The organism is Agrobacterium sp. 20P9.1.2 (genome assembly GCF_057799395.1).
Window position 1 is genome coordinate 114,648 of sequence record NZ_JBYOKI010000009.1, and the last position, 48,704, is coordinate 163,351.

The window sequence follows — 48,704 nt, forward strand, 5'->3', positions numbered from 1 at the left end:
GCAGGATGACCACGCCCAGGAGAGGCGTGAAGACCACGGCCACGATCCACGACACGACGAGCGACACTGCAATGACGACGAAGAGCGTGAAAGTGAACTCACCAGCCGCACTGCTGTTGAGGCCAATCGGGATAAAGCCTGCGACGGTGACGAGCGTGCCCGTCAGCATCGGAAAGGCAGTCGAGGTATAGACGTAGGTCGCAGCCTTTCGCAGGCTGTCTCCCACTTCCAGCCTCGAGACCATCATTTCAACCGCAATCATGGCATCATCCACAAGAAGGCCGAGTGCGATGATGAGTGCGCCGAGTGAAATGCGCTGGAGCGATATGCCCGTATACTCCATGAAAACGAAGGTAATGGCCAGAACGAGCGGAATGGAGATTGCAACGACCAGACCCGCCCTTACACCCAGGCTGATGAAGCTGATGGCAAGAACGATGACGATGGCTTCGAACAAGGCGGTCGTGAACCCGGACACCGCCTCTTCAACCACCGCCGGCTGATCGGACACGCGTTCCACGGTTACACCAATTGGCAGGTCTGCAACGACACGCTTCATCTCGGCATCGAGATTTTCACCGAATGTCAGCAGGTTCGCACCGGGCGTCATGCCGATGGCCAGACCGATTGCCGGTTGCCCCTTGAAGCGGAATAGGGAAGACGGCGGATCGACATATCCGCGCTTGATGGTCGCGACATCCGTGAGTGGGAAATAGCGGTCATTAACCCGAAGGTTGATCGACTTCAGGCTTTCCTCAGATGAAAATGCCCCGCCCACTCTCAGCGCAATACGCTCAGGACCGGCATCCACGAAGCCGGATTGGGTCACCGAGTTCTGTGCCTGAAGCGTGTCGATAATGCTTTGGCGATCAAGCCCCAGAGCCGCAATCTTGCGCGTTGAAAACTCGAGATAGACGACCTCATCCTGTTCGCCGATGATATCGATCTTACCAGCGTCCGGTACGGTCAGCAGCTTTGCGCGGGCGTCTTCCACCAGATCACGCAATTGCCGCTGAGACACGCCATCCGAGGTAAAGGCGTAGATGTTGCCGTAAACATCACCGAATGTGTCGTTGAACGAGGGTCCAAGCACACCGCTTGGCAGATCGCCCTTGATGTCGTTGACCATGTTGCGGACGCGGATCCAGTTGCCGGCAACGTCCTTCGCCTTGGTCGTGGGAAGAAGTTCGACATAGATCGTCGTCTGGCCCGCCTTGGTTTCACTGCGGGTGTAATCGAGCGCGTCCAGCTCCTCGAGCTTCTTCTCGATTCTGTCGGTGACCTGTTTCGTGACCTCTTCGGCAGAGGCACCGGGCCACTGCGCGTTGATGATCATCGTTTTGATTGTAAAGGACGGATCTTCTTCACGCCCGAGATTGAGGTAGGAAAATGTACCCGCCAGAATAAAGACGATCATGAAGTACCAGACGAGCGAACGGTGCTCGAGCGCCCAGTCGGAAAGATTGAACGATTTCACTGGGTAGTCTCCTGATCTATGCGAACGGCCTGGCCGTCTTTGAGTTGGTTGACACCCGCGACCGCGATGCGGTCACCCGGGTTGACGCCATTGGCAATCACCACCAGGCCGCCAATCGTCGAGCCTTCGTCGATGGTGACGTCTCGCGACGAAACCTTGCCTGCCTTGTCATCCACGACCCAGACAGAGGTTTTCGAGCCTTCTTTTTTGATTGCCGATGCCGGAAGGCGGATAACGGGATGCGAGGTGGTCGCGGCGCTTGCGGTGATGACTGCACCAAGGCGTAGCGCCTCCGGCGGATCGATCAGCGTCAGTTTCGTTCTGCGGGTACGTGTCGCGTCATCGGCCTCAGGCGCGACTTCGCGAACGAGCCCCTTGGCGCGGATATCCGGGTCAAGTTGCAGTGAGACGTTGAATTCCGAACCCTGCTTCAAAAGCGCGCCTCCGGCTTCCGGCACGTCGATCACGGCATCCCGTTCTTCCGGCCGCGCAACGGTCACGACGCTTTGGCCTGCGGAAACGACCTGGCCGACTTCAGCGGAGGTGGTGGTGACGACACCATCGAACTCTGCCCGCAGCTGCGAGTAACCCAGCTGTTCCTCGGCCTTGTCTAGGTTGGCCTTCGCCTTGTTCAGATTGGCCTCGGCGGTAACGCGTTCCTGCTGGGCGGTTTCGAATGTCGATTTCGCCGCAGACTGCCGTTCGAACAGCGTCTGCTGGCGTTGTTCGTTGGTAACTGCGTTGGCAAGTTGCGCCTGTGCATTGGACACATCAGACTGCGAACTTCTGACCGCAAGCTCCAGGGCGAGCGGGTCTATTGCGGCAAGAACGTCGCCCTTTTTGACGATATCCCCAACCTGCACATTGCGGGCGACGATTTGCCCGAGAACTCGAAACCCGAATTCTGTTTCTATGCGTGCGTTGACTGTTCCGGGCAAAGTCAACGTTGCCTCGGGCATGAGTTCAGCTACCACAGATAGCACGGGCCGCGGCTTTTCCGCAGCGGTTTCCTCCTGCTTCTGGCAGGAAACAAGAAAGGTCGTGGCCAGCATCAGCGCCATAACGGTCTTGTAAGATTTCATTGAGCCGCTCCTTCGTATGCCACGACTTCGCCAGCGGTGAGGAATTTGGTGCCATCGACAACGACAGTTTCACCTTCGGACAGGCCGGAGTGGACTGAAAAACGCTCATTGACGTAGTTGCCAACTTCGATTTTGCGCAGTGATACCGAGCTACTCTTTGGATCGATGATCCATACGGCTGGCTGGTCGGAAACCGACGCCATGGCAGACCAAGGCAGTTGAATGGTATCGACAGGCTTGTAATGAGCAGTTGCGACAACTGCACTTCCAAGCCGAACCGCCGCTGCCGCATCAAGTGAAAGCTTCACGCGGATCGTGCCCTTCGTGGTGTCGAGTGTCGGTGAAATTTCGCGCACCGTTGCCTTGATTGGATCACCACCAGAAAGCATTTTGACGAACACATCGTCCTGAAGCTCGCCTCCCAGAAGCATCGATTCATCGACATTGATGACGGCATCGCGAGGGCCGTCATGCGCCAGCGTGAAGACCAGCTGTGCAGCCTGTGCGACCTGACCGACTTCCGCGTTACGCGCCGTGATAATGCCGTCGGAATCCGCTTTCAGTTCAGTCTGGTCGAGAGCATCCTGGGCAGTTTCCACCTGCGCCTGTGCAGACTGAACCGTGCCCTGGCCGGTCAGCAATGTTTCCTGCGCCTGATCCAGTGCGGCCCTTGTCGTCACGCCTGTGTTGAACAAGCTCTGCTGGCGATCGAATGCCTGCTGAGCCTGGGTTTGCTGGGCCTGCGCGGATTGGAGAGTGGCCAGTGCCACCTGCAGGTCCGCCTTCTGCTCTTCAGGATCGATGCGGGCCAGAACCTGTCCATTGGTCACATGCTGACCGATATCGACAAGCCGCTCGGTAATGCGGCCGCTGACCCGGAAGGAAAGGTCGGACTGGACGCGAGCGCTGATTTCCCCCGTCGTCGAAACGGCCTCGGCCACCTTTATGGTGTGAACCTTGACCGTCTCGACGTGCCGGGGAGATTTCTCTTCTGTTGCTTTATCTGGGGTGCAGGCGGAAAGACCTGCCAGGGATATCGCCATTAGGGCGGGTAAAGCGAGACGTCTCATGCATTGCCTCTTGAACCGTGATGAAACCGTGATACATTTGACTTACTGGACAGTCAATGAAATTGTTTGTTGCGTTATTCGTCGCAGGCAAAATGGTTAAGGATCGCATATGAAACGGCTGACACGCGCCGAGCAAAAGGCACTTCGGCCCACGCAAATTCTGGAAGCAGCCTTTGAAGAATTTGTCGAACATGGCTTCACCGCAGCACGGGTAGAAGATATCGCCGAGAGAGTAGGGGTGACCAAGGGAACGGTCTATGTCTACTTCCCCACAAAAGAAGAGCTTTTTGCGGCGATGATCCGCCACATCGCCGCCCCGATTGATGATCTGGCGAAGGGAAGCCAGCACTTGCAGGGCAACAGTGCCGAGCGGCTGAAGGAACTGCTGCTTTTGCTTTACGAAGGCCTGCTGAAAGACCGGCGCCTGCGCCAGATATTGAGATTCGTCATATCCGAGGGCACACGCTTCCCGCAGGTGATCGACACGCATCGTGACGACCTGATCGAGCCACTGCTCGTGCGCATCCAAGCCATTCTCGATGAGGGAATAGAGGCAGGCGAGTTCGTAACCGGCCCGCGAGCAACCGCCCGCATCATCTTCGCCCCTGTCGTGGCCATGGCTGTAGAAACCCTCATCCACGGCGACCGCCGCGAACTGGACATCCCCAGCTTCATGGAAGCGCATCTGGATTTGGTGATGGGGAGTTTATTGGTTAGCAATCGTGTGCGCTGAGGTGTTGGTGAGCCCGATGGCGGAGCAGAGACTCGCCGTCTGGTTTCCCTGCGTATGTTATATGAGCGCGGGTTTAGGGAGCAAATGAGATGCTCTGGTCTGCCAGGCACGGCCCTAAAACCAACCGTGCCGCGTTAAACGGCGCAATCTGTTGTTCTGTATGGATTGGTTGATCTGAACGAGATTGGCTGGGGAACCTGGATTCGAACCAAGATTAACGGAGTCAGAGTCCGTTATATCATACTGTTTTAACTGCTATATTTCGACCCATGTTGCACTCTTGTCGCAGTCAGCCAAGGAGTGCTGCGGCTGCTGCGTCCATCGCTTCTCCGGTGCCAGCCTTTTTGAAAAGGTGCGAATAGGTGTCGAGCGTTACTTGAATCGATGAGTGCCCCATTCGGTCTTGCACCAGTTTTGGCGAAAGACCCAGTCCGCCATCTGCTGGAGTATTGATGCACCACGAAGCATAGAAGTGCCGGAGGGCATGAAGGCCTGTGTACTTCGCTTCCATCATCGGCTTGCCGTCGCGGTCCAGCTTGCCGCTTGCCTTGATGAGGCCGGCAGAGATCCACTGCGGTTGATACCAGCGCGTCACAATATTGTTGTGCTCTTCAACGGTGCCTATGCCGGTCGGGAAGACGAGATCGAGGTCAGGGTCGCCCTTGGGGCATTCCTTCTTCCATTGCTTGAGGGCAGTCACAAGGTGAGCGACAAGGGGGATGGTTCGACGGCCCGCCTTGGTCTTTGGCGGACCCATTGTTTTCCAGATGTTGGCGCGCTGGCTGACGTTGATCTCGGCGCGGTGGAAGTCGATGTCTTTCCACCTGAGGCCACGTAGCTCAGATGCTCGCATGCCGGTGAAGATTGCCGTCATCCAGAACACCCTAATTTTGCCGGTGAGCGTAGGCATGATGAGCTTGATCTCTTCTGGCATGGGGATGTCGACGCCGACCACGGCCGGCTCTGTGTGACGCGCCGCTGCCCGTGCGCGAGCCTTGCCGCGGCCCATCTCCTTTACAGGATTTCGCACGACAAGCCCGCGCTCTTGCGCATCCGACAATAGCGCGCCGAGACTCACCCTTACGGCACGCTGCATAGCCGGTGATCGACCGGCCTCACGAAGATCTTCCACAAATTGCCGCACCTTTGGGACAGTCATCTCGTTGAGCCGCAATGACCCTATTAAAGGGTTGATATGTAGTCTGAGATGCTGGTCATATTGCTTTGTAGTCGAGACCTCTAGGCCAGCGCCAACGCATGCGTCGTACCAAAGCTTGCCGGCCGCCTCGACTGTTATCGTGTCCCGATCGGCCACGTGTATTTTGTCCTTAACCTCGATTCGTGTGCCAGCGTCGAAGTCTTTCGCTTCCTTCTTTTTCTTGAACGTCTTTATGTGTCGTTTGCCGTTCTGGTCGAAGTAATCGACCACCCAAGCGGTTTTATCGATCCCGCTAGAAGTCCATTTTCTTTCTCTTATCGACATTGAAATCTCCTTACGTATGATTGATGTCAGAACAACGGAGTTTTCGCAACAAATTCCAAATTTCTACCGATTATCTTGACTAATTTGTAAAACCGGTATACGTAATGACGGTCGCAAGTGTGGTGTTTGCGACTCGTTGGGGTGGTGCCTGACATAGCCGCAGCCAAGGCTGCCGAGCCCGTCGCACGGGTGGCGCAAAGCGCCGGTCAACCTAAAAATTTGGCATCAGCCGACAAACCTAACTTCTCAAAATCATCGTTCAATTTTGCGCCCAGATTCCGTCTGGGACGAGGAGACACCATGCACATTTCATCGAATGATAACATTGCCTCCGACATCCTTAAGGGTGCCGACGAGATAGCGGAGTTCTTGGGAGAGGATCGACGCGCGATTTTTTATAAAATCTCCAAAGGGAACCTGCCTCACTTTCGCATTGGGGCGAGCATTCGCGCTCGGAAATCTACGCTGCTATCTTGGATCGCGGCTCAAGAAGCAGGAGCGGCGGCATGACAAACATTTCCTCAGAGTTCGCCAAATTTCTAATAGAGGAATACAGGGGCATCCCTGATCAGAACCGCGTAAGCGTCATACGCGAACGCTTCCCCGATATTGCGCACGACGAATTCATGCGTGCCTTTGCTATCGCTGAAGAGATTGCCGTTGCAGATGCGCTGAGCCCACGCACCTAATCACCTGACCATCATTCGACAACCATTTTAACGTCCGGCGCGTCCGGCGAGAGGAGAAGCTATGACTAAAGAAAAATCAATCGTTCTCACCCCTTGCGACTTCGATACCGTCTTACCCCCCCCCGCTACGTCTACGGAGTTCCTTGGGATGCTAGCGGAGAGGCTGGCCTACAAGTTCTCCGAAGAATTTGAGCAAGAGTCCGAGGGCCGAGAGTGCTCTTTCGAAGAGCTTGAGGATGAAGACGCACTGATATGCGTCGACTTCACTGTTTCATCATGGCGCGCCATCATCGCAAATCTGCGCACAATCGCAGCAGCCTAATTACCACCATCACACCCACCAACATATCACCAAGAGGAAATAACCATGCCATCAATTTGCACAACTGAAGGCCTGACCATCAATTCCGAGCACGTCGTTCAGCATCAACATCTTCGTAACGGATTGACTAGGATCCTTCTTTCCACAGGAGGAGGTCAGACCGTCGAGGTCGTGGGCGACATCGAGGATAACTTCTATCCTATAGTGCCAGCAAACCCCGGCCATGCCGCGGTGTTCGTCGACTACTGTCAGGGCGAATTTTACTACCGCATCCGGTCAATCATCGCATGGCGTGTGTGCCCGAGCGGAAACTTCCCTTTCTTCGCAACTGACGGCGACCATGTCGACGATTATGAAGCGCTTATCGATCCAATGGGTGGCGTGAGCGACGATGAAGGCAATACCGGCCTCACGCTTGATGAGTGGAAAGTTGCCTTTGAAGCGCGAACGCTCGCCGATCTGAAGGAAGCTGCATGAAAATCCTTTCTCTCCGCCGCCCTTTCGAGGGCGGCAACACCCTTGCGCGGTTCGATGCCGAGATTGCGCCTGGCATAAGAGCATACGGCCTTAAGCTTGTTCAATCACAGAAGGGGCTGAGAGTGTTCGGCCCTTCTATAGCGGGCGGTTCTGCCGTCACAATGGAACCGGCGATCGCTGATCGCCTTGCTGAGATTGCAATGAGGGAAGTCGCCCGTGGCCAAATTACCGCCAACAACATCGCCGCAGCCTAAGCCTGATGCGCCCATTCATACCAGATATGGTGCCCCTTGGAAAGTTGGAGATAAAGTAATCCACCCCAACCACGGGCAAGGATATATCGTCTATGGCGGCAACTTCATGAGCCGCGTAAAGTTCGATGGCGCTGGCGACTCTAAGGTCGTTCTTACGGACGCTTTAACAACGGTCGACGGCAGAGCACCAGTGCGGTCGGTTGTAGCAATTGATAACGTTCCAACTGAACCCGCCTTATCTATTTTCGACTGGACAGTTGACCGGTTCAAGGGTGAGCCGCCCAAAGTCGAGTATCTCGTCGATGGCGTAATGCCTGCGGGCGTTCCCGGAATGGTCTCTGCCATGGGCGACACCGGGAAGTCGTACGCGATGCTTGAACTGCACCGACGCGTTTCCTTCGGCTCCAGCATGTACGATACGCCGATATTCGGTGGAAAGGTGCTGGCACGCGGAACGTCGGTCATGATCACCAGCGAAGACGATGCAGGGGAGGTTCACCGTCGAATAGCCGCCCTTGATAGGAAAGAGGATCGGTTTACTGCACTCGGCGCAAAGATGATTGTGGTTCCTCTTCCATCAGCTGGGGGCGCGCAAGCGTTCTGGAGGGAAGATAGGCGGCACGGTCTCTTAGAGACGGACCATTACCGCCGTGTCTGCGATCAGCTATCGAAGATCGATGACCTTCGGTTGGTGACATTCGACCCACTGTCGAGCTTTGCGCACCTTCCACTCAACGAAGATCCAGCAGCTGGACAGTTCGTTTGCACGTCTCTGTCGCGCCTAGCGACCGAGACTGGCGCTACTGTGCTGGTCGCACATCACATGCGAAAAACCCAGAAACCGATAGAGACGCTTGGCGATGCACGCGACAGCATTCGCGGAAGCACGGCTTTGGTCGACGGGTTGCGGCTTGCCTACGCCATGTGGCCAGCGGATGACGCACGCGCGAAACGCGTTTGTAAGGAAACGGGCACCGAGTTCATGCCGGGCAAGGTGGTGCTAGGAGGGGTGGTGAAAGCCAACGGAGCGGCACGGCGCATCATCGCAACGTACGTTCGCAATGAGCACGGGCTCCTTGTTGACAAGACGGCTTTGCTCGGTTCGTCCACGCCGCCGACGGGCGATCTCATTGGGGCTTTGGTGGTCACGATAGAAGCTGCAGCAAACGCGGGCTCACCGTTCACAAAAAGCGGCGCAAGTGGCGTTTATGAGATGAGAGAACGGCTTCCGGAAGAATTAAGGAACCTCGCGAAGGCCCGCCTTCACAATCTTGTCGATGCCGCCCTCGATGGCAAGAAGATTGTGAAAACTGCTGCCAAAGGTGAGAAGACAGCGAAGTGGCTTGACGTGCCTGGCGGTCACTTCGCGACCGGGCTGGGGACATTCACGACGGGGGCTGCGCGGATTTGACATGGGCAGGGCGGTCGAAAGGCCGCCCTTTTGCTACCCAGGCATGACGCTCGCGGCAATTAGCCATCACAACGCGGGTTCGGCGTGAGATGACGGTGTTTGTGCGGGCGGCTTGAGAGGAAATGGCTGGTCATTTTTTAGGCGGAACGATGTTCCCCTATGAGAGTTTAGTTCCTGCTCAAACGCAGTCGGGCAGGCTGCGTAGCCCTTTGCGTGCAGGAAGCATCAAATAAGCTTCGGATCAGCTGCGCCATTAGGACTGATTTCTTTAGAGGAGACCCTCATGAACTCGATCATTTATCTTGTGGGACTAGTCGTAGTTGTCCTGTTTGTTCTCTCTCTGCTGGGGTTACGTTGATGGTAGAATCTTCATTGGTCGATAACCCGAACCGCAGCTACGTCGACTGGCCAGCAATTTTTGCTGGAACGGCTATCGCGTCTGGTACCATGGCCGTATTTACCGCGTTTGCCGGTGGTCTGGGACTGAACGCTATCTCAGCAGATAACGGCGGCGAAATCAGCGTCACTTGGCTCGTCGTGACGGGACTTTTCGTGGTCGTGTCGATGGTCGCATCCTATATGCTCGGCGGGTACATCTCTGGCCGCATGCGACGTCCAGCTTCGGAAACCACAACGAGTGATGAGCGGACGACTCGTGACGGTGTTAACGGTCTTGTCGTTTGGGGCATCGGTACGGTTGTTTCCGCTTTCCTGGCTCTTGGCCTTGTTTCTGGTGGGGTTAAGGCTGTCGGAAGTGTAGCTCAAACAGCCGTAGAAGCGACTGGCTCCGCGGTAGGCGGTGCAGTGCAGGGCGTGGGCCAGTTGGCTGGCGGCGTTGTGTCAGGAGCAGGTAATGCTGTTGGTGGCATTGCGCAAGGTGCCGGTCAGGCTGCCGCTCCAAGCATTGAACAGTCCTTGCCACAGGGACTTAAATCCAATCCGATCGACTACTTCACTGACACTTTGCTCCGCACTGATACGCCTGCTTTAAATGCTGACCCTAATAGTGGTGACTTTCAGCGCCAAGCAAGCGGCATCCTGAGCAACCTGCTTTCGACAGGTGAAATTTCCGACGCCGACAAGGCGTGGATGGCTAACCAGATCGCTGCTCGCACAGGAATTCCCCAAGCAGATGCGCAGAACCGCGTGAATCAGGCTGTAGAACGTGTTCAGGCTGTTCGTACAGCAGCACAACAGCGCGTCGATGAAGCTCAGAAGAAGATCGACGAACTGACAGCACAAGCCGAGAAGACAATGCAGGACGCCAAGACTGCCGCTGCAGACGCGGCTGAGAAAGCCCGTATCACCGGCATCCTCACGGCGTTCCTTCTTGCTGCATCTTCGCTCGTAGCCGCAGCAGCGGCCTATATTGGCGCCGTGCACGGTGGACGTCACCGCGATGAAGGTCGTGTTTGGGGTGGCTTGTCGTACCGTAAGTGAAATCAATACGGAGGCGGAACCAACGCTGCCTCCGCGCATTCCTGTAGCAAGTAGCTTGCGCACTGTCCACGGATGTACTGGCAGAAGATGACAAGCGACAGGAAGGTCGGTGCGGTTTCGCCCCGGCCTTTTTTGTTGTCTTCATCGTGACCTGTTTTTCTTTCTAATCGAGGACACGAGAGCAAAGCCACCCATGAACAGCGAGAAGTAGAAGAAGTAAATATGGGCTAGAGTCTTCACTGAGCTAGCAAGCCATCCATCTTGGAAACTCAACCCAAATTTCGAGATGTCATCTTTAGGCGCAAATGTGGTGATCAGTAAGAGGAGAGCGCAAGTTGGCACCGACACCCAGACCAGTTCCCAGACATTCACCGGTTTTAGGTGCCTCCAAATGACTGCCCAGCTCACTACCACCCAAATGATGAGCGAAAGGCTCGAAACGGCCCGCAGAACCATCGCCGAGCACATGATCTTGTCACCGGTTACCGAGGGTACCTGTCGAAACCAAATATTTGGAAACCAAGCATAATCAACAAAATGGCTGTTCGAGTACATGCAGGACGTCGTTGTTGGCTGAGATAGAAAAACGGCGACGAACAACGAGACAACCAATGGAATCAGCATGATCTTGCAGCACAAAACGTATGCTGCGGTTAACTCGTGATCTACCGGCGATTGCTTCGGTGGCATTACGCATGTACTCAGGTTGGGATTCAATTTGCAGAATTTTTGCTCAGAACTTCGTCGTTATTTTCGTTACGACTTTGTCCATTCATCAAATCAGGGTCGTCGAAAGTGTTGTTTCTTTGGCTGTACCGTTGCTTGTTGATCCAAGTCCTATTTTTCGCGGTTCTTAGATGGGAATCCGCTCGCTACATTTTGGGAATCTACGGACTGCTTTGCATACCTGGCGTACTCCGATTATACTTGATGGGGGAACGGAGGAAGCCCATTGATAGGCAGGATGTTAACTTAAAAGCAATCGTGTTCTTAGTGTTCGCGCTATACGTCTGGAATGGCTTTCGCGGCAGAGAAGGCTAAATGGGTGGAGTGCTTGCAGGCGTGCTGACCTAAATCAGATTTGTGAGTTGGCTGTTTTGTACTTCCTCCACAAATAGCGAACCAAATTCGCAACCTGGATAAAGCGCCCAACACAACTCCTGATACCGCCCGGATAGCGAAATTTTATTCGTGCATTATCCGTGCACTTGCTGGGCGTTCACACCTGCACAGCTCTGCCCGGTTCTTGCACGATAGTGGATAAAAACGCGTTCCCAGCCCATCTTGGGAATGGCCGTTCTCATGGGAATGGGAACGCTAAGATATTGTTTTTGTTATATATTGCATTCCCATTCCCAACGTTTCCAACAGCTTTGGAAATGACTTAAGCTACTGAAAACATTGACGTTCCCACGTTCCCAGAGATTGCCCCTCTTACAGAGGGGAAGGCGTTGGGAACGCCATTCCCTGTATGAGTGGTTGGAGACGACAACGAATCTATGTTTTCAACTTTGACTTAATCAGAGCTTTCGCGAACGCCTGTATGGCGGCCTCTCGGTCGGCCTCAGTCATTTGCTCAGCAATTGCTGCAAAGTCGGCTTTATGGATGTGGACCGCGAGGCGTTCACGCTTCTCTTCTGTTCCCATATCGAAGCGCAGTTCGACACCTGCATCCTTGTCTCCGGTCGGTGGAGTAGACCAATCGGCGTTGATGGAAGTTGCTTGCCCAGGGTGGGCGCTATTGCGGTAGACGAATGATTTCTTGAGCAGCATGCAGTCTCCACGAAAAGCGATATCGGTGTACCGATATCGGGGTTTAACTAATTGATTTTGTTCCGTTACGGGATATCCCGTAACGCTTTTTTTGACTGCCTATAAGCTTTTTACGAGCGAAAATACTATATATAAGAGGCGCTTGCGTTTTCTTTTGCGCCATCCATTTTCACCGGAGGGCAAATGATTAGAACGCGACTAGAAAACATCGGTGGCCCATTTCCAGGCCGAGGCGCTGCGCCAGTAATGGTGCATGACAAAATCTTACCACGTGGTCAGCGAGCGGCTTTCGAGATGCTCAATGACGCAGCAGCAATGAGGCCATCCATCATGGATGCAGGGTCATTGGTGGCGGCCAATGATAATCGGAAGACCAAGAGCTCCATCCCAATATGGACAGCCAAGGATCTCCGCCTCACGCCAGCGCAGGCTGATTTTCTTTCTCGCGGGCGGAGTTCCGTACATCAACGCGTCAATGATCGCACGGAGGTCATTCTAAAGGGCAGGGGAATGCTCGCTTGGATCAAAGGCAGTAGCAGCGCTTTCCACCTAGGGGCCAGCCCTAAGGGGGAGGCTGCGTTGAAGCGTTACGAGAAACAAGGGGAAAGAAAATGACAGGACAAAGCAAGGTGCCAGCAGGGTTCTACCGATCGCCCATGTTCCCAGGCGTAGTTTTCAAGCGCAGAGAGGCCGCCCCCCTTCAGGAAGATGATGCCCCAATCCGCAGCGCAAAGGTTCACCGAGACGCGGTAGAAAAATGGCGCAAAACAGCACCGGCAAACGACAGTGAGCTTTTCGGGAAAAAGCCGAAGACGGAAGCGCCACGACATCGCGGGTTGGGTGCTATGAGCGGCCTCTTGGCATTCCGAAGTAGGCCTGCCGGAGTGGCCGAAGGCGCAGGCGTCAAGATGAAGGCCTTCAGCGCGCTGGCGACCAACTGGTCGATCATTCCGGCGAATGACAACGTGCCACCAGACGAAGGTTTTGGCAATGAGCGTGAAGTTCAGTACGAGCCCAGTATTCAACTGATTGAGGCTGCCATATCAACGATTGAAGCGCGGGAACGCGCAGAGCCATCAATGCTGGACGCTACAGGCAGAAAGCGTGAATTGCACGCTATCCCGACAGGCGGATCGGTCGAATACGGCATCCACGTCGATGATGACGGCAACCGACACAAATGCATTGTGAGGATAGGGTCACTGCGTTTCAGCGACGGCACCCAAAAAGAGAAGGGCCACAAGCTAGTCTTTGGCGAAGCTGTCGACGCGGATATCAGAATGCCCCTCGGCGCAATGCTCGGATGCAATGAAAAATCGGCGCGTGATAAGGGCGCGGAGATCGATGAGACAGGCAGCAACGCGCACTACCGATGGATGGTAAAAGGCAAGTCCGCCACGCAACCGACGAAGAAGGATTGCCCCAAGAATCGCATCGTTATGTCGAAGGCGGATGCGCGGATCATGCTCGCCGAGGCGATAAAGAACACCGCGACCATGCCGGAGATCAAGAAGTGCCCCGACGGCTTCCCATACGGCCCAACGGCGTTGCGGCATCTTTTCATTGCAGGACGCAAAGGCAAGAATGGGGAATCTGGTTCGCAGGCGTGGGAAGACATAGCCGTTGAGAGCGAAAACAAGCGACAGTTCGAAAACGCACTCGGAAGCATGCTTGAAGGTGACGTGAAAATCCTCACCGATGCAATGGACGCCAAAAGCCTGACACAACTTGGGGAGGCTCGAGGCTACAAAGGACGGCATGCGGTTGATGCCGGGCGATCATTGCTGCGGGCAGCCAACGACAACTTCGAACGCGCGCTCGAATTGGCGACGTACGCAGCCGAGGGATAGGGAAGAAAAATTCCACTCATCCACCTGTATAGGTGAAGGGGTCGAAAGGCTCCGCACCTTTCTGGACGCACTGATGTTGCGACAGAGCCTCGGCCAGAGATGAGCCGGGGCTAACTATGGCCGACCCAATCCTCTGCTTGCAAGCTTGGCCCTGAATTAACAGGCGTGCACCACGGACGCGTGGTGCTTGGTCGGGATCCTTTATCGTGGAGTAGAGCAGCCCGGTAGCTCGTCAGGCTCATAACCTGAAGGCCGTGAGTTCAAATCTCACCTCCGCAACCAATTAGCAGGACAGGCCGTGGACGCGTAAGCCCTGATAACCAAACCGCACAATGCGGCCTGCTTCCCAATCCCATGCGCGTTCTCCTCCGCTTGCATGGTGATCGTGCGGCCCGTTCCCTTAATTGGTTGAGCGGGCCGCTTTGAGTTTCACAGCCCCGCGTCTGTCCTGCGCAGATGCCAATGAATGACCGCTTGTGTTTCCCGATGGGAGCAGGCGCCATGGGTGGATTGGATAGCCCTTGGGCAAGGCACCGTCTTTAGGGCGTATCGCCTAACGGTAAGGCAACGGTCTCCAAAACCGTCGATGTTGGTTCAATTCCAGCTGCGCACCGCCATTCCTAATTTTGAGAAATAGGAAATAACAGCATGGACAACAAAGAGCGCGATGCTGAAGTGCTGGGCGCTGAACGTCATGCCTTTACGTTGATTGGTTGGGCCAAGCGATCCGCCGACAATGGATACACCGAGAAGGCCCTTCACCAAGCTCAGTCTGCATTGGCTATCGCCCAGGCTGTTGAACTGTTGAAGAGGCGGTAATGCCCAAACCCTACGGCCGCTCAGCCGAAGCCGCTCTCTACCGCCGCATGTACAAGACTGCCAGATGGCAGCGATTGCGTGAGGCCCAGCTTACTGCTGAGCCGCTGTGCCGTTTCTGCTTGGCCATTGAGGATGTGACCGAGGCAACGACGTGTGACCACATCAAGCCACACAGGGGCGACGAAGACTTGTTCTACGACCCAGACAATCTGCAATCGTTGTGCGCTCCATGCCACGACACGCTCAAGGCTCGCATCGAGCGAGGCCAGCAGGCTGTGGTCATCGGCGTTGATGGATATCCGGTGGAGGTTGGTTGACCCACCGGGGGTGGTCGCAAAGTCGACGATCGTCCCGGCCAGGGACCGTCGGGGGAATGCAACGTTAATCCAAACACAGTTTTTTTGCCTAGCGTGCGCGCAAGCGCGCGTGCGCGAGGGGATTCCGCATGTCTGATAAGAAAAGCCGCGTAGATAGCGTGGCTGAGGCCGTGAGGATTGCCTCTGCGGTCAATGAGGAAATCACCTTTCCCGAAAACGTCCCTCTCGAAGATGGCGACGTACCGTTTTTCAAGAACGTCATTGCGGAATACGCCCGCGCCGAATGGTCCGCACATCAGCTTGAGATAGCAGCGATGCTGGCTCGCACGATGGCAGACCTGGTGCGTGAGCAAGACCTTTTGCGCACCGAAGGTGCTGTCGCATACAGCGAGAAAGGCACGCCGCTGGCAAACCCGCGCAAATCCATCGTGCAGATGCACGCATCGTCCATCCTTTCCTTTCGCAGATCGCTGGCGCTTCACGCCAGAGCCATCCAAGGCGAGGCGAGGGACTCAGCCAAGCGACGCGACACCGCAAAAGAGATTGAGGCGGGCGCAAGCACGGACGATGACCTGCTAGCCTAATCGAGGTTGTAATGCTTTCAGAGGCCGTGGTCGGTGCCATCAAGTGCGGCCCGATTCCGGTTCTGCGCGACTGGCGCACGCTGCCGACGTCGGAATTAACGCGCGGCGAGAAGATGTGCCGCTTTATCGAAACCTACCTCGTCGTGCCGGAAGGTGCGCTGGTCGGCCAGCCGATCAAGCTGCTGGACTTCCAGGTGGCCTTCATCCTGTCGGTATACGACAACCCGAACGGCACGTCGCGCGCATACCTTTCGATCGCACGTAAGAATTCGAAGACGGCCACCATCGCCTGTCTTCTGCTTGGCCACGTAATTGGCCCAGAGGCGTTTCCCAACAGCCGCATCATGTCGGGCGCGAGATCCCGCGACCAGGCTGCGGAAGTCTTCAACTACGCCAGCAAAATGCTGATGATGTCGCCGCAGCTCAAAGGGCTGTATCGCATCGTCCCATCCGGCAAGATGATTGTCGGCCTGCGCAAGAACGTCGTCTATCGCGCCAGTTCGGCCGAAGCCAAGAGCGCGCACGGTGGTTCTCCACTTGTCGCCATCCTCGATGAGGTCGGCCAGATCAAAGGCCCGCACGACGATTTCGTTGAAGCTATTGTAACTTCGCAGGGCGCGTACGGCGACAAGGCGATGATCTTCGCCATATCGACGCAGGCAGCTACAGACGGCGACTTGTTCTCGCGATGGCTGGACGACGCCGAGACTTCGAAAGCGCCGCGCACGGTTTCGCATCTCTACACGGCGGATCCGGATTGCGATGTGCTGGACGAGGAAGCGTGGAAAGCTGCTAACCCGGCACTGGGAATATTCAAATCAGTTTCATCGGTTCGCGACGACGCCGAGCGCGCTTCACGTATGCCGACCGAAGAAGCCAGTTTTCGTTGGCTCCATCTGAATCAAAGGATTGACGCCAATGCACCGTTTGTGTCGCCGGCTATTTGGCGAGCGTGTAACGCTCGAGTTGTGGACTTTGATGGTCTTCCTGTCTTCGGTGGGCTCGACCTTTCTGAGGTGAGCGACTTGACTGCTCTGGTGCTGATGGCGCCGAAAGAGCAGGGCGGCAAGACCATCTGGCATGTGAAGCCAACGTTCTGGCTGCCAGGCGATGGCATTCGCGCAAAGGCAAAAGCCGACCGCGTGCCGTACGACATTTGGCACAAGGACGGACACCTTGAAGCCGCACCGGGCAAGACAGTCGACTACGAGTTCGTTGCGCATTACCTGCGCGAACAGTTCGAAGAGATGGACATCCGCAAGATCGCGTTCGACCGGTGGAACTTCCGACACTTGAAGCCGTGGCTGCAAAAGGCTGGCTTCACGGATGATCAGCTTGAAGGCGATGACGCGGTATTCCAGCCTTTCGGGCAGGGGTTCCAGTCGATGTCTCCCGCTCTCCGCGAGTTGGAAAGCACCATCCTCAACGGCAACCTCGCTCACGGCGACCATCCGGTCCTGACGATGTGCATGATGAATGCGACCGTCAAAGCAGACCCTTCAGGCAACAGAAAACTGGTGAAGCACAATCGCGAGCGTCGCATCGACGGCGCGGTGGCACTGACCATGGCGACTGCGATGGCTGGAACCTACGAAACCAGTGACGCCGGCGACATGGACGACTTCATCAACAACATGGTTATGGTGATCTAATGGGTCTCTTCGATAGATGGCGCGGAGTACCTATCAAGCTCACTGACGGTGAGTTTTGGCGCGGGTTCTTCGGCTTGGGCACGACCTCCGGCGAAAGCGTGACAATTGAAACGGCGCTCCAGCTTGATGCTGTGTGGGCGTGCGTCAATCTGATCCGGAATGCAGTGATCATGCTGCCGTGCAACGTCTACAAGGACGACGGCGTCACAATCGACAAGGCATCGCCGCTTTACGATCTACTGCACGACATGCCGAACATGGACGACACCGCCTCGGACTTCTGGGCCATGGTCGTTTTGTGCTTGTGCCTCGACGGCAATTTCTTCGCTGAGAAGAAGCTGAACGGCGGCAGGTTGGTGGCGCTCAATCCCCTGCCGCCTCTTGCTGTCAACGTCTGCCGCGATAGCCGCAATGCGCGGTACTACGAGGTTACTGAGAGGGGAAAAAAGCGTCGCATTCCTGAGGAGGAGATGTTTCACGTTCGCGGCCCTGTATTGCCAGGATGCGACCGAGGCATGTCTCCGATTGGAGTAGTCCGAAACACGGTCGGCAACGCTCTTGCGGGTGAAAAGACGGCTGGCAGCATGTTTGCGAACGGCTTTCAGCCAGCAGGCGTACTTACTTCAGATCAGGTACTGAAGCCTGAGCAGAGAGCCCAGCTGGGCGAAATGCTGAAGCAATTCTCCGGCTCCAATAAGCCTGGCAAAGTGGCGGTCTTAGAAGCTGGACTCAATTATCACCAGCTGACCATCAACCCAAAAGACGCACAGATGCTTGAGGTGCGCCAGTTCAGCGTCGAGCAGATTTGCCGCATCTTCGGTGTTCCACCGGTGATGATCGGCCATGCTTCGAACGGCACGACGACCTGGGGCAGCGGCATCGAGCAGCTGATCCTGCAGTTCATCAAGACTTGCCTTGGGCCTTTGGTCAAAAGCATTGAATCGGCCGTTTACCGCGACCTGCTCGACGAGAAAACGCGCAAGACAACCATCGTGAAATTCAACATGGAAGGTCTGCTTCGCGGCGATAGCACGGCGAGGGCAGAATTCCTGTCGAAGATGGTTACAAACGGCATCTACACGCCAAACGAAGCCCGTTCCTATGAGAACAAGGCTCCAGTCGATGGCGGCGAGAAGGCAATCGTCAACGGCACCATGACCCCTCTCGATAAGGTGGGGCAGGCCAACGATAACGCGCCACAAACGCCAGCAGCACGCGCTGCATAAGGGAAAATCATGAAATTTGAACACCTGATTTCGGCCTTTTTGGCCGAACCTTGGGCTATTCAGCGCGAAAAACTGGGCGTTTTGGCTGATGTTTTGGTCGCTCGAGCCGAAGGCGAAAAGCTGTTTTCGTCCGAGTACGCCGCCTCTATCGATGAGGCGCGAGCCAAGGAAATCGCAGAATCCAGCGGCAGTGTGGCCATTATCCCGGTTTACGGGGTCTTGGCCGACAAAATGGATCTTTTCTCCGCGATGAGCGGCGGCACCTCCTACGCTGGCATCAAGAGATCGCTGCACAAGGCGCTGTCCAACGCGGATATCAAGGCCGTCGTGCTCGACATCGATAGCCCCGGCGGCACGGTGCCAGGGACAGACGAGCTTGCAACAGAGATCCGCAAGCTGCGTGGTGGCGAAAAGCCAATAATTGCGCAAGTAAACAGTCTTGCGGCAAGCGCTGCTTATTGGATCGCGGCTTCGACAGACGAAATCGTCGTTACGCCATCCGGACGAGCCGGTTCAATCGGCGTCTACACCGCGCACGATGACCTGTCGGCTGCCCTTGAGCAGCGCGGCATCAAACGCACGTACATTTCTGCTGGCAAGCACAAGGTTGAAGGCAACGAGACCGAGCCCCTCGGCAAGGATACGCTGGCCCATGTGCAGGACGGTGTGAACCGCTCCTACAATCGCTTCGTCGCATCTGTTGCCGAAGGGCGAGGGGTGACGGTCAGCAAGGTCGAGGACGGCTACGGTCAGGGGCGCGTGTTCTACGCAGAAGCCCTCATGGACCGAGGCATGGTCGACCGTGTTGCCACACTTGATGAGACCTTGGCCCGCTACGGCGCGGACGCAGAGCCTGCGCCGGTAAAGCGCATCAAGGCTGCGAACGCCGCTAAGGCAGAGGCCGCACAAACGCTGGTCGCGAAGATGACGGCCGGCGAGCAAATCACAAAACGCGAGTTCGAAAACGGCATCAGGGGACTGATGGGGTTGTCGGGCTCTGAGGCAGAGCGGGCCGCTCGGCTCTACCTCAAAGATGGTCAGGGGGCTCCTGACGTCGAGACGGATGCTGCTGCTTTGGCAGCCATTAACCGGCTTATCGCCGAAGCAAAAACACCCCTCATTCTATAGGAGCCAACATGGCTGAACTTGCAGAAAAAATTGGCGAACTTGGTGCCTCCCTCGCGTCCATCAAGGAGCAGGTTGGCAATCTCGCCACCGACTTCACCTCGAAGCTTGCAGCAAACGGCGAAGTTTCGGCAGAGCTGAAGGAAAAGACCGACAAGGCACTTTCTGAACTCGGCGACGTCACGACCCGCCTTTCCGATATGGAGAAGCGCGCAGCTCGGCAGCGTGACGGTGGTGACCCGGATGAAAAATCGCTGGGTGATCTGGTTATCGAAAGTGCGGCTTACAAAGCCGGCAATATGTCTGGATCGAGCCGAGTTCCGATCAGCGTTAGCGCGGATCGTGCTGCGATTACATCTGGAAATACAACCGTCGGCACTGGTCGATCGCAGGGAACTTCATTGATCCCTGGTCAGCGTGTGGCTGGGATCTTTGGTCTTCCTGAGCGCCAGTTGACGATCCGTGACCTGATCCTCCCTGGTCAAACGTCTTCCAACAGTGTCGAGTATGTCAAGGAAACTGGCTACACGAACAACGCAGCGCCGGTGGCCGAAACGACTGCCAAGCCATATTCGGACTTGACCTTCGATATGACTTCCGCGCCTGTGCGCACGCTAGCCCATCTGTTCAAGGCCAGCCGTCAGATTATGGACGACGCGCCTGCGCTTCGTTCTTACATTGACGGTCGCGCTCGCTACGGTCTTCGCTTCGTCGAAGAAAATCAGCTCCTGAACGGTTCTGGCACTGGTCAGAACATTCACGGTCTGGTCCCTCAGGCTTCCGCATTTGCGCCTGCCTTTGCCGCCACCGACGAGACCAGTATCGACCGCCTCCGTCTAGCTGTCCTGCAGGTCGTTCTCGCTGAGTATCCTGCTACCGCGTTTGTTCTGAACCCTGTCGACTGGGCAAAGATCGAGCTGACAAAGGATGCCGGGGGCAACTACATCATCGGCAATCCGCAGGGCTCGCTAACACCGACGCTTTGGAATCTTCCGGTCGTTTCAACCCAGGCCATGGCCGCAGGCGAGTTCCTTACCGGTGCGTTCTCTTACGGCGCGCAGATCTTCGACCGCATGAATATCGAGGTCTTGATCTCCAGCGAGAACGATAAAGACTTTGAGAACAATATGTTGACCCTAAGATGTGAGGAAAGATTGGCGCTCGCGGTGTTCCGTCCCGAGTCCTTTGTGACCGGCGATGTTGAAGGCGCTTAATTGCGATGGGGGGGCCTCGGCTCCCCTATTTCTTAAGGAGACAACATGACTGATTTTCTTGAGGTGAAGGCCAAACGCACGTTTGCGGTCGGCAAAGAACTGAAAACAAAAAAGAGCGATCCGTTCAAGGTCGAGGCCGGTGAAGCGAAGCAGCTTGCTGCGAATGGTCTGGTCGACATCGTCGGCGAGGCCAAGGCTGAAACCTCTACTGAAGACGACTCCGTGGATGAAGCCGCTGACAAGCCAGTGATCTCCTCTGTTCGGTCGACGAAGAAGAAGGAGAAACCCGATGCTGACAACGAAGGTTCGTAAGCGCAGGGTTGCGGCCTATATCGGCGCCGGTGTCGTAAATGGCATCGGCGCTCCGGCGAATTCAGTCGCGCCTACCATCACAGGAACGGCGCGTGTCGGCCAGACACTGACATCGACGACCGGTACATGGTCTGGATCGCCGACTTACGCGCGGCAGTGGTTTGCTGCTGGCGTTGCGATTGCTGGTGCTACGTCAGCGACCTACGTTCCCGTTGCGGGCGATGTTGGCAAAGCCATTACGGTCCGGGTCACTGCCACAAATGACAAGGGCAGCGTGCCTGTCACGAGCGCGCCGACGGCCGCAGTTGTGGCGGCCTGACATGCCAATCGTCGATCTAGAAACGGTCAAAAACCACCTCCGCGTCTTCCATTCCGATGAAGATGCGGAGATTGGCATTTACCGTGACGCCGCCGAGAGCATTATCACCGAATATCTGGATCGCGAGGTTGTCGCCATCGGCGCAACGCCGACGGCAGATGACGGTATCGCAGCTACCGCATCCATTGTTTCGGCAATCCTGCTCGTGACTGGCGACCTTTATGAGGTTCGTGAACCTGATCCAAAGGCGACAGGCGACGCGGTTTTGCCGCGCGCTGTCCGCATGCTGCTGGCACCTTGGCGGATTTGGCGAACACCGGTGGACGATGATGTGGCTACGTTTCCTTGCACCTTTTGATTGGAAGCCGCACCCGGGCGCGACCATCGCCTATCCTGTCGGCCTCTACAACGTCACGCGCAAATGCGCAGCGGCTGCGATAGCGGCCAAAACTGCCGAACCCACCAAGGATAGACCGAATGCCAAAACGCAAAAGATCCGGAGCAGGATCGCTCAGTGAGCGCATCGGCTTTGAGGCTGAGGTCGAGGGCGATGATGGGTACGGTGGCGTTGTGGTAGGATTTGCTGAGCAGTTTTTCGAGGCTGCCAGACTTGAGCCCCGCGTGGGCTCGGAATCGGTCATAGCCAGCCGCCTGCAAGGTTTGCAGCCATTCACCATGACTGTTCGCAGCAACTCGCGCACGCGCTCCATCACGCCAGCATGGCGGGCGCGAAACAAGCGTACCGGCGTGCTCTACGCGATTAAGGCCGCGGTCAACATCGATGAGCGCAACGAGTGGATTGAACTGCTTGTGGTGCAGGGGGAGGCGTCGTGATCAAAGCCAAAGTTCTCGGCCGCGAAGCGCTCACGAAAAAGCTGAATGACATTGCGCCAAAGGCCAACCAATACGCGGCTGAGGCAAAACTTCAGATCGCCAATGAAGCTGCGGAAGCTATATCCGATCGGGCACCCATAGGCACCGGCACCTCAGCCGGCGATTATGCGGCATCCATTCAAGGCGCACGTATCTCGGACAGACCAAACGCCAAGGCGATGGTCGGTACGTCGGCAAGCAAAGACCCAGATGCCACCGGAATTTTCGCATCTTGGATTTGGCACTTTCTGGAGTTTGGTACTCGTCCGCATAACACCGCAAAAGGTGGTGGTACGGCTCTCGGTAAAAAGCAGACAAACGGTGCGCGGATGCACCCCGGCACGAAAGCTCAACCCCATATTTTCCCGACTTGGAGATCTCTTCGGGAAAGGGCAAAGAAACGTATCAACGATGCCGTTTGGCGCGGGGTGAGGGAGGCCATGAAAAAGTAATGGCTAGTCCTGATCTAGAATTGCAAGGCGCGATCGTCGCCAGATTGAAGAGTCGTGCTGCGCTTACCGCGCTAGTCGGCCAACGCGTTTACGACCGACCACCTACCAACGCGCCGTTCCCCTACGTGGAGTATGGCGAAAGCGACGTGAAACCGGTTGATGTCGGTTGCCTCACGTCAGACGCAGTCTACGTCACGATACACGTTTGGTCGCAATATTCCGGAGGCTTTAAAGAGCTGAAGGACATCATTTACGAGATCATCCAAGCGCTTGATAGGGCACCTTTGGTCTTGCCATCTCATCGTCTGATATCAATTTCTCGTTGGGATTCTCGCACGATGAAAGACCCCGATGACGTGACGACACATGGCGTCGTTGAATTCATCGCCCGCATCGAAACACCGGCCTGACGGCCACCCAATCCCCAAAATCATTGAGGTTCAATCATGGCCGACGGTCAGCAGATTGGTCGTACGCTACTCATCCAAATCGGTGATGGCGATACTCCAGAAGTATTTCTCAATCTCTGCGGTCTGACGACCCGCACATTCAATATGTCCGCGAATGAGGTCGACACGACCATTACGGATTGCGTCAATCCAGCAAACACACCACAAAAGACGGCAGAGCCGGGGATCAAGAATCGTACGTTTTCCGGTTCGGGAAAGTTCGTGAAGAGCACGTCGAACACAGCATTCATGACGCACGTTAACGACGCGACCAAGTTCAACGCGAAGGTCATCGTGCCAGGGCTTGGCACTTACACTGGTCCTTGGTTCGTCTCTGAATTCGAGTTCAGCGGCGAAATGGAAGGCAATATGGACTTCAGTGCCACGTTTGTCGCAGCTGGCATTCTGACTTTTGTTGCGGAGGCTTAATTGACCGCATCAGAGAAGCCATTTCCACTAGAGGTCAACGGCGCCCGCGGCGAGGTGGCCCTGTGGGTTAACAACGTCCCTCTGGTGATCGCGGCCGAGATGGGCGGTCTCGCTGCCGTCTCAACTCGGCTTTCATGCAAGAGCATGGCAGACCTGTTTCTTCGCCTATCCGGAGTCGAGCCCGCAGCAACAGTTGCTGCACTCGATCTGCTCGCGGTCAGGGGTGACAAGGGCAAGGCCATTGGTTTGCTTAAGCTGAAGCACTTCGGTGCTGTCGCAAAAGCAATTTCAGATGCCCTTTCTCATCATTTCGATGAGGACGAAGTGGGAAACGACGCAGCCGTGGAAAAGGCGGAGTAGAACAGCCATTTCCATGGCGTGACTGGCAGAAGGTTGCGTTTGGAGGTCTTGGGTGGATGCCCAAGACGTTCTGGGCTGCAACCCTGACTGAATTCATCCTGGCTGCCCACGGCTGGTCTGAGGCGAACGGAGCCAAGAAAGAGATCGAGCCTCCATCAGAAGGTGAGCTTGACGATCTTATCAAAAAATACGGCGGTTAGGCTGGTTTCAGCTTTACTGCGGTTCCGGTGGCGGCAACAAACAGTATGCCACCGGTGCCTCCCGTAGCCAGCTGGTTGTAGTCGAGATCAACGGCAATTACTGCATCAGCGCCCACCGCCTGCGCCTCTGAGCGAAGGCCATCCAAGCAAGCCAATCGAGCTTCCTTCAGGGAGGCCTGCGACGTAGCTGATCGACCACCCACGAAGTCGCGCCAGTTGTTTGCGATATCCTTGAAGACGTTCATCCCAAGCGCAGCTTCTGAAGCGACGATCGAAATGACGCTTTTGACTTCGCGGTTAGGGACGTCGATTGACGTGGTCATGATGATGGATTCCAGCACTTTGCTGGACATGGCCTTTGCGACCTCTTCTTCGCAATCGGTGCAGTAACCGTTTTTCCCACCAAGATAAAAATCGTCGTTGCAGCGCGAGCACTTCGGCATTCAAGAATCCTCCAAGCTCGCTACGGCGGGCTTTTCGACGTTAGGAAACCGACTTGGCCGGTAACAATAGCGATGACCTGATTATCTCAATCAGTACCGACCTCGCAACCGTAAAGCGTGCGCTGAACAGGTTGGTGTCCGATGTCGGGCAGGCTTCCAGCGGAATTGAAAAGCGATTTGCATCCGCTGGCAAGTCGATCAATTCATCCCTTACATCGTCGATGCAAGAGCGCATCAACAGCATGGTGGGCATAGGCACATCTGCCGCAAAGGAATGGAACGGAGCCCTCGCTGATCAGCAGAAAGAGCTTGATCGCCTCCGGTCCAAATACAGCCCTCTTTTTTCGACCATCACGAGCTACAAGAACGCAGTATCAGAGATCAGGCAAGCACACGCTGTCGGTGCCATTTCCGCCAATGAGATGACTGCCGCTATTCAGCGTGAAAGGCAGGCCGCACTAGCATCTACAGCGGCTATCAAAGGTCGGAACGCAGCAGCAGCTGCTGCAAAAACCCCAGGCGGCAACGGTTATACCGCCAACATCGCAGCGCAGTTCCAAGACATCGGCGTTACTGCCGCCATGGGGATGTCACCTATCCAGATCGCTCTCCAGCAAGGCACACAGTTGTCTGCTGTACTCCAACAGATCAAAGACTCTGGACAGGGCGTAGGGCAGGGTCTTGCCGCTGCATTTGCTTCAGTGATCTCACCGTTGTCTCTCGTGACCATTGGTGTGATTGCCGCTGGCACGGCTGCTTTCCAATACTTTTCGACGGTGATGAGTGAGGGTGACAAGTCTGCTGAGGTTCTCAAGGAGCAGGCTGCGCTTATTGCTTCTGTTGCTGAGCGATGGGGCGATGCGGTTCCCGCCCTCAGAGACTACGCAGATCAATTGAAGCGCGCTCAGGACAATTCCGACCTCACCAAGGGTGCAGATATCGTTAACGCCAATACGCTGGCTGACGTACGCAAAGAGGTGGAAGCCACAGAGACTGCTTTCTTTGATATGCAACTGAAGTTGCAAGATTTCGGACTTTCATACGACGTCATCAGAAACCTCCAGGATGCGTTCAAAGAATTTGCAGAGGCTGCTAAAACTGGAAAGTTAGAGACCGCTGAAGTAGAGCGCGTCCAAACAGCTTTGGCGTCGGCAATTAACACGACGGGTATGTCCGCAGTCAGTGATTTCGCCGCCAAGTTTGACGAGCTGGCTGCTGCTGCTCTTACTGCTGCTGTAAATGTTCAAAAAGTCAATGAAGTCACTTCTGTGGCCACATCTCGGATCAATGATCCAAAGACATGGCGGGGGGCAGGCCAGCAAGATACTCAGTTCGGTGCTGATGCAACGATTCAGGGAGACCGCTTTCCATTACCCTTTGATGGACCTTCGCCCGAGAGCCGTCCCTCTGATCTAGATAGCGCTAAAAACCGCGGCTTTGGCACGCCAAAAAAGGCGAAAACGCCAGCGAAAACTGCCTCCGACCGCTTCACTGAAGACCTTCAAGCCATCCGTGACAGAACGGAAGCTTTGCGTCAGGAAATGGACCTCATCGGACTTTCCAATGAGGAGCAGACCAAGCGTCGTGCTGCCCTTGACCTTGAGCAAAAGGCACTCTCCGACTTGCGTGAAGAGGCTCGCAAGAAAGGCGAAAAAGACCTTGAGAGCATCCAGTTGTCTCCCGAAAGGGTGGCTGCAATCGAGAAGGAAGCTGCCGCTTACGCCAAACAGTCAGAAGAGCTGAGGAAAGTCGCTGAAAATCAGCAGCAAGCCGAAAGCAGCGCTCGCGATTTCTACGACACAGCAAAATCTGGATTTGCCAACGTTGTCACCGGTGCCGAAAGCTTAGGTGAGGCATTGAAGGGGCTGGCAAACAAGTTTGCCGACCTGATGTTGAATAGCGCCTTTGATAATATTTTTGGCGGCAAGTCATCTACGGGCAGCAACGGCTGGATGACCGGATTCTTCAAGCTTCTTGGCTTTGCTGACGGCGGTTACACCGGCTCTGGCGGAAAAAACCAGCCTGCTGGTATCGTTCACAAAGGCGAGGTTGTCTGGTCTCAGCGCGACGTCGCGATGGCTGGTGGCGTTGGTGCTGTAGAGGCGATGCGCAAAGGCTACGCCAATGGTGGTGCAGTCGGGGTCTCGGTGCCGACGTTGCCGTCCATGAAGGCGCAGTCTCAACAGCCGGTTCAGGTGAGTTTTGCGCCGGTCTACAATGTCCAGGGAAGCGGACCGGAAATCGAGCAACTCAAAGCGCAGATGGCTAAAGACAGGGCTCAATTTCCTGGGATTGCTGTTAAGTCAGTTCGTGAAGCTGCGAGACGGTCATCTTCACTTTAATCAGTCAGCGCCCCAATCTAAATCTGATTTTTGATTCTCCATTGCCGCAGATTCCGCCATAAGGTCTGCGGCAGTCTTACCCTGCATGCGCTCAACGGATTTACTGATGGCGTCGGCGGCTTTTCTATAAACCAGCTCGTGAAGGTCGCCGATCGTAGCGTTTTCCGGAATAGAAACTCGAACACTGACAGTTACCACCTGAAAAACTTCTAGTTCCTCAACTTGATCTTCGATCCGGACGGTGACCTCGGCTTGCCAAAATCGTTGGTTCAAAGTGTCCATAGTTAGATTTTCAATGTGAAAATTTGCGAAGCCGGCGAGCATGTCTTTCCTCCTACTGGTTTGCGTGCGCAGACAATCAGAACTTCAATCAAGAGTCGAGTCCGCTCCACCCTCTGTGAGGCCCAATCCACATGGCAGAAACATTACCGGTCGGCCTGAGATATGGGCCGACCTATCCTAAAATCATGCGCTCAACCAGCGTGTCGAGATACGGCAAGCGCGCCATTTCCTTCATGGAAACCAGCGACCCGTTCTGGCAGGTGTCGATGCGAGTGGTGGCCTTGAGTAATGCCGAACGGCAGAAGCTCGAGGCGTTCATCTCGCGCTGCCGAGACGGCATGGTGACGGTGCTCTATACGCCAAAACACGTCTGCTTGCCGCAAGCCTATTGGGGCAACCCAACTGCGCCAGCCATTCTCGATACTGGCGTGCTGGCGTCGATTAGCGGAAACCAGCTGACCGTCAATAGTGTCACCAACGGTCTGAAGCTGATGGAGGGCGACCTCATTGGTTTTAGCCAAGGTGACTACAACACCATCGTTCGCGTGGTGCAGGACACCACGGCAGCCGGCGGAGCGATAACTATCAAGGCAGAGCCGTTCTTGCCGTCTTACATCACCACCGGTGCGACTGTCGTCTTCAAGAACCCAGTCATGAACATGCGCCTGGTGCCGGACAGCTACGACTGCCCTGATGACTTCCGTCCAACGGCGACCTTCACGCTGATCGAGGTGCCACGTTAATGGCTTTCCCAACACGACTGCAACAGCTACTCAACGAGGGCAGGGCTAAGATCGGGTCTGGCGTCAAGTTCGAGTTTGGCACCGGCACATATGGGTTCTTCTCTGGCAAAGGCACACTCGATTACAACGGCCTGACCTACAAGGGCAACTCGATCATCGAGATTGATGAGCCCGCGTTTGCGCTCGGAACCACTGCCAATCCGGTGACGATGCGTCTGCCGGCGCGATCTGACTTCGGCCTGACGCCAGACAAACTGCTTCTGATCGAAGAGGAAGAATACAAGGGCCGCCCGGTCACGCTGTACGACTTCTATTTCGATCCTGACAACAACGCTTTCCTGCACGCGGAGCCGACGTTCTATGGCTACGTCGATACCATTGATCACCGCGAAGAGAACGGTGAAGCGTGGCTTGAAGCCAACATCGAAACCGAAGCAATCGACAATTTCCGCGAAGGCTACCGATACGCCAGCCACGAAGACCAGCAACTGGTCTCGGCAGGCGACATGTTCTTCGAACACGCTGCGAGGCTGAAAAATGAGTTCTTCAATTTCGAGTTCAGCCAGAAGTGATGGCTGGGATCGCGCCTTGGAAGATGTTGCCTCCGCTCAGGTTTCTGTCCTGCCGGAGTGGGGAACGTCCGACTGCATGATGTCGGCCTGCGAGGCGATCAAAGCCGTTGTCGGCGTCGATCCGTTGGGAGAGTTTCGCGGTCGATACAAGACCGAGGCAGGTGCTGCCAAGAAGATGCGCGGCCTTGGCTGCAACCACGTCAAAGACCTGTTCGAAGTCCACATCAAGCTTGAGCCTGTCAATCGCTTCGCAGCGCGAAGGGGTGATGTCGGTGTGATCGTCATCAATGGCGAGTTCGTCGCCGGTTTCGTTTGCAGCCTCGGCTTCGCAATCAAGCAGCCGCAAGGCACGATCTTTCTGCCGGTCTCCGAGATCGACCAAGCTTACAAGGTAGGCGCATAGCCCCATGCCATTTCTCGCACCGCTTTTCACCGGGATCGGCTCAGCCATCACGGCAATTTCTGCATGGGCTGCTGCAAGCCCAATTCTGGCTGGAATCGCGCAGACGGCGTTTGGGATCGCAGCCTCTTATGGCCTGAACAGAATATTTGGGAGTAAGCCAGCTAGCACCTCTTCGCAGGTCGAGACTGAATACGGCACGAACAATCCGCGCACCGTCATCCTCGGCACCTGCGGTCTGGCTGGACGCCATGTCTATCGTGGCAACTATGGTTCAGGCGGTCGCGAGTTCATGGATGTTTATGAGCTTGCCAGCTTCCGGATCACAGCGGTTCCTCGGGTCAAATATAACGGCAAATGGCGCACGATTGGTGGCGGCAATCCTCTGCCTGGCGTTTGGTACGACGTCCCGAACGAAGGAACGAGCGGCGACAATCACGATAATGTGCGCGTCAAGTTCTACTATGGCTCGATGACGCAGCAGGCTGATCCGTCTTTGATTGCGACATCGCGCCCGGCTGGCCGTTGGACCTCTGCCCATCGCGGCGCTGGCGTGGCTTATGCCATCGTCTATTCTCAGCTTCATAAGAAAGGGCAGGGCCTTACATCGCCGGCTCAGCTAATCTTCGAAGTCAAGGGCGCTCCGCTCTACGACTGGCGCAAGGATAGCACGATCGGCGGTTCCGGCGCGCATCGCTGGAATGACCAGAGCACATGGGAATACAGCGACAACACCTTCGTGCAGGCCTATAATCTTGAGCGCGGTTTCTTCAACGGCACGCAGAAGATGGTCGGCAAGGGCGTCAGTTTCTCTCGCCTTCCTTTGTCAGAATGGACGCAGGCTGCGAATATCGCTGATGAGATCGTGGACGGTTATTACCGCTACCGCTCGCACATGATCGCCAAGGACGGCCCTGGCGGGAACCATGATGCAAACCTTCAGCCTTTGCTCGAAGCCGCCTGCGCATCTTGGGTAGAGCGAGTGGATGGCGAATTCCCGATTGCAGGCGCTCCGCAGGCTATCGTCGCAACGATCACCGACGACGATATCAAGAAAGGTGCTCCAAAGCGGTTTACTGCGAAGCGTAAGCGCACAGAACTGATCAACACTGTTGCGGCTTCGTATGTCTCGCCAGACGACTTCTACGAGACCAAGGACGCTGCAACACGCATCGACCAATCTGCCCTTGCCGAAGACCGTGAAACGCTCGCCAGCACCATTCCTTACGGCGCTGTGACATACGTCAGACAGGTGGATCGTCTCGCGGATATCGCTATTCGCGGCGCTCGTTTTCAGGCATCGGCAGAGATTACTATTCATCCGCGCTTCTTGGATGTCGTGAAGGAAGGCCGGTGGATCACCTGGGCAAGCGCCAAGCATGGCACGCGCACGTATCAGGTTCTGACGCGCACGCTCGGACCGCACAACAGCGACGGCGTCCGCGACATCACGGTCGCGCTGCAGGAAATCAGCAATGGCGTCTTCGATCCCACCGCATATGCCACCAACCCGCCCGTGATCATCGTTGTGCCGCCGCCTGACTATCTGGCCGCGGTGCAGAATTTCCTTGCCACGCCAAACGTGGTTGAGGCCGAGGGTGGCGGATTATTGCCCGGTGTTCGGCTGTCGTGGGATGCTATCGAAGACATCAGCGTGTCTGGCGTTCTGGTCGAATACTGGCCGGTTTCCAACCCGACGCAGGTGTTCACCAAGCTTGTGTCATCAGACATCAGCGTCGTGCAGATTGTAGAGGGCTTGACCAGCGAAACAGATTGGCAAGTACGCACCACGCTTATCGTGGACAATGGCAGGTCGGTTGCGCCGTCTGGCGTTACGAACTTCCGCACACTGGCTGCTGGTGGCGATTTCATCGCTGATCTGGAGCATTTGGGAAAGGATACCAAGGCTGTATTCACGCAGCTAGGTCAAGAGTTGAGCGATCTATGGCAGCGCCTGGAAGAAGCCACCACGGCTTTCTCTCTCGATGGTGCAGTTGGTCAAATCGACCGCCAGCGCATCAAGGCGGAGATTGGTCAGGCACGCGCAGAGATCGTCAAGGAAATGCGTGTTCGCACGACGGAGACGGAAGCGCTTGCCGAAGCTCTGCTGGGCGTGTCATCCGACGTGAATGGCAACTTCGCTGATGGATTGGTTTCGTTCAAGGCTGTCTCTGCGCCAGCCGGCGTGGATGTCCGTTTTGCAGTGATGCTGAAAACAGGCGTCAATGATACGTTCAAGTCGAGCGGTTTCTATATCCAGATCAGGACTGTGAACGGCGTCCAGCGTTCGGAGATGGCGATCAACGTTGACCAGTTCGTTGTCACGGATGATGTGAACGCCTTCGCTCTGCTTGCCATCGAAGATGGAATTGTGAAGATCGTCAACGCCATGATCGAGCAGGCCCAGATTGAGAACCTCTTCGTCAAGGGGGAGCAGATCGAGCCGGGGGCGGTTAGCATCGCGAAAAGCACATCAATTCCCAGCAATGGTGGCGGTGGTTACATCTTCGATTTCACCATAAATCACGGACTTAACCTCCAAGGCACGCACCATGAAATGAGGGTCGAGTTTAGAGGCACAGCCACGGTGGATGGATCCCAAGCCTCGACTGGGCAAGTCTCCGTAACTGACTTGGCGACTGGAGATGTAATTGTTTCTGATGCGCGTGGGGCAAGAGGCCCAAACCACCCTTCGGGAGCTCTAACTGCTGTTTGGAGCATCTTCTCATATTTCCAGATACCCGCAGGAAACAGACAGTCAACAACGGTTAGATTTAGATACGTTGGCAGCCTTAGCTTTAGCGTATTTCAAGCCGGATTTATGATCTTCAAAAACGTGCCAGACGACACGTAAGGAAACCGCACATGACCACACCTTACACGGCGGGGCAAATTAGCCTCGTCAACGGCGAAGCTTTGGTGACGGGCATCGGCACTGGCTGGGCAACATCGCTTATTATCGGCGGCACGATCTACGTCGAGGCTGACGGCGGCAACGCACTGCCTATTTTGCCTGACGATAGCGATTCGACGAATGAACACCCGATCACGGACACGAAGCTTACCGCCGCCATCGTCTGGACCGGACCAACCGGCACTTACGACTACGCGTTGGTTCGCGATACTGCTTATGGCCAGCAGACCGTCGCTAATGCGCAGGCGCTTGCCGAGTACATTCAACGTCTGAACAGCACGACGCTCTCTGCGGTCGCGGGCGTGAACGCGATTGCCGACACGCTACTGCTTTTCACTGGCCCCGACACAGCAACGACGATACCTCTGGCTGGCCTCATCAACGGTGCTGACTACGATGTGCAGGTCAACAATCTTGCGGGTAGGGCGGTCTACGACAACTCTGCCGCAAACTTCCGGGTGCTGGTGTCTGACATTGGCGATGGGCGATCCGCCATCTACAGCAAGAATACGAATGCTGCGGGTGACTGGTCTGCGGCAGCCGTTCTCACAGGCAGGGATGGCGATACCGGCCCTGCTGGCCCTGCCGGTGCGACTGGACCATCGGGGGCGACTGGCCCCGCTGGCGCAACTGGTCCCGCTGGTCCAACCGGCAATGCTGGCCCATACACCACGATTAATCCGGGCGCGGTCACTACTCTCGCACCGGGATCGCAAGCGACGGCGTCTTTCGCGCCGGTCTCTTCTGGGGTCGTGCAACTGAACCTCGGTATTCCAGCTGGTCAAAACGGAACGGGCTCCGGCACGGTTACAAGCGTTGGTCTTACCGTCCCGACCGGGCTTCAGGTCAGTGTCTCAAGCATTACGACAACAGGCACATTTGCCGTCACTTATCAGAGCGGCTATCAAGGCTACACGACCGCCGAAGCGAATAAGCTTGCGGGTATCGCCGCAGGCGCGCAGGTCAACCAGACTGTTGGCACGACTTCCGGAACAGTCGCGGCAGGTGATGACAGCAGGTTCAACAATAACGGCAAGATGAATGTTGAGGATCAGGTTCTCACCGGTGGCGCTCGCGTCACGTCGAAAGACCTCGGTACGATCTCGACCGGAACACTGACGCTCGATACTGGCGACCGGCCACTGCAACACTACACCAACAATGGCGCACACACGCTGGCACCCGGAACGAACACAGGTTCGTTCATGCTGGACATTACCAACGGCGCATCAGCAGGCGCGATCACGGTCACTGGCTGGACGAAAGCCACCGGTGACGCTTTCACCACCACAAGCGGCAACAAGTTCCGTCTTCATTGCTCTGTTGGCAATGGGGGCTCGCTTCTCATCGTACAGGCGTTGCAATAATGGTCGCTTTCTTTTGTCCGCCGCCGTTTATGAAGCCGCAATCGCAAGCGGCTAGCATTCAGTATCTAGCCAACGCCGCTAACCCTGCGAACTCATCGAGCTACACTTTTGCCGGCATCGATATCGGAATAGCTTCCGACGACAGATATATCTTGGTTGGCGTGTCTGGCCAGACCACAGACACCAACCCTGTAACAGTTACCGCTGGCGGCGTCTCTGCCACGCAACTGGTCGCAGGCGTCGGCACCAATCAACGCGCGCTTTTATTCATTGCCAAAGTGCCGTCGGGTTCCACGGCAGACGTAGTGGTGAATTGGGTCGGCTCAACATCGCAACGTTGCGCTATTGGCGTGTGGCGGGTGACTGGAATTCAGAGCATCACTCCTATAGCGACAGGAACCTCGCAGGTTCGGCCTATGACCACTACGCTTCAAACTATGGCTGGGGGTGTAGTGATTGGATTCTCTGTCTTCTGGGCTTCCTCTAACAGTGTGTGGACGGGAGTGAATGAGGACTTCGATGTCGGCTTCTCAGATTCTGTAGTGTTCAACAATTCAGGTGGATCTCTGCAGGTAGCTTCCACCGGCAACATTACAGTCACAAACACACCGGCAAGCGCCGGTTCCGCTTACTCGATGGTCGCGGTCTCCTTGAGGTAAAATCATGCTCGCACTTATCAAAGATAACGCGGTGCTGAACCGCGTGGATATACTCGGCCAGTTTGCAGAAGGCGGGTGGGTCGATCTTCCAGACGGCTCACGCGTCTCGCCAGCGCAGGACGGCTGGGCGTTGCGCGGCTATGAGTTGCATACCATCCAGCCCGCCGATGCCGTGCCAAGCGGCTACCGCGTCGTTTCGTCTTCTGTGCAGATCGTCAATGGTTTGCCGAAATGGGTGGATATGGTTGAGGCGGTTCCAGTTACCATCGACGACTACAAGGGTGCTTTCGACAATCACCTCGACAGAGTGGCTCAGTCTAAGGGTTACGATAACCGACTGACGATAGCCACTTACACAGGCAGCACCAACCCAGTCTGGGCTAGTGAGGCTGCCGCCTTCATCGTCTGGCGAGATGCGGCGCTAGGTTCAATGTTCGCCCAGCTCGCCGCCGTCGAGGCCGGTGGCGATGCGCCGACAGTGGAAGAGTTCCTGGCGGCGTTGCCGAAAATCACTTGGTCATAAATTAAGCCCGCCGTTGTCAGTTAGACGGCGGGCTTGCCATTTAACTTAATTAAATTTTCTAACCCAAGGGTCGTTTTTTCGATCCCCGCGCTTTATCTGCAAACCTTTGCCATCTTGTTTGCCGCTGTTGTGATGGTAACGATCTGGGTTTCGAAATTCTCGCTCACGGTAATGTCGGCGGCCATGGTCCCGATAATAGCCATCGTCGCTATACCGGTAATAGCTGTGGCCCCACTCTTGCGCAGAGGCAGTGCGCTCCACGCCTGCGCTCAGAATGCCGACGGACAAGACGCAGATAGCTGCTGTTAGAATCTTCATAGTTTATCTCCTGCTTCGGCAGTGAAACGCGCCGTAAAGCGCGCGGTTCCACCATCGCACAGTGGTTCCGCGGCCCTGAACCTGGGCTGAACATCAAGGAAAACCAATGCCAATCACCAAAATCTCCACACAGGGGAGGGCTTTCGTGCGCCTGCATGAGGGTAATCCACTAACCTGTTATCTCGACCCCGTCGGCATTCCTACGATCGGTACGGGCTTCACAATGGGCAGCGATTCCGTCCGACGCGAACTGGCCAAGATAGGCATCACGAAACTGGTGCCAGGTAAGACCAAGATCACGGCCGCGCAGAGCGACGTCATTCTCGATGCTGTCCTCGGTACTGAATATGTGCCTGCCGTCGTTGCCAGCTCTCCGACTGACCGCAAGCAGCACGAGCTTGATGCGGCATCGTCCGTGACGTTCAATCTTGGCGTTGGCGCAATGAAGTGGACGTGGGCCGACCTTTGGCGCGCAGGCAAGATCAAAGCCGCCGCTACCTACCTCGCAAGCAATTACAATACTGCCAAGGGCAAGAAGCTGCCGGGGCTAGTGCGTCGCCGCAAAGAAGAGGCGCTTCTGTTCGAAATGGGCATTTATACTGGCGTCGTCGGCGTGACCAAAGAAGCGACAGCCGAACCGCCGGTGCTGCCGGATCCGGTCGTCAAGGAAGCGCAGGAACTGCTCACGACCGCTGGTCTAAATCCCGGCGCGATTGACGGTTGGATGGGCGCCAAGACCAAGGCGGCTGTGATTGCCTATCAGAAGGCTCACCCGCACCTTATTGCTGACGGCATCATCGGCCCTGCCACCATTGCACAGCTTCGCCGTGACGCTGGTGCGGCCAAGGACGTAGTCACTAAGGGCGCAAGCTCTGCGGCTGGCTCTGGACTGCTTGCCTTCACTGCGGGCCTTCCATGGGGCTGGATTGCCGCAGGCGTGCTTATCGCAGTCGTCGGCTACGTTGCCTACCGCAACCGCGACGTCGTTATTCGTCGCTGGAATAGCTGGCGCGGCAAGGAGGTTAAGGTTTGATCATCCTCGCCAAACTCAAGGGCTACCTAGCCACCATCGGTACAGCGCTCGCGATTCTCGCGGGCGTCTTTCTTTACGGCCAGCGGGCAGGGCGCACCGCGGCGAAGGATGCACAGGCCGCAGCGAATGCAAAGGCCATCAAGCGGGCTGGGGAAGTCGAAAATGAAGTTAAAAATCTGGATGACGCTGGCGTTGATGACGCTCTTGGCAAGTGGATGCGCGACAAGCGGTAGCTACTGCGACATCGCAAAAGCTGTGCGGCCATCTGTTGAGGACAGCCTTTCCATCGAAACCAAACGCCAGATATTGGCCGAGAACGAAAAGCTGCAAAAGCTTTGCGGGGTGAAGCCTTGACCGGCCCAGAAATCATGGCAGTCGCGCTGTTCTTCATCGCGCTGTTCGGCTTCTTCTTCGGTCTCTGGAAGTATGTGGATGCGAAGATCAGTTCGGCTAGGGCAGATGCAACCGGCACGGCTTCGGCGGCCCACGCTCTTGCCGCTCTTGCGCGCGACGAACTCGCATCGCACCGCCTGCATGTCGCCGAGACATACATCACAAAGGCCGGTATGCGCGAGACGACAGAGCAGATCATGGATGCCATCAGCGGCGTAAAAGCTGCCGTCGATCACATGACCGTCCGCGTTGATCGTATCGTTGAAAACCAGGCATCCAAGCCGAGGCCGACTAGATCGTCCTGACGAAACCCCGCTTGCCGAAAGGTAGGCGGGAATTTTTTTGTTTGTGCAGCGGGAGGATGCAATCCCGCCTCTCCAGCCCGAAGACTGGAGAGGATGACTGGGATCAACAGCGAAAGCCTTTCGGCTGTGGATCTTCGCTTGTAATCGAGGACAGTGTGCCGAAATTGTGTCCGATTGTCTATATGAATTCTTGCAAGCTTAAATAACAAAAAACCCGGCACAAGCCGGGTTTCTCGCTACTAACCGAGGTTAGAAATATTAGAACGTGCGCTGAAGGCGAACGAAGCCAGTGACCTGGTCGTCAGCGTTGTCGGCGTCGATGTAGTTAACAGTCATCTTGGTGGTCAGGCCGTCTGTGATTTTGTAATCAACAGTTACGCCAGCCTTCCAAGCGTCGTCGTTAGACCAGTCGCCAGCACGAATGCCGTCGAACGCATCGCCGGTACCGTTCAGATCAGCTACCGAAGCTACGCTTGCGATGTTGCTGTAGTACTGTGCGCCGGGGGTGATCGTCAGACGCTCGGTTGCCTTGATTGCGTATTCAGCAGCAACAACCCATTCAGCCTGTGCGTAGTAAGCGTTTGGACCAGAAGCCCATACACCTGCGAGGCCGAGCGTGCCAGGACCAATTTCGGCAGTGCCGATCAGACGAACAGCGCCTTCTTCCTGGTCAACGTCATAGCCGCCGATCAGAGCAAGCGTTGCGCCGCCGAGCTTCGTACCTACGCCAGCAGAGATACCAACATTGTTGTCAGCTTCTGTCGTGCCTGTTGGGAATACGCCGAGAACTGGAGTTCCGCCAACGGCTACAAAATCAGCGCCTGTGCCTTCGAGTTCGTCAACCGAAACGCCAGCCCAGAAAGAGCCTGCATCGTAGGTGTAACGAATGGAGTTGAACAGGGTTTCGTTGCTGAGGTCGTCAGTTTCGCCAGAGAGACCATCGTCCCACCAGTTGTAGAACTTACCGACCTTCAGGCCGCCGAGTTCGATGAACGCCTGCTGAATGTTCAAGCGGGAATCAGCGCCAGCGCCAGTGTCGGCATCGCCACGGAATTCGATGAAGCCGCGCAGAGCGCCGAGTTCGGTGTCTGTACGTGTGTCAATGTTGAACTGAGCGCGTGTGAACGAATCCCAGTCAGAAGTGCCGGACTGATCGCGACCGAAGTTGGTCTGGAAACGAACGTAACCAGAGAACTTCAGGCAGGTTTCAGTGCCAGGAATGTAGAAGAAGCCTGTGCCGAAAGCATCGCAAACGCGAACGTATTCGAGGGGCTCAGGTTCTGCAGCGACGATAGCGTCAGCGGCCTGTGCGCCGGTTACTGCTGCCAGAGCGGCAGCGGAGCCGATCAAAAGGCTCTTGATGTTCATAATGACCTCCAGTCATGTTTCGTTACAAAAGCGGAACAATCTTTGGAGATGCCCCCCGCTTCGGATTTGGAATAGACAGAAAGTCCGCCGGATTCGCAATCTGCTTTCGCCGTATTTCGCTGTGTGTGACGCAACGCGGCCTACATCGTGTTGCAATTTGAGCACAATTTAGTTTGGGACACTTATCGATTGATTGATTTTGTTAAGGTTTTGTAAACCGATTGGCTGTGGACAACAAGGTTAACTGGGACTGCCTGCGGCACCGATAAGGAACATTGCTGCGTCAAATCGGTTCGAGTTGTGCGGAGGTTATAGCAATGAAGATGGTCACAATCATTATGGTAAGTCTTGCGATCGCGGTTTTTAGCTTTGCTGTGGTGAATACCTACGTGCTGTGAAAGCGCTTAAGAGCGCGATCATGTCGGGTCCGGAGTTGCGATCACTTCACACAAATCGCACGACTGATTTGAGTGGGATGGTCTCCACGATAGTGCCGTCGTGCCTCGCTATCTCAAAGTAGCTTCCGTTGACGACTTCACCATTTATGATTTTTTCCGCCAACATTTCACGAGCTGCTTGAACCGCTTCGACATGCGCTCTCTCATCATCTGAGAATTCGGCGCCGTGTGAATCCTCGGTGTAACCGTCCGTATCATAGACGTGGAAAAAGTACTTCGGCATGCTGTTACCATCAGGTCGGCTTCTGCTCTCAGGTCCGAACGAGAGCTTCTCTAAAATGGTTCCGAAAAAGTCTAGTTTTCACATCACAAACGCGGTTTAGGCCAGCACCCGCCCATTGGTCTCAACGCCTCTGATGCAAGTAAGGTCTGTCCACTGGCTGACATCTAAGTGACTGACAATTCGGCATGTTGACTTGGGATTTGCTTTGCGATTGAAGATCATTCTTATGATCGCTGTTACCAACCATTCAATCTCGCCGCTGACAATCGATTGGGGTACGTTCGAAACCTTATCGACAGTAGCTGGTTTGGCGCGATGTTTACTCGACTACTGGCCTGCCGACTGCACCGCCGACGCTTACGTCACAGCCCTTATGGTGTGTGATGCTGTCATAAATGGCAGCGATGAGGATACACCAGCCGACGCTCGTGCGGCATTTGTGGATGCGGCTCATGAAGCGGGACTATCGGTTGTCCCTGATGACGATTGCACCTAGCCAGTAAGTGAATATAAAAAAAGCCCGGCAAAACCGGGCTCTATTCGTCTGTACTCTTTTTAGAACTTTACACCAAGGCCGATGCGAAGTGCGTGCTGGTCAAGGTCGGAATTAAACCCTGCTCCGCCAAGTGCATTAGGGAAACTAAAGTCTTTGTCGCCGAAGTTGGTGTACCTGTATTCTACGCGCCCAAATATCATATCGGTAAATGCATAGTCGACGCCTGCGCCAACAGTATAACCGTTGAAGGTCTGATTATCCTCGCCAGCCGTGCCTCGATCAGCGTCTAGTCGAGCAACCGCCCAGCCTGCTGTGCCGTATATCAACGCGCGTTCGAATGCGTAACCTGCACGTCCGCGAACCGATCCCTGCCAATCCAACCCGTAGCTTGTGCTGTTGTTAAGTGAACCGTCGGCCCAGTTTCGCTCAAAGTCAGCTTCGATGCCCGCTACCCAGTTGTTCGAGAACTGATAGTTGTAGCCAACAAACCCGCCCAATAACGCGCCGTCAAAGTCAGCATCTGCTTCCGGGATAACGATAATACCCGCAAAATTTATGCCCTGGTTATTCCAGTTGTAGCCACCTTGCACACCTGCGGTGAACCCAGTCCATGAGAACTGCGGTGTTTCCTGTAATGCATCTGCGGCTATTGCTGTCGAAGCAACCAGAGCAAACGCGAAAGCAGTAATGATCTTCTTCATAAATTTCCCCCAAAGTATCTCTTGACACATTACATTAGTAATCAAAAGATACTGTAGCACTCTGGTCACAACGCCCATTTTTATGGTGGAGTATCGTGTATTCCTCAGCGATTATTTGGTTTATAAGGGTAATGCTCCCAACACCACCACTGCACTGGCTCCGCCCTATTGCGGGCGAAACCAAACCCACCCCACTTCTTGCATTCCGATATGCAGCAGTAGTGATTCTCGTGGACGCCGTCGCCGGTCTTGCTTGTCAGGTCGCTCAATGGTCAGTCCTCAATGCTTTTGCGGAGGCGGATAGCTTCGACCAATCGAATGAAGATAGGACACTATCTTCGCACGCAAATGGTCACGATGACCAAAGTCCTCCGATATCTTTTTCAGCAACGGCTGAACATCTTCCCGCTGTGGTTCAGGGAGATCGGCATCACCTAGTAGATAATGGTTGTCTCCGATCGCAGTAATATTGCATCCGGTGGCGACTACAGCCTCCACGAACGCCGGTATGTCGGATTCTTCCATCAGCTTCATTGCGTATTTTCCGTTATTGCTGGGCAGATTTTAGGTTTGCCGATAGCAGGCAAGGGAAGTGGGCCTCGCACTTTGCTGTGCCCGCGCTATCGCACCCGATCGCGAGCACACGCCGTAGGCTGACAAATTGAACCGATGCCCCGAATTTCTTCAGAAGCGACTTACGCTCGTAGACGCCGTATCGCTCACATCTGTGACATGCCATGTCGATCTTTTCGCCTTTGAAGTCACGGAGGCGCGGGATCCTTTCCTCGTTTGCCGTCTGAGGCTTTTCTTGTCTCACAGCGCGCGTCTCTCACTAACAATCTGGCGTATGTCGCCTCTAATAACGGTGTATTTGGCTAACACCTTCTTGCGCCACTCGACGATGGCGGCGTCCGGGCTTGTGCATCTCACCCACTCCACGAATGCAGAAGATATTTTTGGATTGTCGTAGAGCACAGCTGCCAGGCCCTTGCGGCGGCTTAAGAGAATTTCCAGATTTGCTCCGGTTGGAGCGCTGTCCATGTCGGCGGAATATTCTTCTGCGGCATAGCCTGTGTAGGTAGTGAGGTCCGAGTCACGGTCCACCTCGGCGATGAGTTGCGGATCAAGCTCATCATGAGCAACCTGCCTTGGGGGCAGAAAATCGCCGTCGTCTATTGGGCTTCTGACATAGACGCCGTGATCCTCTAAAATATGCGTCCAGATTTTCATGACCGCCTCCTATTGAAACAAGTCGCCGGTTGTCGTCTGCTCCTCAACCGGCAGCAGGATTAGTTTTTCAGCAGGCAAGGGTCGCTGTAGTGCTTTGGCCTCTTCCCACGGAGCATTCATCCAGACATCGACCTCTTTTGCGGTAGTGAGCACGACCGGCATAGCCTTAGGATGAATCGGCTCCACCACTTCGTTTGGGTCTGTTGTGAGGAAGGCGAACAACTCGTGCAGTCCATCGCGTGGGTTCTTCATCGAACCTCGCGTGCCGTTCCAATCCGTCCATATGCCAGCGAAGAAGGCAAGGGGTTCTGCATCATCGATAGCGAACCAGCGCTTTGTCTTTCGCGGCTTGGTGTCTTCCCACTCGCAGAATCGAGTCCACGGCACGACGCATCGGTTCTCGACTTTCAGCCACTTGCGCCAATGAGGCGACGCGACATTGCGGATGTTTGTGACGCCGGTGTCTGGCTTGCCTCCAAGTATGTTGGGTGGCGTAGGCATGCCCCAGGTCAGCTCAGTCAGCTCGCGCACACCATCTTTGTTGCGGACGACAGGCGCACCCCTATCGGGGTAAACCTCGACGTCTGGCTGAAGATTCAAGCGCTCCTGCATCGAGCCAGCGATGTCGCGGATAGCCTCTTGATTGGTCTTGACTTGGTACAGATTGCACATGCGTCACCTCGGCATCTTCGCGACAGTGATTTTCACTTCGCCTCTTTTGCGGCACTTCTGACAACGCATCTGCGATCCTAGTTGATCCAGAGACTTGTCTTTATCGACATTCCTCATCCGCCATTGAGGTATGTTGGATACATGGCCGCAGAACCTACATTTGACGACGACAACCTCCCAAGCCCTCAGTTCTGATACTTTTCTGCTTGATGCTGGTTTTGCCAACGGCTCAATCGGGTTCGCCCGCTTGTAGTAAGAGAGGCCACAACGATCGGAAAACCCGACCATCGTCTTTTCGCATTTGAGGACGCTTTGCGAGATATGATGAAGCAATGTTGGCATTGGCAAATCGCCGAACTCCAACATGAGCTCTGCGACGTTTAGAAATTTCAGCGTTTGGCACTTCTCACAGATTACGCCGACGGGCTCGCCTCCATAGTCCGAGAGAAGCATTGCTCCCTCAGACGGCATCGCGCTCCTCACTCGGAACCCACCCTCTGGTGTAGCCCTTGCCCATAGCTCTAACTGCGAGACTCAGCTGGTGCTGTAGATGCTCAATCTCATCTTGCATGGCCTTGATTGCGGCAGTTGCGTTGCCGTTGTGGCAGTCCAAGATGTAGTCGGCGACATCAGCTTCGTCGGGTTTTGGGCGCATGCTGTGATCTCCTCGTTGATCCAATGTTCGATCACCGGAGGCCGCATCGTTGATCGATGTTCTTATTATGTTCTCGTCGGTGAGGGAGTCAAGGCGGCATCTTTTTGATTGTCTAGTTTTGTTTTTTCTTCATATTCCGAGCGTGCGGGAGAAACACCTTTGACGGACCAAGCCGACGGCGAGCGTAAGCGAAGCAAGAAAAAGAGATTGTGGCCGTGGCTGTTATTGTTATGCTCGACCCTGTTTGCGATCTATGTTTATGGACAGGTTACGGAAACCGTGGCTGACCTCTCCAGAACGTGGCGCGATCTAGTCCAGTTGTTCTGGTTGATAATTCCTGACAAGCAGCCGACAACGCCTTCCTGAACGATGCAACTTACTCAAAGACCCAGTTCTGATAAATATCGTCTCGCTCGATCTCTGCGCGGCCTTCACCGGTGATGAACCACTCCTGACGACCGCGGTGATCCTTGCCTCCAGGTCTCGTACAGCCGGCGTTTGAGAGCGCTTCCATAGTTTTCTCTCCGCATTGAGGGATGAGATCGACTGTCGAAATCTCCGGATGGCTGGCAAGAAATCGAAGCGCCCGCATCTGCGGCTTGTCGAGCCTGTGCACTGGCCCACGCTTTTGGCGCTCATTATCTTGTTCTTCCCACCGTTTAAAATAGGTTTGATTTCCGTCGACCACAGGAGAGTCCAGTGGCGGCATCCGTTCGCGTCTGAGCGCTGAGCGAGTTTTCGCGAATGTGTTGTAGGTGTCTGAAATGAGGTTGAACAAATTATCCGCCTCCGGCAGATTGACTGGCTCAACTACGACGAACCATACCAGCCATTCCTTGTTTGATGCCTCATCGATATGCCGTACGAAATACCGTCCGACGACCTCCATAAACGAGGATCCAATGTTGTGAATGGTAAGCGCAATGCGGTCCCCAAAGCCGGGAACGCTGCCTCCTAAGTCGGACAACAAGTGCTCCGCGTCTATCTCATATTTCCCGTCGGCTTGCCGCTCGAGGAAGTAAACGACGTCATCGACAACCTTTGAAACGCTTGGTTCTTCCGCTGAGTGGGTCATCCCCGTGCTCGTACACCCCTGATGGATTGAACGCGTGACGCATGAAGAGGGTCGCGCCACCACCAAAAGTCCCGCCAAGCATCGGGCACTGGCAGAGTGTTGATTGCCTCAATTAGCGGAGCCTGAGGCACGCTGGTGTAACGGCGCGACATACTGTCGACCGCGTGGCCGAGGATCTGATCTTTGATGTGCGGGTGCACGCCATTTATCACAAGCTGCGTGGAAACCGTGTGCCTGGCTGTATATGCGCTGATATCGCGTATGCCAGTCTCGCGACGCGCGGTGTCTATGCTGGAACTCAGCTGGCCGCCGTAATTACCGCCCACGCGATATGGCTGCCCTTTGAAGTTTCTGAATACTTGCTGCGCTTTGTCATCCCGCTCGAGCAACGATGTAAACAATGGCACCAAAATTTCATGCATGGGCACGCCACGTGGCTCGCCTGTCTTCGACGATCTCACGACAATCCAGCATCCCGGCACATCAACGTCATTTCTACAAAGTGACAGCAGTTCTATTGGTCGCATTCCTGTGTAGAACATCGTCGTGAAGATCATGGCTGCCGGTGCAGAGAGCTCGGCCACAAACGCAACTGCATGGTCATATCTGACAGGCGCGGCGCCGATACGAAGTTTGTGATGCGCATTCAGCGTACCTCTTCGTTCTGAGGGCCTCCGCCATTTTCTCACTGCCGCCCAGTCGTTCAGGGCAGCGTGATTCCACACCGCAATGAACGGCGTATAGAGCTGCCGGTTCACCGTTGCTGGGGCTGCGGTTGGGTAGATATTGCGCGCGGCCTCGTCCAGGACGGCTTGATTGATGTTGCGAAGCTTAATCTTTCCAAGCGCGTCGCGCACCACTTTCAGAAAGCGCTCTGAGCCGCCAGAGGCGAGATAGGCTTCTGCCGCCTCATCGAACGTCACCGTGAGTCGTCTGCCAAATATTGATTCTTCAAGAAGCTGTTGCTCGAGCACGATACGCACGGTATCGGCAACCTTCTTGTCTGTGGTTTTAGTGGACTTGCGGACACTTATGCCGCGCACGCTACCGCCGACCCACCAGGAGGGGCTGTCTCTGCGTTTGTAGAGTTTAAGAGGCATTATATATCCATCACATTAAGGCCCGCCGCCGGCACGCATGCCGAAAGCTTTTCAAAGCTCCTCAATGTGGTGATGCGGTTGGTAGCCGCAGACTGAAGGTACGGCAGTAGCCGAAACCCCGTCAAGGCCGCAGAGTAACGCCAGTACTTTGGGCGGTGTCGCCAGCCTCGACGAAGATCACGCCGGCCTCTTCAAGGGCAGATTGGATCGCAGCAAGGTTGTTGGCGATAGGGGTGCGTTTGCCAGATTCAAAATCGCGCAAAGTCGATGGTGATACACCAGCGGCAGAAGCCAGTTGTGGCTGGTTCCAATCGAGCAATGCCCGTGCGGCCCGACACTGATTTGGGTTTATCACCTCGTACCTCATAAAAAAACAGCAATGTCATTATTTTATGTTGACATTGCTATGATGTTGGTGTTTTTTAGTGACATACACAGTTCATAGCGAACTGGCAACCGAGGAGACCACGAAATGGCATACGCACCTAGAAGATCAACTCCGGTCCCGGAGCGCATTGAAGCGTTACCGCGGCGCTTGGTCGGTAGAAGACCGGCCGCAATGCAGCAGAGCCAAACCTCCAGCGCGGCAATGTGTGCATATGCGCCAGCACCAGGCCAGAATCGCTGCGCGATGGAAATCGACGGGGAGCGCGTTCTCGTTGATGTGGGCACATTCACGAACTTGAAGAACCAACGGGCTGTAGTCCTGCGCCATGATGGCAACATCGGTATCGAGCTGGTCTCTACTGAGGACAACTATCCACGCCCATACGGATCGAGAACCGCTTTTGGTCAGAGCTACAAAGGAAATGATGGCGGTACGCGCCGCGATGGCCTCACTGTCATCGGAAAAGTCATCGAGCCCGAAATCTTTCAGGGCGTCACGATCGACGGAGAAGCCGCATGAAAAATCACGTTGAAGAAGAACCCGACAGAACCTTTTTGCCGAGAATGACGGCACTTTACACAGAGTTGAACACAGCATGGGACCGCCACGGCGACATGCCTGACCTTGTTTGTGATCTTATCGTGCAAGCGACGATGTCGCTAGGTGATGCGATCATCAATGCATCAATCACATGCGAAGACGACATCGCAATTAAGCTTAGGTTTGCCGCAGACATGGTTGCAGCCAAGGAAGGCGTAATCCTCGCAGAGCGGCCGGCCATAGAGCGTGCGCTATCCGATCTCATAGCTTTTCGCGATGTGCAATGGCATGCAGACGCCTTGATGCTGCAACAGTGTCACGCGGCCTCTCCGCCGCACTAAGTTTCCCTGCCAGCCTCTTGTCCGTTCGGGCTGGCTTTTTGCCGGCGGCGCTCTTTAGCTGCCCCGGTCTTTTATTCCAACACCAATGGCCAGCGCGCAGACGGCTCACCAAGCCTGACACCACCGCGACTACACCAGCGGCGCGCTGGCCGGTTATCAGCCGAGGAGACCAAAGCAATTTTGCATTTACGAGTTTTGAAGATACAAAGGCTTGGAGAGTTCGTAGACAAGCTTTACGACTATGTAATTTCCCCGCCAGCTCGCAGCCCATGAGTGCTGGCAAACTTGTCGGCGTGCACCCTAGGGCAGCGCGCCGACTTTTTCTTCCCAATACGACAACAAGGCCCGCAGCGCTCACCACGTTGCGGGCTTTTTGTCGCAATCCATGTTGCGGTGAATTGCCTGGTACTGATTTAAAATCATTCTGCAATTCAATGTAAGTCACTGAAAATGCTTTGTATCTTGTCGCACCCATTAATATTGATGTGTGACAAGGGTTTTTCGGCGCACCAGCGGGCAAGTGATTGAAATCACTGTGGAATTTTTGGCTGGGGAACCTGGATTCGAACCAAGATTAACGGAGTCAGAGTCCGTCGTTCTACCGTTGAACTATTCCCCAACGCAACCGAAGTGGTCTGTGCCGCTTCGTTAGCGCGTCATATAAATGATTTGTCTCGCTATGCAAGTCGAAAAATGCGGTTGCGAGACGATATTATAGCTTGCCGCTTATTTCTTGATGCGGTGAGGGGAAGCGTCCTGCCCCTCAAGCGGCAGCTGGTGCCTCTCTTTTTACCCGCTCGACAATCTCTTTCAGTTCAGCCCGTTCTGCATCGTTCAGTTTCTCCACCCCGGGAGCGCGAACCGGGCCGACGGTGGTGCCGAGCATGCCGATGGCTTCCTTAACGACAGTGACATTGGCACCATTGAGATATTTCGTGCGCATGGCTTCGAAGCCGGCGATGCCGTCTATCAATTCGCGAGCCGCTCTATAGTCGCTAGCTTCCAGCGCGCGATGAATGGCGTGCGAACGCTCTGGAAAGACATTGACCAATCCGGATGTGAACCCGCGTGCGCCCATCGCATAGAATGCCGGAGCCCAGCCCTCTGCCAAACCGCAGACCCAAATTGCGGGCGCGTCTTTCGTGGCGCGGATGACTTCTGCCAGTAGCATGAGGTTGCTGGAGGCGAATTTGATGCCTGCAATATTCTCATGAAGTGCCAGCTTGCGAAAATCGGCAACGGAAAAGCTGTCGCTACGCACATAGGCTATGACGGGGACGGTGGAAGACTCCGCCAGTTCCAGAAAATATTTTGCCTGGTAACTCGGCCCCGCAAACGGGTCCATGGGATGATGTCCCATGATGGCGTCGGCACCTTCGGCAATCGCATCACGCGCCAAGGCTTTGGCTTCCGTCAGCGAACGGCCGACGGCTGCACTGACCAGCGAGGCGCCGGCCGCCGCTTTTATGGTGGTGCGATGAACCAGACGCACCTCATCCATCGACAGGGTAAAGAACTCCCCTGTATTGCCCGCCGCCATAAGATTATGAACGCCAGCGTCTGCGAGACCCTTGATTAAGGTGGATAAGATCGATGTATCGACACTTCCGTCTGCCGCATACGGGGTGACCGGCACGCCTGAAATACCCGTCAGTGCCTTGCGCACCTTTTCCATAGATGTGTTCACTCTGGTTCTCCTCCCAGCTTTTTGAAAATAATGCTTAGATACGTGTCGCCTGACCTTACGACGTGATCGCGCATGGCCCTTTCGGCCTCATCACTCTGGCCAGCGATGATTGCCGTTGCGATGGCCGCGTGTTCGGCGAGTGCTTTTGCCCGTTCTGAAGGGTCTGAGTGAATGACGCGACGAATGCCTGCATCATAAAAGCGCTGGCGTTCGATCATTCGCGAGAGATACCGACATTTGGAAGCAATGTGGATTTGATCGTGAAAAGTCTCGTTGAGCGCGATGAGTTCATCCGCTGCCGCGTCGGTGGTCGCAATCCGCATTTGCTCGATAGTGTGCTGCAGCGCCTCAACTGCATTTGGCTGTAACCGTTTCGCAGCGAGGCGGGCGATCATGGATTCCAAGGCTGCTCGTGCGAGGATAGTTTCCTCGGCCCAGCTCTCATTGAACCGAATGACGACACCGCGCCGTGCAAGCGTCTCAACCAGACCTTCTGCCTCCAACTGACGGAGGGCTTCCTTGATCGGCGTGGTGCTGACACCCAGTTGTTCTGCGAGTTGGCGTTCGTTCACGCGTTCATCAGGCGAAAAACGTCCTGAGAGGATAGCTGTTCTCAGCGTCCGGTGCACATGGTCACGAAGTGTGGTCAGAAGCTGAGGATCGAGCCGTGCAATGCGATCATCCAAGGCTGATGGCTGAATTGGGGTCAATGCAACAGTTCCTCATATCAGAAGCTCTATTGATATCTGATATATCAGATGAGTTCAATTGTCGACAAGGAAGTGGTGGCGCTCAAATCCAGAGCTGTTTTGGAAAGGCGCTCCATCTGCTTAGATTGGCTAAAGATGAAGAGCACACCTGCTAAGAGGGGCTAGTTGTCCGTGCAATGATTATAGACAGGCTGTCGCGAAGGCCGACTTGCTGAACCCTATTGTTGGGAGCCCATTGCCGGGAGGTCAGGCATCCAATTTCGGCGGAATTTGATGGGCGATTTCCCCGAAATGCGAAATAACCTCATCACTTCAATCACTTACCACTTTTCTGTAATTTCTTCAAAGTGCCCTGTTGACTTGTTTCGAGGTGT

General features: G+C 55.3%; 58 protein-coding genes, 3 tRNA genes and 1 pseudogene (1 of these 62 only partly in view). 42 read left to right on the forward strand and 20 right to left on the reverse strand.

What is annotated here, in order from left to right; all coding sequences use genetic code 11:
* The 3 genes in view from AC27VJ_RS20935 to AC27VJ_RS20945 are tightly spaced (each overlapping or abutting the next) and all read right to left on the reverse strand, a layout consistent with a single transcriptional unit that may run on beyond the window.
* On the reverse strand, window positions 1–1,477 hold the start of the coding sequence (locus AC27VJ_RS20935; RefSeq protein WP_488685632.1) for an efflux RND transporter permease subunit. It extends 1,598 nt beyond the left edge of the window; the window shows 1,477 of its 3,075 coding nt (coding positions 1–1,477); its start codon is at window positions 1,475–1,477; the stop codon falls past the left edge of the window.
* Window positions 1,474–2,559: an efflux RND transporter periplasmic adaptor subunit gene (locus AC27VJ_RS20940; RefSeq protein WP_488685633.1), complete on the reverse strand. Its 1,086-nt coding sequence runs from the start codon at window positions 2,557–2,559 to the stop codon at window positions 1,474–1,476. The genes AC27VJ_RS20935 and AC27VJ_RS20940 overlap by 4 nt, the downstream gene beginning before the upstream one ends.
* Complete coding sequence (locus AC27VJ_RS20945; RefSeq protein ID WP_488685634.1) at window positions 2,556–3,629, reverse strand: efflux RND transporter periplasmic adaptor subunit; 1,074 nt, start codon at window positions 3,627–3,629, stop codon at window positions 2,556–2,558. Before AC27VJ_RS20945 ends, AC27VJ_RS20940 begins: the two co-directional genes overlap by 4 nt.
* A gap of 109 nt (window positions 3,630–3,738) precedes the next feature.
* Between AC27VJ_RS20945 and AC27VJ_RS20950 the strand changes: the two genes are divergently transcribed.
* Window positions 3,739–4,362, forward strand: coding sequence for a TetR/AcrR family transcriptional regulator (locus AC27VJ_RS20950; RefSeq protein WP_488685635.1), 624 nt, complete (start codon window positions 3,739–3,741; stop codon window positions 4,360–4,362).
* Window positions 4,363–4,651: 289 nt separating this feature from the next.
* Here the strand turns inward: AC27VJ_RS20950 and AC27VJ_RS20955 are convergent, their stop codons facing one another.
* Window positions 4,652–5,845, reverse strand: coding sequence for a tyrosine-type recombinase/integrase (locus tag AC27VJ_RS20955; protein ID WP_488685636.1), 1,194 nt, complete (start codon window positions 5,843–5,845; stop codon window positions 4,652–4,654).
* 300 nt (window positions 5,846–6,145) lie between these two features.
* Between AC27VJ_RS20955 and AC27VJ_RS20960 the strand changes: the two genes are divergently transcribed.
* The 7 genes from AC27VJ_RS20960 to AC27VJ_RS20990 all read left to right on the forward strand — a co-directional run bounded on the left by AC27VJ_RS20960 (window position 6,146) and on the right by AC27VJ_RS20990 (window position 10,438).
* Entirely contained in the window at window positions 6,146–6,355 is a 210-nt protein-coding gene (locus tag AC27VJ_RS20960) for a helix-turn-helix domain-containing protein (protein ID WP_488685637.1), read from the forward strand.
* Window positions 6,352–6,534, forward strand: a complete 183-nt coding sequence (locus AC27VJ_RS20965; protein WP_488685638.1) for a hypothetical protein — start codon at window positions 6,352–6,354, stop codon at window positions 6,532–6,534. The genes AC27VJ_RS20960 and AC27VJ_RS20965 overlap by 4 nt, the downstream gene beginning before the upstream one ends.
* A gap of 61 nt (window positions 6,535–6,595) precedes the next feature.
* Window positions 6,596–6,856, forward strand: a complete 261-nt coding sequence (locus AC27VJ_RS20970; protein WP_488685639.1) for a hypothetical protein — start codon at window positions 6,596–6,598, stop codon at window positions 6,854–6,856.
* A gap of 45 nt (window positions 6,857–6,901) precedes the next feature.
* A complete protein-coding gene (locus AC27VJ_RS20975) occupies window positions 6,902–7,333 on the forward strand; it encodes a hypothetical protein (protein ID WP_488685640.1) in 432 nt (143 codons plus the stop codon).
* Window positions 7,330–7,587: a hypothetical protein gene (locus tag AC27VJ_RS20980; RefSeq protein WP_488685641.1), complete on the forward strand. Its 258-nt coding sequence runs from the start codon at window positions 7,330–7,332 to the stop codon at window positions 7,585–7,587. The genes AC27VJ_RS20975 and AC27VJ_RS20980 overlap by 4 nt, the downstream gene beginning before the upstream one ends.
* Window positions 7,550–8,998, forward strand: coding sequence for an AAA family ATPase (locus AC27VJ_RS20985; protein WP_488685642.1), 1,449 nt, complete (start codon window positions 7,550–7,552; stop codon window positions 8,996–8,998). Before AC27VJ_RS20980 ends, AC27VJ_RS20985 begins: the two co-directional genes overlap by 38 nt.
* Before the next feature lie 357 nt (window positions 8,999–9,355).
* Window positions 9,356–10,438, forward strand: a complete 1,083-nt coding sequence (locus AC27VJ_RS20990; protein WP_488685643.1) for an ATP synthase subunit B family protein — start codon at window positions 9,356–9,358, stop codon at window positions 10,436–10,438.
* A 1,497-nt stretch (window positions 10,439–11,935) separates the two neighbouring features.
* Here AC27VJ_RS20990 and AC27VJ_RS20995 read toward each other — a convergent pair.
* Window positions 11,936–12,211, reverse strand: a complete 276-nt coding sequence (locus AC27VJ_RS20995) for a hypothetical protein (protein ID WP_488685644.1) — start codon at window positions 12,209–12,211, stop codon at window positions 11,936–11,938.
* 611 nt (window positions 12,212–12,822) lie between these two features.
* On the opposite strand from AC27VJ_RS20995, the gene AC27VJ_RS21000 reads away from it, so the two are divergent.
* The 19 genes and pseudogenes from AC27VJ_RS21000 to AC27VJ_RS21090 form a co-directional block, all read left to right on the forward strand.
* Window positions 12,823–14,061 (forward strand): hypothetical protein, encoded by a 1,239-nt coding sequence (locus AC27VJ_RS21000; RefSeq protein ID WP_488685645.1) that lies wholly within the window; start codon window positions 12,823–12,825, stop codon window positions 14,059–14,061.
* A 205-nt stretch (window positions 14,062–14,266) separates the two neighbouring features.
* Window positions 14,267–14,343 (forward strand) — tRNA-Met (locus tag AC27VJ_RS21005).
* A gap of 260 nt (window positions 14,344–14,603) precedes the next feature.
* Window positions 14,604–14,678, forward strand: a tRNA-Trp gene (locus AC27VJ_RS21010).
* Window positions 14,679–14,709: 31 nt separating this feature from the next.
* Window positions 14,710–14,880, forward strand: coding sequence for a hypothetical protein (locus tag AC27VJ_RS21015; protein ID WP_488685646.1), 171 nt, complete (start codon window positions 14,710–14,712; stop codon window positions 14,878–14,880).
* The gene (locus tag AC27VJ_RS21020; RefSeq protein ID WP_488685647.1) at window positions 14,880–15,197 is read left to right on the forward strand and encodes an HNH endonuclease; all 318 of its coding nucleotides are present in this window, start codon (window positions 14,880–14,882) and stop codon (window positions 15,195–15,197) included. Before AC27VJ_RS21015 ends, AC27VJ_RS21020 begins: the two co-directional genes overlap by 1 nt.
* Window positions 15,198–15,325: 128 nt before the next feature.
* Complete coding sequence (locus AC27VJ_RS21025) at window positions 15,326–15,781, forward strand: terminase small subunit (protein WP_488685648.1); 456 nt, start codon at window positions 15,326–15,328, stop codon at window positions 15,779–15,781.
* A gap of 11 nt (window positions 15,782–15,792) precedes the next feature.
* On the forward strand, window positions 15,793–17,433 hold the full coding sequence (locus AC27VJ_RS21030; protein ID WP_488685649.1) for a terminase large subunit: 1,641 nt from the start codon (window positions 15,793–15,795) through the stop codon (window positions 17,431–17,433).
* 98 nt (window positions 17,434–17,531) lie between these two features.
* Window positions 17,532–18,659 carry a phage portal protein gene (locus AC27VJ_RS21035; protein ID WP_488685650.1) on the forward strand — a complete coding sequence of 376 codons (1,128 nt, stop codon included), beginning with the start codon at window positions 17,532–17,534 and terminating at the stop codon, window positions 18,657–18,659.
* Between the two features lie 9 nt (window positions 18,660–18,668).
* Entirely contained in the window at window positions 18,669–19,787 is a 1,119-nt protein-coding gene (locus AC27VJ_RS21040) for a S49 family peptidase (RefSeq protein WP_488685651.1), read from the forward strand.
* 8 nt (window positions 19,788–19,795) lie between these two features.
* Window positions 19,796–20,998, forward strand: coding sequence for a phage major capsid protein (locus AC27VJ_RS21045; RefSeq protein ID WP_488685652.1), 1,203 nt, complete (start codon window positions 19,796–19,798; stop codon window positions 20,996–20,998).
* Window positions 20,999–21,043: 45 nt separating this feature from the next.
* The gene (locus AC27VJ_RS21050; RefSeq protein ID WP_488685653.1) at window positions 21,044–21,310 is read left to right on the forward strand and encodes a hypothetical protein; all 267 of its coding nucleotides are present in this window, start codon (window positions 21,044–21,046) and stop codon (window positions 21,308–21,310) included.
* Window positions 21,288–21,629 (forward strand): hypothetical protein, encoded by a 342-nt coding sequence (locus tag AC27VJ_RS21055; protein ID WP_488685654.1) that lies wholly within the window; start codon window positions 21,288–21,290, stop codon window positions 21,627–21,629. Before AC27VJ_RS21050 ends, AC27VJ_RS21055 begins: the two co-directional genes overlap by 23 nt.
* 1 nt (window position 21,630) lies before the next feature.
* Complete coding sequence (locus tag AC27VJ_RS21060) at window positions 21,631–21,987, forward strand: head-tail connector protein (RefSeq protein ID WP_488685655.1); 357 nt, start codon at window positions 21,631–21,633, stop codon at window positions 21,985–21,987.
* 119 nt (window positions 21,988–22,106) lie between these two features.
* Window positions 22,107–22,463: a head-tail adaptor protein gene (locus AC27VJ_RS21065; RefSeq protein ID WP_488685656.1), complete on the forward strand. Its 357-nt coding sequence runs from the start codon at window positions 22,107–22,109 to the stop codon at window positions 22,461–22,463.
* On the forward strand, window positions 22,460–22,954 hold the full coding sequence (locus AC27VJ_RS21070) for an HK97 gp10 family phage protein (RefSeq protein ID WP_488685657.1): 495 nt from the start codon (window positions 22,460–22,462) through the stop codon (window positions 22,952–22,954). Before AC27VJ_RS21065 ends, AC27VJ_RS21070 begins: the two co-directional genes overlap by 4 nt.
* Window positions 22,954–23,364 carry a DUF3168 domain-containing protein gene (locus AC27VJ_RS21075; RefSeq protein WP_488685658.1) on the forward strand — a complete coding sequence of 137 codons (411 nt, stop codon included), beginning with the start codon at window positions 22,954–22,956 and terminating at the stop codon, window positions 23,362–23,364. The genes AC27VJ_RS21070 and AC27VJ_RS21075 overlap by 1 nt, the downstream gene beginning before the upstream one ends.
* A gap of 36 nt (window positions 23,365–23,400) precedes the next feature.
* On the forward strand, window positions 23,401–23,832 hold the full coding sequence (locus tag AC27VJ_RS21080; RefSeq protein WP_488685659.1) for a phage tail tube protein: 432 nt from the start codon (window positions 23,401–23,403) through the stop codon (window positions 23,830–23,832).
* A complete protein-coding gene (locus AC27VJ_RS21085; RefSeq protein WP_488685660.1) occupies window positions 23,833–24,192 on the forward strand; it encodes a hypothetical protein in 360 nt (119 codons plus the stop codon).
* Window positions 24,193–24,212: 20 nt separating this feature from the next.
* Window positions 24,213–24,392, forward strand: a pseudogene (locus AC27VJ_RS21090) (phage tail assembly chaperone); the annotation flags it as partial.
* Here AC27VJ_RS21090 and AC27VJ_RS21095 read toward each other — a convergent pair.
* Window positions 24,389–24,835 carry a YbjQ family protein gene (locus tag AC27VJ_RS21095; protein ID WP_488685661.1) on the reverse strand — a complete coding sequence of 149 codons (447 nt, stop codon included), beginning with the start codon at window positions 24,833–24,835 and terminating at the stop codon, window positions 24,389–24,391. The pseudogene AC27VJ_RS21090 and the gene AC27VJ_RS21095 overlap by 4 nt on opposite strands.
* A 53-nt stretch (window positions 24,836–24,888) precedes the next feature.
* On the opposite strand from AC27VJ_RS21095, the gene AC27VJ_RS21100 reads away from it, so the two are divergent.
* Complete coding sequence (locus AC27VJ_RS21100; RefSeq protein WP_488685662.1) at window positions 24,889–27,177, forward strand: phage tail length tape measure family protein; 2,289 nt, start codon at window positions 24,889–24,891, stop codon at window positions 27,175–27,177.
* Here the strand turns inward: AC27VJ_RS21100 and AC27VJ_RS21105 are convergent, their stop codons facing one another.
* Window positions 27,178–27,501 carry a hypothetical protein gene (locus AC27VJ_RS21105; protein WP_488685663.1) on the reverse strand — a complete coding sequence of 108 codons (324 nt, stop codon included), beginning with the start codon at window positions 27,499–27,501 and terminating at the stop codon, window positions 27,178–27,180. It lies immediately after the preceding gene.
* Window positions 27,502–27,590: 89 nt separating this feature from the next.
* Between AC27VJ_RS21105 and AC27VJ_RS21110 the strand changes: the two genes are divergently transcribed.
* From AC27VJ_RS21110 to AC27VJ_RS21140, 7 genes are read left to right on the forward strand one after another with little or no spacing between them, the layout of a single operon-like run.
* Complete coding sequence (locus AC27VJ_RS21110; RefSeq protein WP_488685664.1) at window positions 27,591–28,202, forward strand: hypothetical protein; 612 nt, start codon at window positions 27,591–27,593, stop codon at window positions 28,200–28,202.
* Window positions 28,202–28,774, forward strand: coding sequence for a hypothetical protein (locus AC27VJ_RS21115; protein WP_488685665.1), 573 nt, complete (start codon window positions 28,202–28,204; stop codon window positions 28,772–28,774). Before AC27VJ_RS21110 ends, AC27VJ_RS21115 begins: the two co-directional genes overlap by 1 nt.
* A complete protein-coding gene (locus AC27VJ_RS21120) occupies window positions 28,740–29,177 on the forward strand; it encodes a DUF6950 family protein (protein ID WP_488685666.1) in 438 nt (145 codons plus the stop codon). The genes AC27VJ_RS21115 and AC27VJ_RS21120 overlap by 35 nt, the downstream gene beginning before the upstream one ends.
* 4 nt (window positions 29,178–29,181) lie before the next feature.
* The gene (locus AC27VJ_RS21125; RefSeq protein WP_488685667.1) at window positions 29,182–32,028 is read left to right on the forward strand and encodes a hypothetical protein; all 2,847 of its coding nucleotides are present in this window, start codon (window positions 29,182–29,184) and stop codon (window positions 32,026–32,028) included.
* Window positions 32,029–32,039: 11 nt separating this feature from the next.
* The gene (locus tag AC27VJ_RS21130; protein WP_488685668.1) at window positions 32,040–33,455 is read left to right on the forward strand and encodes a collagen-like triple helix repeat-containing protein; all 1,416 of its coding nucleotides are present in this window, start codon (window positions 32,040–32,042) and stop codon (window positions 33,453–33,455) included.
* Window positions 33,455–34,114, forward strand: a complete 660-nt coding sequence (locus tag AC27VJ_RS21135; protein WP_488685669.1) for a hypothetical protein — start codon at window positions 33,455–33,457, stop codon at window positions 34,112–34,114. Before AC27VJ_RS21130 ends, AC27VJ_RS21135 begins: the two co-directional genes overlap by 1 nt.
* A gap of 4 nt (window positions 34,115–34,118) precedes the next feature.
* Window positions 34,119–34,637, forward strand: a complete 519-nt coding sequence (locus AC27VJ_RS21140) for a hypothetical protein (protein ID WP_488685670.1) — start codon at window positions 34,119–34,121, stop codon at window positions 34,635–34,637.
* 45 nt (window positions 34,638–34,682) lie between these two features.
* Here AC27VJ_RS21140 and AC27VJ_RS21145 read toward each other — a convergent pair whose 3' ends face one another.
* Complete coding sequence (locus tag AC27VJ_RS21145; protein ID WP_488685671.1) at window positions 34,683–34,955, reverse strand: hypothetical protein; 273 nt, start codon at window positions 34,953–34,955, stop codon at window positions 34,683–34,685.
* Between the two features lie 106 nt (window positions 34,956–35,061).
* Here AC27VJ_RS21145 and AC27VJ_RS21150 point away from each other — a divergent pair, with 106 nt between their 5' ends.
* The 3 genes from AC27VJ_RS21150 to AC27VJ_RS21160 all read left to right on the forward strand — a co-directional run bounded on the left by AC27VJ_RS21150 (window position 35,062) and on the right by AC27VJ_RS21160 (window position 36,686).
* Window positions 35,062–35,988 carry a glycoside hydrolase family protein gene (locus AC27VJ_RS21150; protein WP_488685672.1) on the forward strand — a complete coding sequence of 309 codons (927 nt, stop codon included), beginning with the start codon at window positions 35,062–35,064 and terminating at the stop codon, window positions 35,986–35,988.
* The gene (locus tag AC27VJ_RS21155; protein ID WP_488685673.1) at window positions 35,985–36,221 is read left to right on the forward strand and encodes a hypothetical protein; all 237 of its coding nucleotides are present in this window, start codon (window positions 35,985–35,987) and stop codon (window positions 36,219–36,221) included. The genes AC27VJ_RS21150 and AC27VJ_RS21155 overlap by 4 nt, the downstream gene beginning before the upstream one ends.
* A gap of 117 nt (window positions 36,222–36,338) precedes the next feature.
* Window positions 36,339–36,686: a hypothetical protein gene (locus AC27VJ_RS21160; protein WP_103586883.1), complete on the forward strand. Its 348-nt coding sequence runs from the start codon at window positions 36,339–36,341 to the stop codon at window positions 36,684–36,686.
* Between the two features lie 258 nt (window positions 36,687–36,944).
* Here AC27VJ_RS21160 and AC27VJ_RS21165 read toward each other — a convergent pair whose 3' ends face one another.
* Both AC27VJ_RS21165 and AC27VJ_RS21170 read right to left on the reverse strand, forming a co-directional pair.
* A complete protein-coding gene (locus AC27VJ_RS21165) occupies window positions 36,945–38,054 on the reverse strand; it encodes a porin (protein WP_488685674.1) in 1,110 nt (369 codons plus the stop codon).
* A gap of 444 nt (window positions 38,055–38,498) precedes the next feature.
* Window positions 38,499–38,735 (reverse strand): DUF6894 family protein, encoded by a 237-nt coding sequence (locus AC27VJ_RS21170; RefSeq protein WP_113089666.1) that lies wholly within the window; start codon window positions 38,733–38,735, stop codon window positions 38,499–38,501.
* A 211-nt stretch (window positions 38,736–38,946) separates the two neighbouring features.
* Between AC27VJ_RS21170 and AC27VJ_RS21175 the strand changes: the two genes are divergently transcribed.
* Window positions 38,947–39,231 carry a DUF982 domain-containing protein gene (locus AC27VJ_RS21175; protein WP_488685675.1) on the forward strand — a complete coding sequence of 95 codons (285 nt, stop codon included), beginning with the start codon at window positions 38,947–38,949 and terminating at the stop codon, window positions 39,229–39,231.
* A gap of 59 nt (window positions 39,232–39,290) precedes the next feature.
* On the opposite strand, the gene AC27VJ_RS21180 is transcribed toward AC27VJ_RS21175, so the two are convergent.
* The 4 genes from AC27VJ_RS21180 to AC27VJ_RS21195 all read right to left on the reverse strand — a co-directional run bounded on the left by AC27VJ_RS21180 (window position 39,291) and on the right by AC27VJ_RS21195 (window position 41,834).
* Window positions 39,291–39,932, reverse strand: a complete 642-nt coding sequence (locus AC27VJ_RS21180) for an outer membrane protein (RefSeq protein WP_488685676.1) — start codon at window positions 39,930–39,932, stop codon at window positions 39,291–39,293.
* Between the two features lie 279 nt (window positions 39,933–40,211).
* Window positions 40,212–40,466 (reverse strand): hypothetical protein, encoded by a 255-nt coding sequence (locus AC27VJ_RS21185; protein WP_488685677.1) that lies wholly within the window; start codon window positions 40,464–40,466, stop codon window positions 40,212–40,214.
* 279 nt (window positions 40,467–40,745) lie between these two features.
* The gene (locus AC27VJ_RS21190; protein ID WP_488685678.1) at window positions 40,746–41,162 is read right to left on the reverse strand and encodes a hypothetical protein; all 417 of its coding nucleotides are present in this window, start codon (window positions 41,160–41,162) and stop codon (window positions 40,746–40,748) included.
* Window positions 41,163–41,171: 9 nt separating this feature from the next.
* Window positions 41,172–41,834 (reverse strand): SOS response-associated peptidase, encoded by a 663-nt coding sequence (locus AC27VJ_RS21195; protein ID WP_488685679.1) that lies wholly within the window; start codon window positions 41,832–41,834, stop codon window positions 41,172–41,174.
* A 550-nt stretch (window positions 41,835–42,384) separates the two neighbouring features.
* Here AC27VJ_RS21195 and AC27VJ_RS21200 point away from each other — a divergent pair.
* On the forward strand, window positions 42,385–42,597 hold the full coding sequence (locus AC27VJ_RS21200; protein ID WP_488685680.1) for a hypothetical protein: 213 nt from the start codon (window positions 42,385–42,387) through the stop codon (window positions 42,595–42,597).
* A 268-nt stretch (window positions 42,598–42,865) separates the two neighbouring features.
* Here the strand turns inward: AC27VJ_RS21200 and AC27VJ_RS21205 are convergent, their stop codons facing one another.
* The 3 genes from AC27VJ_RS21205 to AC27VJ_RS21215 form a co-directional block, all read right to left on the reverse strand.
* Window positions 42,866–43,564 (reverse strand): hypothetical protein, encoded by a 699-nt coding sequence (locus AC27VJ_RS21205; protein ID WP_488685681.1) that lies wholly within the window; start codon window positions 43,562–43,564, stop codon window positions 42,866–42,868.
* Entirely contained in the window at window positions 43,561–44,664 is a 1,104-nt protein-coding gene (locus AC27VJ_RS21210; protein ID WP_488685682.1) for a tyrosine-type recombinase/integrase, read from the reverse strand. Before AC27VJ_RS21210 ends, AC27VJ_RS21205 begins: the two co-directional genes overlap by 4 nt.
* A 121-nt stretch (window positions 44,665–44,785) precedes the next feature.
* Entirely contained in the window at window positions 44,786–45,031 is a 246-nt protein-coding gene (locus tag AC27VJ_RS21215; RefSeq protein ID WP_488685683.1) for a helix-turn-helix domain-containing protein, read from the reverse strand.
* Between the two features lie 192 nt (window positions 45,032–45,223).
* Between AC27VJ_RS21215 and AC27VJ_RS21220 the strand changes: the two genes are divergently transcribed.
* Both AC27VJ_RS21220 and AC27VJ_RS21225 read left to right on the forward strand, forming a co-directional pair.
* Window positions 45,224–45,571: a hypothetical protein gene (locus AC27VJ_RS21220; protein WP_488685684.1), complete on the forward strand. Its 348-nt coding sequence runs from the start codon at window positions 45,224–45,226 to the stop codon at window positions 45,569–45,571.
* Window positions 45,568–45,933, forward strand: coding sequence for a hypothetical protein (locus AC27VJ_RS21225; RefSeq protein ID WP_488685685.1), 366 nt, complete (start codon window positions 45,568–45,570; stop codon window positions 45,931–45,933). Before AC27VJ_RS21220 ends, AC27VJ_RS21225 begins: the two co-directional genes overlap by 4 nt.
* Window positions 45,934–46,478: 545 nt before the next feature.
* On the opposite strand, the gene AC27VJ_RS21230 is transcribed toward AC27VJ_RS21225, so the two are convergent.
* The 3 genes from AC27VJ_RS21230 to AC27VJ_RS21240 form a co-directional block, all read right to left on the reverse strand.
* Window positions 46,479–46,552 (reverse strand) — tRNA-Gln (locus tag AC27VJ_RS21230).
* Window positions 46,553–46,696: 144 nt separating this feature from the next.
* Complete coding sequence (locus AC27VJ_RS21235; RefSeq protein WP_488685690.1) at window positions 46,697–47,608, reverse strand: dihydrodipicolinate synthase family protein; 912 nt, start codon at window positions 47,606–47,608, stop codon at window positions 46,697–46,699.
* Between the two features lie 8 nt (window positions 47,609–47,616).
* A complete protein-coding gene (locus tag AC27VJ_RS21240) occupies window positions 47,617–48,330 on the reverse strand; it encodes a GntR family transcriptional regulator (protein WP_488685686.1) in 714 nt (237 codons plus the stop codon).
* Window positions 48,331–48,704 lie beyond the last annotated feature (374 nt).

Bases quoted from the DNA above. Each gene is read 5' to 3' on its own strand.
- AC27VJ_RS20940 (WP_488685633.1), bottom strand. From the start codon at position 2,559: ATGAAATCTTACAAGACCGTTATGGCGCTGATGCTGGCCACGACCTTT.
- AC27VJ_RS20945 (WP_488685634.1), bottom strand. From the start codon at position 3,629: ATGAGACGTCTCGCTTTACCCGCCCTAATGGCGATATCCCTGGCAGGT.
- AC27VJ_RS20950 (WP_488685635.1), top strand. From the start codon at position 3,739: ATGAAACGGCTGACACGCGCCGAGCAAAAGGCACTTCGGCCCACGCAA.
- AC27VJ_RS20955 (WP_488685636.1), bottom strand. From the start codon at position 5,845: ATGTCGATAAGAGAAAGAAAATGGACTTCTAGCGGGATCGATAAAACC.
- AC27VJ_RS20960 (WP_488685637.1), top strand. From the start codon at position 6,146: ATGCACATTTCATCGAATGATAACATTGCCTCCGACATCCTTAAGGGT.
- AC27VJ_RS20965 (WP_488685638.1), top strand. From the start codon at position 6,352: ATGACAAACATTTCCTCAGAGTTCGCCAAATTTCTAATAGAGGAATAC.
- AC27VJ_RS20970 (WP_488685639.1), top strand. From the start codon at position 6,596: ATGACTAAAGAAAAATCAATCGTTCTCACCCCTTGCGACTTCGATACC.
- AC27VJ_RS20975 (WP_488685640.1), top strand. From the start codon at position 6,902: ATGCCATCAATTTGCACAACTGAAGGCCTGACCATCAATTCCGAGCAC.
- AC27VJ_RS20980 (WP_488685641.1), top strand. From the start codon at position 7,330: ATGAAAATCCTTTCTCTCCGCCGCCCTTTCGAGGGCGGCAACACCCTT.
- AC27VJ_RS20990 (WP_488685643.1), top strand. From the start codon at position 9,356: ATGGTAGAATCTTCATTGGTCGATAACCCGAACCGCAGCTACGTCGAC.
- AC27VJ_RS20995 (WP_488685644.1), bottom strand. From the start codon at position 12,211: ATGCTGCTCAAGAAATCATTCGTCTACCGCAATAGCGCCCACCCTGGG.
- AC27VJ_RS21000 (WP_488685645.1), top strand. From the start codon at position 12,823: ATGACAGGACAAAGCAAGGTGCCAGCAGGGTTCTACCGATCGCCCATG.
- AC27VJ_RS21015 (WP_488685646.1), top strand. From the start codon at position 14,710: ATGGACAACAAAGAGCGCGATGCTGAAGTGCTGGGCGCTGAACGTCAT.
- AC27VJ_RS21020 (WP_488685647.1), top strand. From the start codon at position 14,880: ATGCCCAAACCCTACGGCCGCTCAGCCGAAGCCGCTCTCTACCGCCGC.
- AC27VJ_RS21025 (WP_488685648.1), top strand. From the start codon at position 15,326: ATGTCTGATAAGAAAAGCCGCGTAGATAGCGTGGCTGAGGCCGTGAGG.
- AC27VJ_RS21030 (WP_488685649.1), top strand. From the start codon at position 15,793: ATGCTTTCAGAGGCCGTGGTCGGTGCCATCAAGTGCGGCCCGATTCCG.
- AC27VJ_RS21040 (WP_488685651.1), top strand. From the start codon at position 18,669: ATGAAATTTGAACACCTGATTTCGGCCTTTTTGGCCGAACCTTGGGCT.
- AC27VJ_RS21045 (WP_488685652.1), top strand. From the start codon at position 19,796: ATGGCTGAACTTGCAGAAAAAATTGGCGAACTTGGTGCCTCCCTCGCG.
- AC27VJ_RS21050 (WP_488685653.1), top strand. From the start codon at position 21,044: ATGACTGATTTTCTTGAGGTGAAGGCCAAACGCACGTTTGCGGTCGGC.
- AC27VJ_RS21055 (WP_488685654.1), top strand. From the start codon at position 21,288: ATGCTGACAACGAAGGTTCGTAAGCGCAGGGTTGCGGCCTATATCGGC.
- AC27VJ_RS21060 (WP_488685655.1), top strand. From the start codon at position 21,631: ATGCCAATCGTCGATCTAGAAACGGTCAAAAACCACCTCCGCGTCTTC.
- AC27VJ_RS21065 (WP_488685656.1), top strand. From the start codon at position 22,107: ATGCCAAAACGCAAAAGATCCGGAGCAGGATCGCTCAGTGAGCGCATC.
- AC27VJ_RS21075 (WP_488685658.1), top strand. From the start codon at position 22,954: ATGGCTAGTCCTGATCTAGAATTGCAAGGCGCGATCGTCGCCAGATTG.
- AC27VJ_RS21080 (WP_488685659.1), top strand. From the start codon at position 23,401: ATGGCCGACGGTCAGCAGATTGGTCGTACGCTACTCATCCAAATCGGT.
- AC27VJ_RS21095 (WP_488685661.1), bottom strand. From the start codon at position 24,835: ATGCCGAAGTGCTCGCGCTGCAACGACGATTTTTATCTTGGTGGGAAA.
- AC27VJ_RS21105 (WP_488685663.1), bottom strand. From the start codon at position 27,501: ATGCTCGCCGGCTTCGCAAATTTTCACATTGAAAATCTAACTATGGAC.
- AC27VJ_RS21110 (WP_488685664.1), top strand. From the start codon at position 27,591: ATGGCAGAAACATTACCGGTCGGCCTGAGATATGGGCCGACCTATCCT.
- AC27VJ_RS21115 (WP_488685665.1), top strand. From the start codon at position 28,202: ATGGCTTTCCCAACACGACTGCAACAGCTACTCAACGAGGGCAGGGCT.
- AC27VJ_RS21120 (WP_488685666.1), top strand. From the start codon at position 28,740: ATGAGTTCTTCAATTTCGAGTTCAGCCAGAAGTGATGGCTGGGATCGC.
- AC27VJ_RS21125 (WP_488685667.1), top strand. From the start codon at position 29,182: ATGCCATTTCTCGCACCGCTTTTCACCGGGATCGGCTCAGCCATCACG.
- AC27VJ_RS21130 (WP_488685668.1), top strand. From the start codon at position 32,040: ATGACCACACCTTACACGGCGGGGCAAATTAGCCTCGTCAACGGCGAA.
- AC27VJ_RS21135 (WP_488685669.1), top strand. From the start codon at position 33,455: ATGGTCGCTTTCTTTTGTCCGCCGCCGTTTATGAAGCCGCAATCGCAA.
- AC27VJ_RS21140 (WP_488685670.1), top strand. From the start codon at position 34,119: ATGCTCGCACTTATCAAAGATAACGCGGTGCTGAACCGCGTGGATATA.
- AC27VJ_RS21145 (WP_488685671.1), bottom strand. From the start codon at position 34,955: ATGAAGATTCTAACAGCAGCTATCTGCGTCTTGTCCGTCGGCATTCTG.
- AC27VJ_RS21150 (WP_488685672.1), top strand. From the start codon at position 35,062: ATGCCAATCACCAAAATCTCCACACAGGGGAGGGCTTTCGTGCGCCTG.
- AC27VJ_RS21165 (WP_488685674.1), bottom strand. From the start codon at position 38,054: ATGAACATCAAGAGCCTTTTGATCGGCTCCGCTGCCGCTCTGGCAGCA.
- AC27VJ_RS21170 (WP_113089666.1), bottom strand. From the start codon at position 38,735: ATGCCGAAGTACTTTTTCCACGTCTATGATACGGACGGTTACACCGAG.
- AC27VJ_RS21180 (WP_488685676.1), bottom strand. From the start codon at position 39,932: ATGAAGAAGATCATTACTGCTTTCGCGTTTGCTCTGGTTGCTTCGACA.
- AC27VJ_RS21185 (WP_488685677.1), bottom strand. From the start codon at position 40,466: ATGAAGCTGATGGAAGAATCCGACATACCGGCGTTCGTGGAGGCTGTA.
- AC27VJ_RS21190 (WP_488685678.1), bottom strand. From the start codon at position 41,162: ATGAAAATCTGGACGCATATTTTAGAGGATCACGGCGTCTATGTCAGA.
- AC27VJ_RS21195 (WP_488685679.1), bottom strand. From the start codon at position 41,834: ATGTGCAATCTGTACCAAGTCAAGACCAATCAAGAGGCTATCCGCGAC.
- AC27VJ_RS21200 (WP_488685680.1), top strand. From the start codon at position 42,385: ATGCTCAATCTCATCTTGCATGGCCTTGATTGCGGCAGTTGCGTTGCC.
- AC27VJ_RS21205 (WP_488685681.1), bottom strand. From the start codon at position 43,564: ATGACCCACTCAGCGGAAGAACCAAGCGTTTCAAAGGTTGTCGATGAC.
- AC27VJ_RS21210 (WP_488685682.1), bottom strand. From the start codon at position 44,664: ATGCCTCTTAAACTCTACAAACGCAGAGACAGCCCCTCCTGGTGGGTC.
- AC27VJ_RS21215 (WP_488685683.1), bottom strand. From the start codon at position 45,031: ATGAGGTACGAGGTGATAAACCCAAATCAGTGTCGGGCCGCACGGGCA.
- AC27VJ_RS21220 (WP_488685684.1), top strand. From the start codon at position 45,224: ATGCAGCAGAGCCAAACCTCCAGCGCGGCAATGTGTGCATATGCGCCA.
- AC27VJ_RS21225 (WP_488685685.1), top strand. From the start codon at position 45,568: ATGAAAAATCACGTTGAAGAAGAACCCGACAGAACCTTTTTGCCGAGA.
- AC27VJ_RS21235 (WP_488685690.1), bottom strand. From the start codon at position 47,608: ATGGAAAAGGTGCGCAAGGCACTGACGGGTATTTCAGGCGTGCCGGTC.